Annotated in this window: 44 protein-coding genes and 3 tRNA genes; 29 read left to right on the top strand and 18 right to left on the bottom strand. The window is 70.4% G+C overall.

Annotated features, from left to right (window positions below):
* Nucleotides 1-245: 245 nt before the first annotated feature.
* Entirely contained in the window at nt 246-569 is a 324-nt protein-coding gene (locus tag E1291_RS10475; RefSeq protein WP_131737550.1) for a PspC domain-containing protein, read from the top strand.
* 8 nt (nt 570-577) lie between these two features.
* Here the strand turns inward: E1291_RS10475 and E1291_RS10470 are convergent, their stop codons facing one another.
* Nucleotides 578-1948 (bottom strand): MFS transporter, encoded by a 1371-nt coding sequence (locus tag E1291_RS10470; protein WP_131737549.1) that lies wholly within the window; start codon nt 1946-1948, stop codon nt 578-580.
* A 99-nt stretch (nt 1949-2047) separates the two neighbouring features.
* Entirely contained in the window at nt 2048-2398 is a 351-nt protein-coding gene (locus tag E1291_RS10465) for a metallopeptidase family protein (RefSeq protein ID WP_370770971.1), read from the bottom strand.
* 19 nt (nt 2399-2417) lie between these two features.
* Here E1291_RS10465 and E1291_RS10460 point away from each other — a divergent pair, with 19 nt between their 5' ends.
* The 5 genes from E1291_RS10460 (at nt 2418) to E1291_RS10440 (ending at nt 7052) form a co-directional block, all read left to right on the top strand.
* Nucleotides 2418-4037, top strand: a complete 1620-nt coding sequence (locus E1291_RS10460; RefSeq protein WP_242614063.1) for a metallophosphoesterase family protein — start codon at nt 2418-2420, stop codon at nt 4035-4037.
* 72 nt (nt 4038-4109) lie between these two features.
* Nucleotides 4110-4185: transfer RNA gene (locus E1291_RS10455), tRNA-Glu, on the top strand.
* Nucleotides 4186-4525: 340 nt separating this feature from the next.
* On the top strand, nt 4526-4747 hold the full coding sequence (locus E1291_RS10450; protein WP_131737546.1) for a hypothetical protein: 222 nt from the start codon (nt 4526-4528) through the stop codon (nt 4745-4747).
* Nucleotides 4748-4865: 118 nt separating this feature from the next.
* Nucleotides 4866-6275, top strand: coding sequence for an FAD-binding protein (locus tag E1291_RS10445; protein WP_242614062.1), 1410 nt, complete (start codon nt 4866-4868; stop codon nt 6273-6275).
* A gap of 396 nt (nt 6276-6671) precedes the next feature.
* Nucleotides 6672-7052, top strand: coding sequence for a hypothetical protein (locus E1291_RS10440; RefSeq protein WP_131737544.1), 381 nt, complete (start codon nt 6672-6674; stop codon nt 7050-7052).
* Here the strand turns inward: E1291_RS10440 and E1291_RS44560 are convergent, their stop codons facing one another.
* A complete protein-coding gene (locus E1291_RS44560) occupies nt 7053-7178 on the bottom strand; it encodes a hypothetical protein (RefSeq protein ID WP_278045244.1) in 126 nt (41 codons plus the stop codon).
* 285 nt (nt 7179-7463) lie between these two features.
* On the opposite strand from E1291_RS44560, the gene E1291_RS10435 reads away from it, so the two are divergent.
* Nucleotides 7464-8720: an MFS transporter gene (locus tag E1291_RS10435; protein ID WP_131737543.1), complete on the top strand. Its 1257-nt coding sequence runs from the start codon at nt 7464-7466 to the stop codon at nt 8718-8720.
* Here the strand turns inward: E1291_RS10435 and E1291_RS10430 are convergent.
* From E1291_RS10430 to E1291_RS10420, 3 genes are all read right to left on the bottom strand, one after another.
* Nucleotides 8698-9168 (bottom strand): cupredoxin domain-containing protein, encoded by a 471-nt coding sequence (locus E1291_RS10430; RefSeq protein ID WP_131737542.1) that lies wholly within the window; start codon nt 9166-9168, stop codon nt 8698-8700. The genes E1291_RS10435 and E1291_RS10430 overlap by 23 nt on opposite strands.
* On the bottom strand, nt 9165-9725 hold the full coding sequence (locus E1291_RS10425; RefSeq protein WP_165495054.1) for a thioredoxin family protein: 561 nt from the start codon (nt 9723-9725) through the stop codon (nt 9165-9167). The genes E1291_RS10430 and E1291_RS10425 overlap by 4 nt, the downstream gene beginning before the upstream one ends.
* A gap of 387 nt (nt 9726-10112) precedes the next feature.
* The gene (locus tag E1291_RS10420) at nt 10113-10766 is read right to left on the bottom strand and encodes a hypothetical protein (RefSeq protein ID WP_131737540.1); all 654 of its coding nucleotides are present in this window, start codon (nt 10764-10766) and stop codon (nt 10113-10115) included.
* A gap of 334 nt (nt 10767-11100) precedes the next feature.
* On the opposite strand from E1291_RS10420, the gene E1291_RS10415 reads away from it, so the two are divergent.
* Both E1291_RS10415 and E1291_RS10410 read left to right on the top strand, forming a co-directional pair.
* Complete coding sequence (locus E1291_RS10415) at nt 11101-11535, top strand: cupin domain-containing protein (protein ID WP_131737539.1); 435 nt, start codon at nt 11101-11103, stop codon at nt 11533-11535.
* A gap of 75 nt (nt 11536-11610) precedes the next feature.
* A complete protein-coding gene (locus E1291_RS10410) occupies nt 11611-12318 on the top strand; it encodes a VWA domain-containing protein (RefSeq protein WP_131737538.1) in 708 nt (235 codons plus the stop codon).
* A 13-nt stretch (nt 12319-12331) separates the two neighbouring features.
* Here E1291_RS10410 and E1291_RS10405 read toward each other — a convergent pair whose 3' ends face one another.
* Nucleotides 12332-13873 carry an FAD-binding oxidoreductase gene (locus tag E1291_RS10405; RefSeq protein ID WP_131737537.1) on the bottom strand — a complete coding sequence of 514 codons (1542 nt, stop codon included), beginning with the start codon at nt 13871-13873 and terminating at the stop codon, nt 12332-12334.
* 230 nt (nt 13874-14103) lie between these two features.
* Between E1291_RS10405 and E1291_RS10400 the strand changes: the two genes are divergently transcribed.
* From E1291_RS10400 to E1291_RS10380, 5 genes are all read left to right on the top strand, one after another.
* Nucleotides 14104-14670 carry a peroxiredoxin gene (locus E1291_RS10400; protein ID WP_131737536.1) on the top strand — a complete coding sequence of 189 codons (567 nt, stop codon included), beginning with the start codon at nt 14104-14106 and terminating at the stop codon, nt 14668-14670.
* A 91-nt stretch (nt 14671-14761) separates the two neighbouring features.
* Entirely contained in the window at nt 14762-15310 is a 549-nt protein-coding gene (locus E1291_RS10395; RefSeq protein WP_207400661.1) for a CGNR zinc finger domain-containing protein, read from the top strand.
* 103 nt (nt 15311-15413) lie between these two features.
* Nucleotides 15414-15710: a hypothetical protein gene (locus E1291_RS10390; protein ID WP_131737534.1), complete on the top strand. Its 297-nt coding sequence runs from the start codon at nt 15414-15416 to the stop codon at nt 15708-15710.
* A gap of 41 nt (nt 15711-15751) precedes the next feature.
* Nucleotides 15752-16348 (top strand): hypothetical protein, encoded by a 597-nt coding sequence (locus tag E1291_RS10385; protein WP_131737533.1) that lies wholly within the window; start codon nt 15752-15754, stop codon nt 16346-16348.
* 116 nt (nt 16349-16464) lie between these two features.
* Nucleotides 16465-17253: a glutamate ABC transporter substrate-binding protein gene (locus E1291_RS10380; RefSeq protein ID WP_242614061.1), complete on the top strand. Its 789-nt coding sequence runs from the start codon at nt 16465-16467 to the stop codon at nt 17251-17253.
* Here E1291_RS10380 and E1291_RS10375 read toward each other — a convergent pair whose 3' ends face one another.
* Both E1291_RS10375 and E1291_RS10370 read right to left on the bottom strand, forming a co-directional pair.
* Nucleotides 17254-18909 carry a caspase, EACC1-associated type gene (locus tag E1291_RS10375; RefSeq protein WP_131737531.1) on the bottom strand — a complete coding sequence of 552 codons (1656 nt, stop codon included), beginning with the start codon at nt 18907-18909 and terminating at the stop codon, nt 17254-17256. It abuts the gene before it with no gap.
* Nucleotides 18906-19250: an effector-associated constant component EACC1 gene (locus E1291_RS10370; RefSeq protein WP_131737530.1), complete on the bottom strand. Its 345-nt coding sequence runs from the start codon at nt 19248-19250 to the stop codon at nt 18906-18908. Before E1291_RS10370 ends, E1291_RS10375 begins: the two co-directional genes overlap by 4 nt.
* A 709-nt stretch (nt 19251-19959) precedes the next feature.
* On the opposite strand from E1291_RS10370, the gene E1291_RS10365 reads away from it, so the two are divergent.
* Together E1291_RS10365 and E1291_RS10360 are read left to right on the top strand one after the other, a co-directional pair.
* The gene (locus E1291_RS10365; RefSeq protein WP_131737529.1) at nt 19960-20826 is read left to right on the top strand and encodes a Sco1979 family transcriptional regulator; all 867 of its coding nucleotides are present in this window, start codon (nt 19960-19962) and stop codon (nt 20824-20826) included.
* 87 nt (nt 20827-20913) lie between these two features.
* Entirely contained in the window at nt 20914-22884 is a 1971-nt protein-coding gene (locus E1291_RS10360; protein WP_242614060.1) for an ABC1 kinase family protein, read from the top strand.
* On the opposite strand, the gene E1291_RS10355 is transcribed toward E1291_RS10360, so the two are convergent.
* Nucleotides 22818-23927, bottom strand: a complete 1110-nt coding sequence (locus E1291_RS10355) for an MFS transporter (RefSeq protein WP_165495053.1) — start codon at nt 23925-23927, stop codon at nt 22818-22820. The two genes, E1291_RS10360 and E1291_RS10355, sit on opposite strands and share 67 nt — an antisense overlap.
* Before the next feature lie 161 nt (nt 23928-24088).
* On the opposite strand from E1291_RS10355, the gene E1291_RS10350 reads away from it, so the two are divergent.
* Together E1291_RS10350 and E1291_RS10345 are read left to right on the top strand one after the other, a co-directional pair.
* Nucleotides 24089-24712 (top strand): pentapeptide repeat-containing protein, encoded by a 624-nt coding sequence (locus tag E1291_RS10350; RefSeq protein ID WP_165495052.1) that lies wholly within the window; start codon nt 24089-24091, stop codon nt 24710-24712.
* Between the two features lie 47 nt (nt 24713-24759).
* The gene (locus E1291_RS10345; protein ID WP_131737526.1) at nt 24760-25386 is read left to right on the top strand and encodes an alpha-ketoglutarate-dependent dioxygenase AlkB; all 627 of its coding nucleotides are present in this window, start codon (nt 24760-24762) and stop codon (nt 25384-25386) included.
* 1011 nt (nt 25387-26397) lie between these two features.
* On the opposite strand, the gene E1291_RS10340 is transcribed toward E1291_RS10345, so the two are convergent.
* Nucleotides 26398-27312 (bottom strand): LysR family transcriptional regulator, encoded by a 915-nt coding sequence (locus tag E1291_RS10340; RefSeq protein WP_131737525.1) that lies wholly within the window; start codon nt 27310-27312, stop codon nt 26398-26400.
* A gap of 173 nt (nt 27313-27485) precedes the next feature.
* Here E1291_RS10340 and E1291_RS10335 point away from each other — a divergent pair, with 173 nt between their 5' ends.
* Together E1291_RS10335 and E1291_RS10330 are read left to right on the top strand one after the other, a co-directional pair.
* Complete coding sequence (locus E1291_RS10335) at nt 27486-28151, top strand: SDR family NAD(P)-dependent oxidoreductase (RefSeq protein WP_131737524.1); 666 nt, start codon at nt 27486-27488, stop codon at nt 28149-28151.
* A 28-nt stretch (nt 28152-28179) separates the two neighbouring features.
* Entirely contained in the window at nt 28180-29010 is an 831-nt protein-coding gene (locus tag E1291_RS10330) for an NmrA family NAD(P)-binding protein (RefSeq protein WP_131737523.1), read from the top strand.
* A 50-nt stretch (nt 29011-29060) separates the two neighbouring features.
* Here the strand turns inward: E1291_RS10330 and E1291_RS10325 are convergent, their stop codons facing one another.
* A complete protein-coding gene (locus tag E1291_RS10325) occupies nt 29061-30536 on the bottom strand; it encodes an alpha/beta hydrolase (RefSeq protein WP_131737522.1) in 1476 nt (491 codons plus the stop codon).
* A gap of 532 nt (nt 30537-31068) precedes the next feature.
* On the opposite strand from E1291_RS10325, the gene E1291_RS10320 reads away from it, so the two are divergent.
* From E1291_RS10320 to E1291_RS44910, 5 genes are all read left to right on the top strand, one after another.
* The gene (locus E1291_RS10320) at nt 31069-31440 is read left to right on the top strand and encodes a DurN family substrate-assisted peptide maturase (RefSeq protein ID WP_131737521.1); all 372 of its coding nucleotides are present in this window, start codon (nt 31069-31071) and stop codon (nt 31438-31440) included.
* A 23-nt stretch (nt 31441-31463) separates the two neighbouring features.
* Nucleotides 31464-31706 carry a cinnamycin family lantibiotic gene (locus E1291_RS10315; RefSeq protein WP_131737520.1) on the top strand — a complete coding sequence of 81 codons (243 nt, stop codon included), beginning with the start codon at nt 31464-31466 and terminating at the stop codon, nt 31704-31706.
* A 225-nt stretch (nt 31707-31931) separates the two neighbouring features.
* Complete coding sequence (locus tag E1291_RS10310; RefSeq protein ID WP_131737519.1) at nt 31932-35159, top strand: type 2 lanthipeptide synthetase LanM family protein; 3228 nt, start codon at nt 31932-31934, stop codon at nt 35157-35159.
* A complete protein-coding gene (locus tag E1291_RS10305) occupies nt 35140-36036 on the top strand; it encodes a Nif11-like leader peptide family natural product precursor (protein WP_131737518.1) in 897 nt (298 codons plus the stop codon). The genes E1291_RS10310 and E1291_RS10305 overlap by 20 nt, the downstream gene beginning before the upstream one ends.
* Nucleotides 36033-37889: an ATP-binding cassette domain-containing protein gene (locus tag E1291_RS44910; RefSeq protein WP_306434456.1), complete on the top strand. Its 1857-nt coding sequence runs from the start codon at nt 36033-36035 to the stop codon at nt 37887-37889. The genes E1291_RS10305 and E1291_RS44910 overlap by 4 nt, the downstream gene beginning before the upstream one ends.
* Here the strand turns inward: E1291_RS44910 and E1291_RS10290 are convergent.
* The 3 genes from E1291_RS10290 to E1291_RS10280 form a co-directional block, all read right to left on the bottom strand.
* Entirely contained in the window at nt 37886-40741 is a 2856-nt protein-coding gene (locus E1291_RS10290; protein ID WP_207400660.1) for an FAD-binding and (Fe-S)-binding domain-containing protein, read from the bottom strand. The two genes, E1291_RS44910 and E1291_RS10290, sit on opposite strands and share 4 nt — an antisense overlap.
* Nucleotides 40742-41116: 375 nt before the next feature.
* Nucleotides 41117-41329 (bottom strand): DUF397 domain-containing protein, encoded by a 213-nt coding sequence (locus E1291_RS10285; protein ID WP_131737517.1) that lies wholly within the window; start codon nt 41327-41329, stop codon nt 41117-41119.
* A gap of 314 nt (nt 41330-41643) precedes the next feature.
* On the bottom strand, nt 41644-42513 hold the full coding sequence (locus E1291_RS10280; RefSeq protein WP_131737516.1) for a helix-turn-helix domain-containing protein: 870 nt from the start codon (nt 42511-42513) through the stop codon (nt 41644-41646).
* 785 nt (nt 42514-43298) lie between these two features.
* On the opposite strand from E1291_RS10280, the gene E1291_RS10275 reads away from it, so the two are divergent.
* Nucleotides 43299-44996, top strand: a complete 1698-nt coding sequence (locus tag E1291_RS10275; RefSeq protein WP_131737515.1) for a cyclic nucleotide-binding domain-containing protein — start codon at nt 43299-43301, stop codon at nt 44994-44996.
* A 113-nt stretch (nt 44997-45109) separates the two neighbouring features.
* Here E1291_RS10275 and E1291_RS10270 read toward each other — a convergent pair whose 3' ends face one another.
* Nucleotides 45110-46426 carry a sensor histidine kinase gene (locus tag E1291_RS10270; protein WP_131737514.1) on the bottom strand — a complete coding sequence of 439 codons (1317 nt, stop codon included), beginning with the start codon at nt 46424-46426 and terminating at the stop codon, nt 45110-45112.
* 271 nt (nt 46427-46697) lie between these two features.
* On the opposite strand from E1291_RS10270, the gene E1291_RS10265 reads away from it, so the two are divergent.
* On the top strand, nt 46698-47585 hold the full coding sequence (locus E1291_RS10265; protein WP_131737513.1) for a LysR family transcriptional regulator: 888 nt from the start codon (nt 46698-46700) through the stop codon (nt 47583-47585).
* 7 nt (nt 47586-47592) lie between these two features.
* On the opposite strand, the gene E1291_RS10260 is transcribed toward E1291_RS10265, so the two are convergent.
* Both E1291_RS10260 and E1291_RS10255 read right to left on the bottom strand, forming a co-directional pair.
* Nucleotides 47593-48522 (bottom strand): glycerophosphodiester phosphodiesterase, encoded by a 930-nt coding sequence (locus E1291_RS10260; RefSeq protein WP_131737512.1) that lies wholly within the window; start codon nt 48520-48522, stop codon nt 47593-47595.
* Nucleotides 48523-48669: 147 nt separating this feature from the next.
* A complete protein-coding gene (locus E1291_RS10255; RefSeq protein ID WP_131737511.1) occupies nt 48670-50094 on the bottom strand; it encodes an amino acid permease in 1425 nt (474 codons plus the stop codon).
* A 295-nt stretch (nt 50095-50389) separates the two neighbouring features.
* On the opposite strand from E1291_RS10255, the gene E1291_RS10250 reads away from it, so the two are divergent.
* Both E1291_RS10250 and E1291_RS10245 read left to right on the top strand, forming a co-directional pair.
* Nucleotides 50390-50467, top strand: a tRNA-Asp gene (locus E1291_RS10250).
* Between the two features lie 20 nt (nt 50468-50487).
* Nucleotides 50488-50561, top strand: a tRNA-Phe gene (locus E1291_RS10245).
* Nucleotides 50562-50618: the final 57 nt, after the last annotated feature.

The raw sequence follows: 50618 nt of genomic DNA, 5'->3' as shown, positions 1-50618 counted from the left end.
ACCCCGCCGGCCGCCCAGCCGCCCGCCGGGCCGCCGCCCGCCGACTACGCCGCCAACGGCTCCGCCGGACGCCCGCCGGGCCCCGTCACGCCGTGGGAGGCCCCGCCGCCGCACGAGCCGTACTCCTGAGGACCGACCCCGGGGGCGGTAGCACGGTCACCCTGCCCGGGGCAAGGGTCGAACTCAGGGACATATCGGGACCAATCCGGATGTCATAGTCCGCTGAGGCTGGGCATCATCGGAGCATGGACATGGAGAAGAACACCACGACCTCCCGGCACCAGCTGCGCCGCACCCGCGAGGGCCGCATGATCGCCGGGGTCTGCTCGGGCGCCTCGCGGTTCCTCGGCGTGGACGCCAACATCATCCGGCTCGCGCTGGCCGTCTTCACGGTCTTCGGCGGCGCCGGCATCGCGCTCTACGCGATCGCCTGGCTGCTGATCCCCGAGGAGGACGCGCCCTCGTCGATCGCCGAGGACCTGGTCAAGCGGGCGGGCGACTCCCCGGCCGTCCAGGACGCCATGAAGAAGACCAAGGACGCGGTCGGCAAGTCCCGCACCCGCGTCTGACCGGTGGGTCAGGGAGCGGGGGCCGAACGGCGGATGCCGCTGCGGCCGTCGGGGGGCCGGGACGCGGAGGCGGGCCCGCCCACCGGGCCCTCGCGCGCGCCCGCGGCGAGCGGCCCCGGACGCTCGTACAGGCCCGCGATCACACCGCCGCGGATCTGGTTCCAGCCGAGCGCCAGCATGGTGGCCGCCGACACGCCGAGCACCCCGCCCAGCGCCACCACCGTCTCGGGGCCGAACGCCTGGGCGGCGGCCCCGGCGGCGAGGATGCCGAGGCCCTGACCGGCCAGGATGCCCGACTGCGCCAGCCCGAACGCCTGCCCCCGCCCGGCCGCGGGCACCGCCGCGACGAACGCCGCGTTCGCCGCGAGCTGGTAGGCGCCGCCCGCGCCGGCCAGCGCCCACAGCAGCACGACCCCCCACAGCGGCGGGCGGGCCGCCGCGACGATCAGCGGGGCGCACGCCAGCACCGCCATCCAGCCCATCGCCCGCAGCCGGTTCGCCGGTCGGACGAACCGGCTGAACAGGAACGCTCCCACCACCATCCCCATCGGCATGGCCGACATCAGCAGCCCGACCGTGACCGCGCCGCCGCCGAACGTCGCCGCGTACGGCGCCGCCAGCCCCTCGGGGACCACCGAGAACGCGCACAGCCACGCGAACAGCACCAGCGAGCGCAGCGTCGGGTCGCCGAACACCAGCCGCGCCCCGTCCCGCGTCCCGCCCCACAGGCCCGGCGCCGCCCGCTCCCTGTCCTTCGACGCCGGACGGGCCCGCAGCCCGCCGAGCAGGATCAGCGCCGACGCGCCGAACGTCACCGCGTCCAGGCCGAGCGCCTCGTACGTCCCGACCACCGCGACGACCGCGCCGCCCGCCAGGAACCCGAACATCTGCGTGGCCTGGTGGGTCATGTTGTTGATCGCCGACCCCGCCACGTACCGGTCGCCCTCCAGCACGTCCGGCAGCAGGGCCGCCCGCGCGGCGGTGAACGGCGCCCCCAGCAGCACGGTGACGAACAGCAGGGCGCACAGCGCCCAGAACGGCAGCGGCGTCAGCGCCATGGCCGCCACCAGGCCCGCCCGCAGGACGTCGCAGACCACCATCACGGTGCGGCGCGGGCACAGGTCGGCCAGCCCCGACAGCACCGGCCCGCCGACGATCGGCGGCAGGTACGTCAGCGCGTACGTCACCGCCGTCAGCAGCGCCGAGCTGGTGTGCTCGTAGACCAGGACGGCCAGCGCGACCTGCGCGAGCTGGTCGCCCACGAACGACAGGGCCTGCGCCAGCCACAGGGCACGGAACTCCCCCACCGCGAAGACCTCGCGATACGTCGCCTGCTCATCCGGCGGACGCCGGTGCCGGCCCGTCTGCCTTCCCGCCACGCACGCTCCCTGGGTTGGGCGTCCCACCCATTAACTCACGCTGCGTGGCAGTTGTGTGACCTACAGTGCCCAATTGGTGAAACCCTTTTGCGGTACGGGTCAGTATCCGAGCTCGTGCAGGCGGTCGTCGTCGATTCCGAAGTGGTGCGCGATCTCGTGCACCACCGTGATCCGCACCTCCGCCACCACCTCGTCCGGGCTGTCGCAGATCCGCAGGATCTCGTTGCGGTAGATCGAAATGTGATCGGGCAGGACACCGCCGTACCAGTCACCGCGCTCGGTGAGGGGTACGCCCTGATAAAGACCGAGCAGACCGCGCTCGGGCGCGTCGTCCTCGACGACGATGACGACGTTGCGCATGCGCGCGGTCAGCTCGGACGGGATGCTGTCGAGGGCCTCGCCGACCAGGTCCTCGAACGCCTCCCGCGACATATCGATCACACGCCCCATTCTGCTCGAAGGAGACCCAGTGCCGCGGACGAAGGTCCGGACCCTCCTGTCCAACGCCCGCACCCGCGTCCGGCCGGCGCTGTCGCCCGCCCGGCGCGTCCTCGCCAAGGTCGGCGCCAGAGTGGGCTCCGCCGCGCGCGGCCGCGCCGCGCGGCTCGTCCTCGTCGTCCTGGCGGGCCTCGCCGGCGGCTACGCGGGGCTCCTCCTCGGCGGGCACGCCACCACCGCCGTCGGCCCCACCGACGTCCAGTTCGCGCTGCACCCGTCCGTGGACGGCGGCACCCAGCTCCGCCTGCCCCCGCTCGGCGCCCTCGACCTCGACACCCACTGGGGACCCGTCGCGATCGAGGCCCGCGTCACCAGCCTCCGCCCGGAGGAGGCCCGCAAGCTGATCGAGAACGACGCGGAACTGGACCGTGTCACCGACCAGATCGCGGGCCAGATCCGGCACGGCGTCACCCTCCTGGTCCTGCGCGCCGTCGGCCTCTGCCTCGCACTGGCGTTCCTCACCTCGCTGATCCTGTTCCGCTCCTGGCGCCGCGCCCTGATCGGCCTGGGCGCCTCGGTGGCGGGACTGCTGACCATCACCGTCCTCGCCTGGCTGACGTTCAACCCCCAGTCCGTCGCCGAGCCCCGCTACACCGGCCTGCTCGCCAACGCCCCCCAGGTCGTCGGCGACGCCCGCAGCGTCGCCGCCCGCTTCTCCGCCTACCGCGCCCAGCTCGCCCACCTCGTCGGCAACGTCTCCAAGCTCTACAGCGCGGCCTCCACCCTCCCGACCTACGAACCCGACCCGTCCACCATCCGCGTCGTGGACGTCTCCGACATCCACATCAACCCCGCCGCTTGGGACGTGATCGGCTCCGTCAGCACCCAGTTCAAGGCCAACATGATCATCGACAGCGGCGACCTGATGGACCACGGCAGCAAGCCCGAGGACAAGTTCGCCGACTCGATCTCCGACCTGAAGGTCCCCTACGTCTACGTCCGCGGCAACCACGACTCCAAGGGCTCCCAGAAGGCCGTGGCCCGGCAGAAGAACGCGATCGTCCTCGACAACACGACCCGCGCCGTCGGCGGCCTGCGCATCTACGGCGTGGGCGACCCCCGCTTCACCCCCGACAAGAGCACCCGCGACGACTTCGTCGGCGCTGACCAACTCCACGCCGAGGGCGCCTCCCTCGCCGCCAAGCTGCGCGCCGCTGGCGGCGAGATGCCCGACATCATCGTCACCCACGACCCGAGCGAGGCCGAGGCGTTCACCGGCCTCGCCCCGCTCATTCTCGCCGGCCACACCCACAGCCGCTCGACCAAGCTCCTGCCCACCGGCAGCCGCCTGTTCGTCCAGGGCTCCACGGGCGGCGCGGGCCTGCGCGGCCTCGAAAAGGAACAGCCCACCCCGATCGAACTGTCCGTCCTCTACTTCGACCGCAACTCCCATCGCCTCCAGGGCTGGGACGATCTCCGCCTGGGCGGCCTCGGCCTCACCTCCGCCCAGATCGAACGCCACCTGGAACCCGACCCGAACCGCGCCGTGAAGCCCCCGGCCCCCACCCCCGCCCCGCCCCCCACGTCCCCGTTCCCCTCGCAGTGGCCCTCCACCAGCGCGTCCCCCTCCCGCACCCCGGAGCGCCGCTAACCGTTTATGCGCCCGCCCCGGATGTCCCCTACACTTGACCTGATCGGGCAGCGGCCCAGCCGCCGCCCAAGGGCCCCCTTCGTCTAGCGGCCTAGGACGCCGCCCTTTCAAGGCGGTAGCGCCGGTTCGAATCCGGTAGGGGGTACCAGACAGACCGCCGCGCGATCCGGTGGCGCCTTGGGCGTGCTGGATCTGCTGATCACCTCGAACCCGCCGGCCAAGGCGGGCTCATGCGGCTCCGTCCGCGCCACTTGCGCACCCGAAGCGGCCGTCGCACTGTCCGCCGAGGCGCCGGCTTCGGGGCACTACAGCGAGGCGCCCGAGAGCGGCTTGGCGGCCTCCGTAAGCGCCCTTGGCGGCGTTGCGGTAGTTGAGGAATTGCTCCGAATGCTCATGTCAAGGCGTTGTTGATATTACCAAATCGCCCTGTTATGGCCGCCTTGAGCGCTCTTGTGACCCACTGGTACCGGACGTTTGGATCAGAGGGGGTGATCTTTGCGGTGCGGACCGGACGGCAGAGGCTGACGACCACAAGCGACGACCATCACCTGGTCGTCCACGGCAGTTCGCTGTTCCTGGGAAAGGTGAACGCCAACCGGGAACTGTCGGTTCGCAATCACCCCGGCGTCCAGATCATGCACATCATCCAAGGTCAGGTCGTGGTCGCGTGCGACCTACGGGTCCACGGGACCGTCCACGCGGACGCCTGATGGCCAAAGTGCCGCCAGGTGCCCTCGGCGATTATCGACGCGAGTTGACCCCGCTGCGAAAGGATCCGGAATGACGTGGCATCCGTGGAGACGGACTTTCCTCACGGCGGGGGTGGAGGTGGTCGGCTTCGACCCGTCCACGCGCACGTGGGTCACCGGCGCCGCCCGGTCTCAAGGGATGGTCGACCTGCCGACGCTGAAGGGCAAGGTGGTGACCGATCCCGCCTCGCGCGGCGAGGCGGCCGACGACTTCGGGCACCTGGTCCATCACATCCCCAGGGCCGTGCTGGAGCCCGGCGCCGATTCGGACGTCATGAAGATGATGGCGTACTGCAGGACGCACGGCGTGCGGGTGGCCGCGCGCGGCCAGGGACACGCCACCTTCGGTCAGGGCCAGGTCGAGGACGGCCTGATCATCGACATGGCCCCGCTCAACACGGTCGAGGTGCGAAAGGACACGGCCGTCGTGGGGGCGGGCGCACTCTGGAGCAGCGTGGCGCAGGCTACCCTGGCCCACAATCTGACCCCCGCGGTCTTCACCGACTACCTGGAGCTCTCAGTCGGCGGCACGCTCTCAGTGGGCGGTATCGGCGGCCAGACCCACCGCCACGGAGCCCAGGTGGACGGCGTCGTGGAGTTGGAGGTCGTCACGGGCGAGGGCAGCCTGAGGAGGTGTTCTGCGGATTCGCGCCGCGACCTCTTCGACGCGGTGCTGGCCGGCAGGGGACAGTGCGGCATCATCACCAAGGCCACCGTGCGCCTGCTGCCCGCTCCCGCGACGGTCCGCCACTACCTGCTCTCCTATCCGAGCGTCGCCGCGTTGACCGCCGACCAGCGGCGCGTGGTCAACGACGGCCGCTTCGCCTACGTGGAGGGAGAGCTCGCCCTACCGACCGAGTCCACCGGCTGGAGTTACCAGCTTGAAGCGGTCGCCTTCTTCGACGGAACGACCCCACCCGACGACGCCAGACTTCTCGACGGACTGGGCGACCAGGTCAGCGACCGGCAGATCCAGGACATGTCCTATTTCGACTTCCTCGACCGGCTCGCCGCGGGCGTCGCCTATCTGAAATTAACGGGCGAGTGGTACCGCCCTCACCCTTGGTGGAACATGTTCCTTCCCGCGAGCCGCACCGACGCCTTCGTGGAGGCCACCATCAAGGACCTGACCGAGACGCAGGTCGGAGCCAGCGGCGTGATCCTGCTCTATCCCTTTCCCCGCGCCCGCCTACAGCGGCCCTTGCTACGCGTACCTGACGAGGAGACGGTCTTCCTCTTCACGCTGCTCAGAACCGCCTCGGACGGGGCCGAGAGCCCGCAGGACATGGTGGAGGCCAACCGTTCCCTCTACCTGCGCGCCCAGGCCGTCGGGGGTTACCAGTACCCCGTCGGTTCCATACCCACCACGCCTGAGGAGTGGCGCACTCACTACGGCCCCGCGTGGGCCGCCTTCGCGGCGGCCCGTGAACGCTACGATCCCGACGCAATCCTCACTCCTGGACAAGGTGTCTTCCCTCCTGGACCGTGAAGCGCGCTCTGTAACTCGCTGACCATCCGGGAAAGCGGATGCCTTGCCGGTTGAGGCGGGTCCCGATCATTTCTGCATGTGCGCGGACGGCCTTGGGGGCGGGCGGCGGGTTCTCGCGGCCGTCGCTCGGTCAGGTGTTGGCGTCGGCGAGGCGCGGCTTGGGGAACCCTTGCGCGGGCCCGCCGGCGCGGTCGGACGCGCCGGCTTTGCCTCGCCGCGGTTCTGCCCGTGCGAGCGGGGGTCGAACTGTCCTGCCGGGCACGGCAGGGAGGCCCGCACGGCAGCGGAGGGGGCCGCACTCTCCGCCTATCATTACTCTGTGTAGCTTCTCAAAATCCAAGAGTGATTGACAGTGTCGGTGCCACCACACTCGATCACCGGGAAAGAGGAACAGCCATGAGTAAGAGACCGGCCGCAACCAGAGGCGCCGTCCTGGCTGCGGTGGGCGCCGCCACAGTGGCGCTGGTGGCGGCGTCCCCTGTCACGGCCGCAACTTCGGCGCGGGCGGCGATCGGGGACCTGCGGCAGGCACCCGCCTACACCTGCGACCGAGTCGACCGCGCGGGCGATGGTCCCGTGGCGCCCTACACCGGCTCGGGGAGGTGCCGGGCATCGGCCGGCCTCCCCGAGCACGGCCCCCTCTTCGACGAGTTCGACATCCTCGACCGGCGCGACGGCGGCCACCCGGTCCACTGCACCACCGGCAGCGGGTTCTCCGGATACGCCGACCTCCCCGACACCGTCGAGGGAAACTACTGCGCCCCCATCAACCACTGATCAGGCCCCCATCCCGATCGCCCCGGCCCGCCTCAGCGGTAAGCCGTGCCGGGCCACCCTGCCGCCGCGCGCGATCAGCCGGTTCTGGTCGCGCGCCGCGTCCGCGACGAGGACGTCTTCCAGCACTCGTTCTAATTCGACTGGACGGCTGGAGCGAATGCGCTGAGGCCACCTCCCCCGACCTTGAGGGCGGCCATTATGGCTTCATTTCCGCACCCGAAACTCCCGGCCAAGAGCTGTGCCGCGAGCCGGACGTGAGTGTCATGCTACTGTAAATTTCCTTGACTTTGACAAGTCCGATCGGACGTCGAGCCGCCGCGACTCCGTTCTCATTTTTCTCAAAGGCAAGCATTGCACGGCAGCCAAGACATCCCTATAGGAGAAACGCAGCGAGAATGAAGGTCAGGTTCCATGCGGGAAGTCTTTCGCAACCGCAATGCCCTGCTTTATATCCTGGCCCAGTGCCTCTCCATCATCGGCAGCAGTTCGCTCTGGCTCGCGGTCGGCATCTGGGTGAGGGTCATCACCGGAAGCAACGCCCAGGCGGGCCTGGTCTTCTTCGCGTTCATGGCCGGCACCCTGATGGGCCCGCTGTGGGGTCATCTGATCGACCGAGTCCCGCGCCGTCCCATACTGGTCACCGCCAATCTCTTCAGCGCGGCGTACATTCTGGCTCTGCTCGCGGTCGGCGGCGAATCCGATCTGTGGCTCGTCTATGTCGTGCTGTTCGTCTACGGCTCGCTCAACAGCCTCTTCGACGCCGGCCAGACGGCGCTCATGCCGGCCTTCCTGCCGGACGACCAGTTGCCCGACGCCAACGCCCTGCTGCAGACCTGCCGTCTCGCCCTGCGCATGGTCACCCCGCTGATCGGAGCGGGCATGTTCTCCGCCTGGGGCGCCGAGTCGGTGGTCACTCTGGACTGCGCGACCTTCCTGATCGCCGCCACCGCCGTGCTGCTATTACGAATGGAGGAGCGGCCTCCCCGGCGCACCGGGCAGTCCTCCTGGAAAACAGAGGTCGCGACGGGATTCCGATACCTGATAGGACGGCCCGACCTCCGGCGAATGCTCATCGCGATCTCCGTCGCGATGGCCGTCTGGGGAATCTTCGAGTCGCTGCTGTTCGCCGTGATCGGCGACGGCCTGGACCGCTCGCCCACCTTCGTCGGCGTGCTCACGACCGTCCAGGGCCTCGGCTCGGTGCTGTCCGGCCCGGCCGCCGGACACGCGGTGAAGCGGCTCGGCGAGACGGTCACCACGGCACTCGCCCTCGGCGCCTTCGCCGTCGGGTGCGCCTTGCTCGTTCCGTCGTCCACGGTCGCCGTCCTGGCCGGGGTGCTCCTCGTCGGATTCGGCCTGCCGTGGGTAATGGTCGGATTCACCACGCTGCTTCAGCGGCGGACGCCCAGTGAGCTTCTCGGCCGCACCTACGCGGCGTTCGACGTCCTGACGAACACGCCGCAGATGCTGTCCGTCGCGTACGGCGCCGCGATGGTCGCCTATATCGACTATCGCCTCATCCTCCTCGCCATGACCGTGGTCTTCGCCGCGTCGGCCGTCTACCTCGCCGCGGGCGGCTCGGCGGCCGACCCCGACGACGACCCGCCCGCAGACCCGGCGGGCGCCCTGGACCGCCACGACCGCCTCACTGAAGGGCGACGCGGGTGACGTGATCGGTGACTGGAGCAAGGCAAGTGCCGCTGCTGCACGCGCCATATGACACGACGACGTCGGCCGCCCGGCCGGTCCGGCGGATCGGCAGCGATATCGTGACCGGCCCGTCCGGATAGACCGGTAGTTCGACGCCGAGGCTGGGCAGGGCGAGCGAGCGAACGGGCCTGTCCGCGGTGGCGATGCCAGTGGCGCGCAGACCCCCGCGCACGCCGATCCTGGTGGGCACGCCCAAGCCCTGGACGCCACCGGACGGCAGGTCGAGGCTGTAGATGTGAAAGCCCGGCCGGATCGGTCTGTAGATCGCCTTGAGCCGGGATTGCGACACGCTGATCGTGACCTCGACACCGCCGTCGGTGAAGCGGGCGGTCGCCGGCGACTCATGCTGGAAAGCACATCCCGCGAGCAGCAGCGAAGCGGCTCCACCCAGCGCCGCCCACCTCATTGCCAATGCTTCAGGAAGGCCGCCACCTGCGTGCCGCTCATCGACTGCGCGTTCGCGAACGAGCCGTCGTTGGTCGCGGTCCTCACTTTGCCGGTACTGGAGAGGACCACCAATGCCGGAATACCGCTCGCCCGCAGGTTGACTCCGTACTTGCGGACGACATTGAGGTTGCGGTCGAACCGGCCGACATCGACGGAGACGACGTGAAAACGGCCGATGACCGGCCGGACCTTCGCGGTCCGGAAGGTGCGCCCCAGGACGACGCAGTCCGGGCACCAGTCCGCACCGAAGTCGATCAGGACCGGACGCTTGTCGCCCCGCGCCTTGGCGAGCGCGGCCGCGATGTCGGCCTTGGGGTTGCGTTTCGGGTCGTAGCCGTCCGGCAACTTTTCGGACGCGGAAGTCCGCGCGGAGGTCGGTGCCTTCGAGGCCGGCCGCGTTGAGGGAGTATCGGACGCGGCTCCGGAGGCGGACGGGCCCGCCGTCGAGCCGTCATCGCCGCATGCGACGGCGGTCAACAGGACGATGGCGAGGGCGAAAAGCGGTTTAGTGGACATGGGGAGCTCCTGCACTGAACACGAGGGAGCCCCAAGAATAGCGATGTCGACCGGAGATCTCGCACGATCAGCTATGAACGCCTGCGACCCCGCCATTTAACGGAGACGGCCGAAGTTCGCCCGGGAAGCTCATGCAGCTCAACCCGCTGAACAAGACCGCAGAAGCGATGAAGCCCCCGGGCAACGCGCGAGAGGTCTTTCCGCTATCCGGAGTCGAGCATGTTCGCCCAGTAATCGGACCGTTCCCGCGGCACGGCGGCGCGGTCATCCAGGCGTGATGGCCTCCCCGGACGACGCGACCGCATACCGGCCGATGTGTTCCGGCTGCTCCGCCGACTCGGAGCACTTGTCGTCGAAGGCTCGGAGCGGTCAGGGGCGCAAGCCTCGTCAGGAAGGTGGCGGGCACTGGGCAGGGAGCGTGACCGTTCCGGGGGTGTGCGCGAAGGTGTTCATTGTCAGCCACTCGTCCAGCTCGGGGTCGTAGAGGTTCTGGACACCGAACTGAAGGACCTGCCAGAAAGTCGTCGGGTCATGTTGGTCCACGTAGACGTCGCCCAGCGCCACCGGAAATCGGAGATGATTGCCCGGAGGAAGTTGCGGTACGACGACACCGACCCTCCAATGGTTCACCTGGCGCTGTGGTTTGCGTTGCAGTATCTCTCGTCCAACGAACCTGGACGTGCTGAGTTTCTGGTTCAAGGTGTTCAGGTTGAAGCCTGGGATTCGCGAACATTCATGAGTGTCGAGGCCGGGCCATTTATACGTCAGGGTGTAGAGCGAGTTCCGGTAGATGAGGTTCGTGAACCAGATCGGGTAGCGCGGGCCCCCCGCGACCATCTGACTGTCACCGTCCCTTCCCGCCCAGGTGAACGGGACCGTGATGCCAAGGTCCCGGACGATGTACTTGCCGGTTCCGTCAAAGTTTCGCGGGAGGCGGGGCGGGCGTGGCGTAGGGACGTCGAGCCTTTTCACGGACGTGATGCCATTCGGCTCCGCTCTGTCTGTGGCGAGAGCCGGAGGGAGGGCCACAATGGCTAGCATTCCGGCCAATGCTCCCGAAGTGACCAGCCGACGGGTGCGCGTGCGATACATGGCTCTCCCCCGCTGCCGCGTCGCGCGCCGCCGCGGCGCTGCATCCGGACACAGCGATGCTCCTGCACCGTCCCCGAGATCGAAGAGAGCGAAAACCACAGGCGGGTCATGGTCTGTTCTGGCCTGAACGCGAAACGGACGGCGTTGTCGCAAGACCCCTGACTACGGGCCGGCGCAGGGAGCACCCATGCGGACGCTCAACGCACGGTTCCCTTCACCTTCTTGACAGTGATACTTGATCATGTCAACGTCGTCTCGCCGCACAAGCGACGAGAGGACGCCCATGAACGCGCTGAGGGCGCTGCCCGCGCTGGCCGGCGGCTGCGCGCTGATCCTGGCGGCTCTGCAGGGGACGGCGGCCGCGACGCCGTCGTCCGGGGTCACGGGCACGATCCTCGCGAAGCGGACGGTGAACGGGACGGACTACATCGTCCGCGAGCTGACGATCGCCCCCGGCGGCACCACCGGCTGGCATTTCCACGACGGCGCCGTCCGCGCGGTGGTGCGGCAGGGCACGCTCACGCACAACCTCGCCGACTGCTCCCTGGACGGTATCTACCGCGAGGGCGACGTCATCCGCGAACCCGCAGGCGCCGACCATGTGCACGTCGGACGCAACCTGGGCACCACACCGGTCGTCCTGGACGCTCTCTACGTCATTCCGCACGGAAGCCCCTTGGCGGAGGACGCCCCCAACCCGGGGTGCGATTTCCAGTAACTTTCGGCTACCCGTCCCAACGGGGAGCCGTCCAAGGCATGCTGGGCGTTTCCACTATGGCAGGAGCGCCCTTCAATGCCCATCAGCCTGGACAAGGTCCGATCCACCGCCCCCGGCCTTGTCGACCTCTACAAAAGGGCCAAGGTCAACCTCGACAAACGAGGAATCGGAGGCGAGCGCGCCGCGGTGTACCTGGTGCTCGACCGGTCCGGCTCGATGCGCCGCTACTACAAGGACGGCACCGTCCAGCACCTCGCCGAGCAGGCACTCGCCCTCGCCGCGCACCTGGACGACGACGGCGTCGTTCCCGTGGTGTTCTTCGACAAGGTCGCGCACCCACCCGTAGAGGTCGCCCTGTCCCGCTATCGCGGTCGCATCAATGAGGAGCACGAACGCCTCGGGCACATGGGCACCACGAACTATGCCGCCGCCATGCAGGCGGTCATCGACCACCATCGCGCCGCCGCGCCCGCCGTCCCGGCTTTCGTCATCTTCCAGACCGACGGGTCACCGGATTCCCGGACGGCCGCGGAGAAGCTCCTGTGCGCGTCGTCCACGCTCCCCATCTTCTGGCAGTTCATCGGCTTCGGCGACAACGAGTTCACGTTCCTCCACAAGCTCGACGACCTCCCCGTGCCCGGCAAGCGCGCGATCGACAACGCCGGGTTCTTCCCCGCCGGTCTCGACCCGAAGAGCATCTCCGATGACGACCTCTACGGCCACCTGATCGAGGAGTTCCCCAGTTGGCTCGCCACCGCCCGTACCTGCGGGATCGTCTCCTGAACCATTCTCTGGATCAGGACGTGGGGAACTCGATGGACTGGGCGCTGCGGAAGATGTCGTGCGGATCCCAGTGCTTCTTGATCTTCTGCAACGTGGGGTAGGCGTCCTTGTAGTAGAGCGTCGACCACCGCTGCTCCGAGCCGTTCCATGCCGGATCACCCAGGTCGACATCCGGATAGTTGATATAGCAGCCATCGGTGATGCCGGTGCCGACCGTGGGAACGCCACCTGTCTCGGAGAAGGTCGCCTTGTAGGTCTGACGGATCCAGTCGAGATACTCGCTCTCTTTAGGGTCGTTCCTCGTCCAGTAGGTCTGGTACTGCATCTTCAGAATGGAGTCGCGCTGGCGGGCCGCCGTGTCCCGCGGCGGCTTGTTGACCGCACCGCCGTAGGAGTCGATCTGGATGACCGATTCCTTGTTGGTGTAGTCGACGAACTTCTCGTTGCCCAGGTAGGCCCACATGGCGTCGATCTGGGCGTTGGAAAAGGGCTTGCGGATGTAGGCGGACTTGTACTTCCCGCACCGGTTCTCGCCGCTGCTGTCCAGAGCCTGCGTGGCCGTCAGCCACGGCATGACGCGGGGAATGGCCATCTGCGCGAGCGTCGGACGCTCTCCCATCGTGGACGACATCGTCGTGGCCGTGGCGGAAATGTCACCGTCGACGGCGGCCAGGAAATCGTCCATGGCCTGCTTGCCCTGCGGGTCGTCCACATCGACCTGGGCCAGCAGCCCGATCTGGCCGTTGCAGACATGGTTGAGCACGAGGATCCCGAAGAGCTTCCCGGCCGCCGTCATCGGATCCTGATGCTGCTGGAAGTAGGTACCGAACGCGGTGAGCAGCGTGGTGAAATCGCTTCGGGTGACGGTGTCCCAATCCCAGGCGAGCCCGGTGAGGAGGACGTACTTCGGCGGCTCCGGCGGGTCGCGGAACCAGAACCGGGTGACCACACCGAAGTTCCCGCCGCCGCCCCCGGTGTGCGCCCACCACAGATTCTTGACATCGTCGTCCGTGGAATCACGCGACGCCACGACCAGCTCGACGGACTTGTCGGGCCTCACCACCGCCACCTCCACCGCGTAGAGGTAGTCGACGGTCAGCCCGAACTGGCGCGACAGGAGACCGTACCCGCCGCCGGGTATGTGACCGCCGAGCCCCACCGAATAGCAGGAACCGCCCGGCAGCGCCCGCCCGCTGAGCGGATATAGGTGACTGTAGGTGTGCCAGTTCGAGGCACCGGCCTCGACACAGTAGGCGTCCATCTTCTCGTCGTAGGAGATCCCGCACATCGGGCTCATGTCGAGAATGACGCGGACGTCCGTCCCGCAGACGAAGTTCTCATAGCAGTGCCCACCGGAACGGACGGTGATCCGCGTGCGCGACGGGTCCTTCGGCTTCTCCTGCACCGCCTTGGCCAGCGCCTCCCGCACGTCCTGCGGTGTCCTCACCATCCGCACGTACTCGGGTTCGGCGAGCCAGCGCTGGTTGAAGCCGCGGCTCAGCGCGGGATAGCGCTTGTCGTCGGGCAGGATCGTGGTCGTCAGCCGGGACGTCATGGGCGCGCCACCTCCACGGGACTCTCGGGGGGGTTCGACTACTCTCAGATGCCCTTCGAACACTCTCCGAAAACAGGGGTATCGCGCGGCTTGACCTTCCCCACGGGGGCAGATTTAGGGTCACCGCAGGTAGGAGCCGCACCGACGACGCGACATGAAGATCAGTGAGATCGCACGGCACGCGGATCTGACCGCCGAGACAGGTCATCGCCGACCACCGAGGAGACCGCATGACAAGCCCGGAGCAACTTCCCGCCGGCCTGCCCGTGCCCGAGGACGACGGAGCGGCCGACCACCTGCCCGGCCGGACGATGCCTCCGGTCGCCCTGACCAGCACGTCCGGCGACACCGTCCGGCTCCACGAACTGGGTGCGGGACGCGCCGTCCTGTACCTCTATCCCCTCTCCGGCCGCCCGGACGTCGACATGCCGGACGGCTGGAACGCCATCCCGGGCGCGCGCGGATGCACCCCGGAGGCCTGCGGCTTCCGCGACCACTACAAGGACCTCGTCGACGCGGGCGCGTCCACGGTCTTCGGCCTCTCCAGCCAGGACCTCGACTACCAGCGGGAGCTCGTCGAGCGGCTCCGGCTGCCCTTCGCCATGCTCAGCGACACCGCGTTCCGCCTCGCCGAGGCGCTCGACCTCCCCACCTTCACCACGCACGGGCTGACCCTCTACAAGCGGCACACCCTCATCGTCCGGGACGGAGCGATCGAGCACGTCTTCTACCCGATCTTCCCGCCGGACGAGCACGCCCACCAGGTCCTCGGCTGGCTTAAAGATCACCCGGCATGACCGTCGAGCCGCTACGCTAGTTACCATCTACATGCATTTAGCCCATCACAACAGATGAGAAGTTACTAGCGAAGTGAAAATAGCCTGTAACGTGACCGGCCAGGCGGCGCTGATCGCCGAGCTGGTGAACCTGGCGACACCGCACCGGCAGGGCGGCGCCGTCGTCGGCCGGCTCGCGCACGAGGAGCTCGTGGGGGCGTTCGCGACGAAGCTCGACGCGAACGCCCGCACCGCCCTGCACGCCGACCCGTCCGCCGGACCCCGACTGGCGGAACTGGCCACCGAGCTCCGCCGGGCACTGCTCGCCGCGGATCCGTCCATCACGGCCCGGCACGTCAACGCCATGATCCGCAAGTACGGAGCCCAACCCTACCTGCCGGAAGACGCGAATGGACCGTTCCATCTCAGTTTTCACGGCACGGCCGGTTCGGCGGTGGACACCCTGGCCGGCGGCCTCGCCACGACCCTGGCCCTGATCATGGACGGCTACGGCCCCGACCGCTTCGGCGAATGCCGCGCCCACCACTGCGACGCCGTCTACATCGACCTGACGCGCAACAACTCCCGCCGCTACTGCAGCATGGCCTGCACGTCCCGAGCCAAGACCGCCGCCTACAGAACCCGCCGCCACACCATCTGAAGGACGGCTGACCGATGGTGGTCGTTTCCGGGGCGCCGCGTTGCGCGAAGGACCAGGCTTGGTGCGGGCGAGGCAGCGTGCCCGTCCTGGGAGGTGGTGCAGGGTGTCGGAGAGTCAACCGGAAGCCGCGGTCGCGACGGAGTCCGAGAACTCGTGGCTGGGACGAGGGGTGGCGCTGTTCACTCCGGTGTTCGCCGTCTTCGCCGGCTGGCTCGCCGGGATCGTCGCTCAGCTCGTCCCCGGGGCGCACCTGGACGAGGCCCAGGTGACGACGTTCATGGTCGCGGCGATGACGGCCACGCTCGGCTCCGGTTGGAAGTGGTTGCAGGGCTGGCAGCAGCACGAGCGGCTCGTCGCCGAGGGCAAGGCGGCCCCGGTGAAGAGCGCTCCTCCGGCCTAGGACGCCTCCCTATCCTGGTCTTTTCAGGAGGGAGGCGGGCCATGCTGACCGCCGACGAGCTGCGCCGGCTACCGCCCGAGCAGCGGGCCGAGCTGCTGCGGACGCTGATCGCGCTCAGCGACCGGGACCCCCTGGACGAACCGCGCGTCCGCCGCCGGCGCGGCCTGGCCATCGCGATCCTGGTGGCCTGCTGCGCCTGGCTCATCCCGTGGACGGTCGTGCTGGCCTTCACACTTCCGGACAACTTCACCGCGGGCCAATGGAGCGCCACCTGGATCGGCTTCGACGTGGCCCTCACCGCGTCCCTCGGCTTCACCGCGTTCGCCATCTGGCGGCGCCTGCAGATGGCCGTCCTGGGCCAGCTCGTCACCGGGACGCTGCTGGTCTGCGACGCCTGGTTCGACGTCATGCTGTCGTGGGGCTCCAACGAGTTCGCCGTGAGCCTGCTGACCGCCCTGCTGGGCGAGCTGCCCCTGGCCGCACTGTCCTTCGCCGGCGCGCACCGGCTGATCATGATGACCGTGCACGCCCTCTGGGTGCGGGAAGGACGGATCGGTCCCGAGCCGCGCTTCTACCGGTTGCGCCTCTTCGCCGTCACGGAGAAACCCGGCGGCACCGCGTCATCAGACGTTCGATAAAGCGCGAGAGTTCCCCGCGGACCGCTGCCGGTCATGGTTCCCGCCGGTCTCCGAGCGTTCACCTCGCGGTCGCTTTGGGTTGGTAGCTGTGGCGCGTGAAGAGCACTTTCGTTCGCGTGGTCGCCGTGGCGAGCCTGGGTCTCACCGGGTGCACCGCCACTGCGACCGCGTCCGTTTCCGGCAAGAGCGCGATCGTCGTCGGCGTGAAAGCCGACCAACCCGGGCTCGGTTTCAAAGCGCAGGACGGCACATACAGCGGTTTCGAGGTCGATGTGGGCCGATATATCGCGGACCACATGGGCGCGTCCCGCGTCACCTTCAAGACGGTGACGTCCGACAACCGCGAGGATCTCCTGAGGAACCACACGGTCGACATCGTGCTGGCCTCGTACTCCATCACCCCGGACCGGGCAAGAGAAGTCACCTTCGGCGGCCCGTACTACGTCGCCCACCAGGACATCATGGTGCACCGCGACGAGACCCGGATCCGCAGCGTCCGCGACCTGACGGGCCGCACGATGTGCAAGGCGAGCGGCTCGGTCTCGACCGAACGCATCGTGGAGGGCCTCGGCATCAAGCCTCGTCTCGCTCCCGCCCCGTCCTACAGCGACTGCGTCGCCAAGCTCCTCGACGGAACGGTCGACGTCGTCTCCACCGGAGACCTCGTCCTGGCCGGCTTCGCCGCCCGCAACAGGTCGCGCGTCAAAATCCTCAACGCTCCCTTCACCGACGAGCCCTACGGCGTCGGCCTCCGCAACGGCGACATCGACGGCTGCGAAGGCGTCAACCGCGCCCTCACTCGCATGTACCAGGACGGCACCGCCATCCGCCTCCTCCAAAAATGGTTCGGCGCAAGCGGCATCACCCTGAACCCAGAAGTCCCCGAATACGAAGGCTGCTCCTGATCAGAAGAGAGCCTGCTCCGATTTGAGACGATGATGCTCCCGATGGTACCGAATATGCTCTAGCGAGATCTCATGACGGACGGTGAGGCTCCCCATCTCCTCGCCGTCCGTCTCGTCGATCACTCGGAAGTCATCTTCGATGGTGATCGAACCGAACTTGAACAGATCTCGATGGTTCGAGCACAGACACAACATGTTCTCCAGAGCATCGGGCCCCCGATGCGGAGCTTCCAAGCCACGTATGTAGACGGCCGAAGCAAAAGGCTGCCCACCCGGCGCCCGAAGAACCTCATCACAAATCTGACAACCAAACTCGTAACGAGCTTTAACCTCATCAGCATGCGCAGGAAGCGCATAAACACCAGGAGCCAGTCGTTCGAAGCGGCCAGGAGACAGCGGACGGCTCAACACCTGCTTGCTGGCGCCTGAACTGGGCATCCCAACACGCTCGAGTCGATAGAGGAGCACACTGGGGCCATCAACGCTTGGCTGGATCCAATAATCCGTGACGCGAAAGAGCCCATCATAGCTGTAGCCCACCTCGGGCGAGAAATCGCTATTGCCGCCAGATCCACGGATGACACGGACAGGGTTGCCTGTGGTCATGCTCTTGATGAGAGCAGCATTCCCCGTGTCTTCTGGCGACTGATCCTTGACCTGCTCGCCTGTTTCTCGGTCACGCCCACCGTGACCGGTGTAGATGATCGTGTCTCCGTAGTCCTTGTCGTCTTTGTAGCCACCGGAGACGACAATCGACTCGGCTCCACCCTTCTGGGCGGTACCACAGATCCCAGCTTGCAACGGCCGATGAATTCCAGCCCGGTGGAGATCCATACGGCTCTCGAAGGGAGTCCCCGGTTCAACACCGGGCACTTCTCCATAGAGATTCTTCCCATTGCCCTGCTTTGGAAGCTCCTTGGCACGGTTGCGAAACAACTTCAGGCTCGCGCCGTAGTCAACTTCTCTCCGCTGCGGCGCCGGGAGGTGCCCATCCTTAAGAACTTCTCGAACCCCCAAGAAGAGGTCATCCACCGAGAGATAGTCCTCACATTCCGGAATGCCGCTATTGACGAGATCAAAGAGGGCACCACTGAACGCCGTGTATCTATCCCCTGTCTTCGATGTCCGATTCCCCGCTGTCGAGGCCATGACGTAGACCCCAGACAGGGCAGCACTGTTAGCCACTCGTGCGGTCGGATCGTCATCAGCCATCAATCCGACGGCACGACCGCTGTAACAGCAATCCAGGATGACCAATGTGCGGCGCGCTCGACTTTCGCGCAACTCATTGCGAATGTGGTCGTAAGCGACTGACGTGTACATGCGCTTCGAATGCGAACCAGCGAGCGTAAGGTAAAGGTCACTGCCAGCGGAATGAACCAAGCCATGGCCAGCAAAGTAGACCAACAGAACGTCGGTCGCTTCTTCCGCAGCCTGAGCAATCGGATCAATCATTTCTGCTGGCGACTCCGGATTGGAGATAACCGCACAGTGCTCAGGGGGCAGTCCGCAGAGTCGAGGGCTGGTCAGTAGCCTGGTGAACTCCTCCAGGTTCTTGCCCACAGCCGGCAACTGCGGCAAGTGGGTATACTTGCTCGTCCCGATAAGGACAGCGCGTGACCTCAGCGGATCCGGAAGCGGTGTCTGCTGCGTCATCGCTCACCCTCGGCTGCCATCAACGCCCTAACAACCGCAGCCGGGTCGGCCCCGGTTATCGTGACGGTGACCCCATTCCGTTCAATAACGACCGTCGGCTCACGGCGCCGAGTACGCCACCACCCATTGATCGTGTCGATCACGGTAGGCAACTGCAGAGTGCTCGTCGTCAACAAAGAGATCACGTCGAGCGTGGTCCCCATCTCCCCCTCAGACGGCTCCTTGCTCTCCAGCGCCACCTGACTGTTCTGTCTGATATCAGGCTCATCCAGGAGCCAGCGATGGAGCGAGGACAGTTCCTCGTCTGCGAAGTCGCCGTCGATCTGGATCCTGATGGTCAACGTTGCCCCCTGATTCGTCCAGGCTCACGATCGTTGCAGACAGACCGACATGTCGGAATCTTCATGACGTATGACGTGCGAGCAAGCTGAACGGCTCCCGGGATCGAAGCTCGTGATCGACTCCCCTGCCGATCCACTGGGCGAGGGGAGGCGGCGACCGCTGCGGCGCAGAGTCGTGTCTGGATGTGCGCTGGTCGAGCGCCGAATCTCTACGGTTGCTCCATGTCCGAGCTCGTGCCCGGGGTATACGAGAAGATCGTCACAGCGGGGCTCCAGCAGGTGTTGCAGCGCGGCGAGCCCTCAAGATCGCTGGGGGTTCTCAAGCCAGCCTGACCACTCAGGTGAAGGCGGCCAGCCGGATCAGCGAGGCGATCACGACCGTGGTTGACGGTGCGGCAACCCCTGGTGAGCAAGTAGCCCCGAGCCACCATGTCCTCTTCGGACTCACTAAGGGTCGCCTACCGGACGAAAGGATCACGTTCCCGGAACGCCGGAGGGCTGGGGTCGGTGTCGCACCTGGTGCGGCTGATGGAGGGGCCGGGGCCTCATCGTCCTGCTGCTGTCGGCGGTGGTTGAACTCGTTGCGGGGTGGTGGGAGGGGGCCGGAATGTTGAGTGACATAGCTCTGGCGCGGGGTTTCCTGCGCGTCCGCGAGGGGCTGTGAGAGGCTCCGAGGGTCGTCGGGACGTACGGGACCCCTGGAGATCTTGTGCTGGACAGTCGACGGTCCGGGCCGACCGCGGTGCGCCTGCAGATCGGGGCGAGGCTGCGGCGGTTGCGGGAGGAGCAGGGCATCGGGCGGGCGCAGGCCGGGGCGGCGATCCGCGGGTCGGCGTCGAAGATGAGCCGGCTGGAGCTCGGCCGGCACGGGTTCAAGGTCCGGGACGTCTGCGATCTGCTCGACCTGTACGGGGTACGGGACGCGGCGGAGCGCGAGGGGCTGCTGGAGCTCGTCCGGCAGGCGAGGGAGCCCGGGTGGTGGCACGAGTACGGTGACGTGGTGCCGGGCTGGTTCGAGCACTACCTCGGGCTGGAGCAGTCGGCGACGTCGATCCGCTGCTATGAGGTGCAGTACGTGCCGGGGCTGCTGCAGACGCGGGACTACGCGCGGGCGGTCATCGGGCTGGAGCATCACGACGCGCTGTACTCGGGGCTCGACCGGCGGCTGACCGTCCGGATGCGGCGGCAGGAGGTGCTGCGGCGGACGCCCGGTGCGGCGAAGCTGTGGGCGGTCATCGACGAGGCGGCGCTGCGCCGTCCGATCGGCGGAGCCGCGACGATGCGGGGGCAGATCGAGCACCTGATCGGCGTCGCGGAGGGCATGGGCAACGTGCGCGTGCAGGTGCTGCCGTTCGCGGCGGGCGGCCATCTGGCGCTCGGCGGGCCGATCACGATCGTGCGGTTCGCGCCGGACGACCTGGACGACGTCATCTACCTGGAGCAGCTCACCGGGGCCCGCTATCCCGACAAGGACGAGGCGGCCCGCTACCAGCAGATCATGGACCTGCTGGCGGTGCGCGCGGCGCCTCCGGCGCGCACGATCGGCTTCCTGCGGGAGTTGCTGGCCGAGTTCTGAGGGCATCGCCCGGACGGGGGAGGCCGGCCACCGGTTTCTGTCCGAAGAGGGAGGTCACGGGCTTTTCAGGCTCCTAAGCTCGGCCCGGTGACCGCAACCACCCCCTCCACGGTCCTGGCCTTCGCGACGGGCACCGTGATCAACACGACCATCATGGCGTACGGCGCGCGCCGGCTGCTCGACACCCGGTTCCCCCTGTTCCGGACGATCATCGCCGGTGCCGTGGGGCAGGCGGCGGCGAGCCCGATCGTCACCGCGCTCATCCGCGGGCTGGACCGGCGCCACGACCTGACCGCCATCGCCTGGTTCGCCATGCTCGGGACGGCGTGCGCGCTGCTGGTCTCGATGACCGCGCTCGTGCTGGCGGAGGCGTTCGTTCCGACGGGCACGGTCCCCTCGCCGCTGTCCTGGTTCGGCAGCGTCCGGTCGCGGATCGCGCGCACCCGCCGGTACTGGCGGATCACGTTCATCTTCCTGCGCCGCGGCCTCGGCCCCTACCTGCGGGGACGCGCCAGGCGGGGGCCGGGCACGCCGGAGGGGCGGGCGCGGCTCGCACGGTCGTTGACCGCCGCGCTGGACGAGGGCGGTGTCGCGTTCGTGAAACTCGGCCAGGTGCTGTCGACGCGGCGGGACGTGCTGCCGCCGGAGTTCACGGCGGAGCTCGGACGGCTGCAGGACCGCGCGGCGCCCGTCCCGTGGGAGGAGATCGAGCGCGTGGTCCGGGCGGAGCTGGGCGCGCCGCCGGAGACGCTGTTCGCCGAGTTCGACAGGACGCCACTGGCCGCGGCGTCGATCGCTCAGGTGCACACGGCGCGGCTGCGGTCCGGGGAGGACGTCGTCGTGAAGATCCAGCGGCCGGGCATCCAGGCGGTCGTGGACCGCGACCTGGACATCGTCGGGCGGCTGGCCCGGTCGCTGCAGGATCGCGCGGCGTGGGCGCGCTCGTTCGGGGTGGTCGATCTCGCCGACGGGTTCGCGGCGGCGCTGCGCGAGGAGCTGGACTTCCGCGTCGAGACGCGGAACATGGCCTCGGTCGCGGCGGCGGCGACGGCGCGCGGGTCGGACGTCCTCGTCCCGCACCCCTACGAGGACCTGTGCACGGGGCGGGTCCTGGTCATGCAGCGGTTCTCGGGAACGGCGCTGAGCAAGGCGGGGCCGCTGATCGAGGCGCGCGGGATGGACCGCACCACCCTCGCGCACCTGTTGCTGGACACGGTGCTGCGGCAGATCGTCCTGGACGGGGTGTTCCACGCCGATCCGCATCCGGGGAACGTCATGCTGCTGGACGACGGGCGGCTCGGCCTCATCGACTTCGGTTCGGTCGGGCGGCTGGACACCGGGCTGCGGGCGTCGCTGCAGCGGATGCTGCTGGCGATGAACCGCGCCGACCCGATCGCGGTGGCGGACGCGTTCCTGGAGGTCGTGGCCCGTCCGGACGAGCTGGACGAGCAGGGGTTCGTGCGGGCGCTCGGCGCGTTCATGGCCCGGCACCTCGGCGCCGGGAACACCCCGGACATGGCGATGTTCACCGATCTGTTCCGGCTGGTGGCGCGGTACGACCTGGCGGTTCCGGCGGAGATCGCGGCGGTGTTCCGGGCGCTGGCCACGCTGGAGGGCGGGCTGACCGAGCTGGCGCCGGGCTTCGGCGTCGTCGCGCAGGCCCAGGCGTTCGGCGAGACCTACCTGCGCGAGCGGCTCGCGCCGGACTCGCTGCGGGACGCGGCGGCCGACGAGCTGACGGCGCTGCTGCCGGTGCTGCGCCGGCTGCCCCGCCGGGTGGACCGGATCACCGCGGCGGCGGAGGCGGGCCGGCTGACGCTGAACGTCCGGCTGTTCGGCGACGAGCGGGACCGGCGGACGGTGACGGGCCTGCTCCAGCAGGTGCTGCTGACGATCCTCGCCTCGACGGCGGGGATCATGGCGGTGATGATGCTCGGGCTGCGGGGCGGCCCGGCCATGACCGAGCAGGTGACGCTGTACCAGTTCTTCGGCTACTGCTTGTTCGTCGTGTGCTCGGTGCTGGCGCTGCGGGTCCTGGCGGTGATCTTCAGGCGCTGAGCGAGCCGTCCCGCGGCGAGGAGCGGCGGGACGGCGAGGAACACGGCCCCGCCGGTCGCGAGCGCGCCGCCGGTGAGCGCGGCCAGCGCGGGGACGGCGGGCTGGGCGACGCCCCAGGACATTCCGTGGAAGGCGAACCACCTCGGCCTGTCCTCCGCGGGGGCGAGGTCGGCGATCAGGGCGGGCCAGCGGCCCTGCAGGACGCTGTCGGCCGCCGCCCACGCGAGGTAGGCGGCGACGGTGAGCGGGACGGCCCGTCCGGCGGCCATCACGAGGGCGAGCGCGCCGAGGACGGCGCTCCCGGCGGCGAGGACGCGTTCGGTCCCGGCGCCGCGCAGAACGCGGCGGCCGAGGTGCCCGGTCACCGGCGCGAGGACGGCCGCGCAGGTCAGGACCAGGCCGGGCAGCCACGGCGGCGCCCCGCGCTCCAGCAGGACGAGCGGCGCGAACAAGAGCACGGCGAGCGTGCCGCAGGCGAACGCCGTACCCGCGGCCGTCAGCCGGACGAGCGGGCCGGGCGGCCGCCAGCGGTCGTCCCGTACCCGCCGCCGGAGGGGTTGACGTCCGGTGAACGCGGCCGCCACGCCCGCCGCGGCCAGGCAGGTCGCCCCGTCCACGACGATCAGCCAGCGGACGCCGAGCGGCAGCAGGACCGCGGCGAGGAGCCCTGCGGCGGCGCCCGCGGCCACCAGCGATGTGCCGAGCAGCCCGTAGACCGCGTCGCGCCGCGCGGCGTCGGTGTGCCGGGCCAGGGCCTCCTGCGTCGCGGGCTCGTACAGCTCGAAGGCCAGCCCTGCCAGCGCGGTCGCCGTGGTGATCTGGGCCGTCCCGCGCGCGGCGGCCAGCGCCAGCAGGGCCACCCCGGTCGCGGTCAGGCCGAGGACGATCACCGAGCGCGGGGCCATCCGGTCGAGCAGGACGCCGCCGGCCCGGCGCGAGACCAGCGCTGCACCGCCGAACACGGCGAGGACGAGGGCCGCCCGGCCGGCCCCGGCGAGCACCGCGAGGAACGGCAGCGCGAACGCACCCAGCTGGTTCAACACGCGCACGCAGAGGAGTGCTTTCACCTCCCGTGGTAAGTCCCCCATCGCCTGAGACCTTACGAACCGGGTCCGACACTTCAGTACGGTCAGGGTCCATGCCATCCAGCCGGACGACGAACCGAGCGAAACTCCCCAAAGCCCCGAAAGCCCCCAAGCCCCCCGTGTCGCCGAGGCGGGCGGAACTGCCCGAGCACGATCTCACCGACGACGGGCTCTACCGCGACCTGGTGTTCGGGCCCCTCGACCTCGCGGGCCGCGACGCGCGGGACGCCGAGTTCGAGCGCTGCGCGTTCGAGGGCACACTGCTGCCGTCCGCCGCGTTCGAGCGGGCCACGCTCTCCGACACCGCGTTCGACCGCTGCGACCTGGCGAACCTGCGGCTGGCGAACGCGCGCCTGTTCACGTCCACCGTCTCCGGGACGCGGCTGACCGGGGCCGCCTGCACCGACTGCGCGTTCCAGGACGTCGTGTTCGCGTCGTGCCGCGCCGATCTCACGGGCTTCCGGTTCAGCACGTTCACGCGCGTCATCTTCCGGGACTGCAACCTGGAGGGCGCCACGTTCCAGAACGCCGACCTGCGCGGCGTCCGGTTCGAGGACTGCCGCCTGGGTGGCGCCCAGTTCAGCGGCGCGACGGCGGCCGGTGCCCGCTTCTCCGGCTGCGACCTGCGCGGCGTCGGGGGCGCGCAAGGGCTGCGCGGCGCCGTCGTGGCTCCCGGAGACGCCGCGGGCCTGCTGGCCAGTCTTGCCGCGGAGTTCGACATCACCATCGAGGACGTCCCATGATTCAAACCCTTCGAACACATGTTTGACCCGGTGAGTACAATGGGGGCATGACCAGCGCTTTCCAGGGGTCGCTGCTGGACCTCACTGACGAGACCGCGCCGCGGCCCCTCGACGGCATGCGGCGGACACGGCTGGCGCACGGCGCGTGGATCGACGTCCTCCCCGGCTGGATGCCCGGGGCGGACGCACTGTTCGAACGGCTCCTCACCACCGTCCCCTGGCGGGCGGAGAGCCGCCGCATGTACGACCGCGTCGTGGACGTCCCGCGCCTGCTCGCGTTCTACAAGGAGGGCGAGACACTGCCCGACCCCGTCCTGGACGAGGCGCGGGCGGCTCTCAACGCGCACTACGCCGCCGAACTGGGCGAGCCGTTCGTCACCGCGGGCCTGTGCCTCTACCGCGACGGCCGAGACAGCGTCTCCTGGCACGGCGACCGGCACGGCCGCGGTGCCACGCAGGACACGATGGTCGCGATCCTGTCGGTCGGCGAGCCGCGGCCGCTGCTGCTGCGTCCCCGGAGCGGAGGGCCGACGCTCCGCCGTGAACTGGGCCACGGCGACCTCATCGTGATGGGCGGCAGCTGCCAGCGCACCTGGGAGCACGCGATCCCCAAGAGCACGCGCCCCGCCGGCCCGCGGATCAGCATCCAGTTCCGCCCCCACAACGTGCGCTGACCCGAACTCCCAAACGCGGAACGGACCCGAGAGGAGGGCACAGAACAGGCCGATACCGACCGTCCGCGAGCCACGACCAAGTGCGCCCCAGTCGGGTAGGACGCGAGCAAGCCGCCCTCCCGGACAACCAGGGAGCTGCCAACATCCGGCAGGATCAGCGCCCCGCCCACGCAGCGCAGATCGCAACACCCACCAGCACCCATCGCCAGATGGACCGGGCAGCGCCCCCCACCCTCGACACCTGACCAACCCACCGACGCTCCCAGCGTCCGACAGGAACAGCGGACAGCCAGACGGCGCAGGGTGCCAAGCCGAGCAGCACGGCCCGTCGCGATGCCTCCTCCCACCTCCAAGCGACCCACCCGGGCGACCCGGTCGGGGACGCGTGGCCAAGCCACCGACGCTCCCAGCGTTCGGCAAGAACAGCGGGAAGCCCGACGAGGCACGGCGCCAAGCCGAGCAGCACGGCCGGTCACGATGCCTCCCTCACCTCCAAGCGGCCCGGGCAGCGGGATGAGCGGATCGCCCCCAGACAATGCAGGGCGCGAAGCGGAGCAGCACGGTCGATCGCGATGTCTTCCACCTCCAGGCAACCCGGGCCGCGACCCAGCTCGCGACACGTGACCAAGCCACCGACGCTTCCGGCGTCCAGGATCAGCGCGCAGCCGGACGGCGCAGGGCACGAAACCGAGCAGTGCGGCCGGTCGCGATGTCTCCCTCCAGGCGGCCCGGGCGGCGGCTCGCGACGCGTGGCCAAGCAGTCGACGTTCCCGGCGTCCGGCACGACCAGCCAGCAGCCGGTCCGGGCAGGGCGTGAAGGCGAGCAGTGTGGCCGGTCACGATGTTTCCTCCTCCAGGCGGCCTGGGCGGTGGGTTGGCTCGCGACCGTGGCCAAGTCGCCTACGTGCCCTGCGGGCGGCCGGGCGGGGCAGGGGGTGGAGGCGAGCAGTGTGGTCCGTTGCCGGGTGGGTCGACGGGGCGGACCGGTTTGACGGAAGGGCGGAAGCGCGGTCAGGGGGTGGCTGGGGACGGGGTGCGGGGGCGGGGGTCGGGGAGCAGGGCGGAGAGGAGGTCTCGGATCGCGCTGCGGTGGTCGCCGGTTCGCCAGGCGAGGGCGAGGCGGCTCGGGGACAGGCCGGTGACGGGGATCGCGGTGATGCCCGGACGGCGGTAGATCGCGGCGTTCCCGGACGCCATCAGGACGACGCCGCTGCCGTCCTCCAGGGCCGCGAACGTCTCGTCGGCGTTGGCGACGGTGGCGCCGATCCGGGCGGGACGGCCGCCGCGTTCGTCCAGGCCGAGCCAGAAGTCGCGGAGCGGGCCCGCCTCCTCGGGTAGGGCGAGGAACGGCTCGTCCAGCAGCTCGTCGAACGCGACGGTCTCGCGGCCGGCCAGCGGATGGTCGTCGCGGACGGCGACCCAGCGGGGTTCCTCGGCGACCACCTGGAATGTGAACGCCTCCTGCCGCGGGATCGGCAGCCACACGAACGCGACGTCGACCTCGCCCTCGGCAAGCCCGGCGGTGGGGTCGTCCCAGTTGACCTGGCGGATCCGGACGGTCCAGGTGGGACGGCGCTCGGCGAAGCCCGCGCGCAGGTCCGCGAGCAGGCCGCGTCCAACGCTCGTGGACAGCCCGACCGTGAGGACGGACGCCTCCGCCGCGGCGGCGTCGCTGACGGTCCGCTGGGTCTCGTCCCAGGCCTGGAGCAGGTCACGGGCCCGCGGCAGCAGGGCGCGGCCCGCCTCGGTCAGCGCGACGGTGCGCCGGTCCCGGATGACCAGCCGCACCCGCAGGAGTTCCTCCAGCTGCTTGAGCTGCTTGCTGAGCGCGGGCTGGGAGATGAACAGCCGCTCGGCGGCGCGGGTGAAGCTGAGCTCCTCGGCGATCGCCACGAAGTACCGGAGGTCGCGCAGATGTACATCCACCCGCCCGAGGGTAATGCCCCTCCGCCCGGCCGGCGGTGGACGAATCCGCATCCGGGATCATCCGGCGCGCGCCGCCGGGCGCAAGTTTGAATAGCGGCCGGCTATCAGGCCGGGTATTGGACCTCCGCCGCCACACCACGCGATCATGCAGGTCAGGGCAAGAGGAGGGCGGCGTGACGATCTCGCTGGTGACGGGCGGCAACCGGGGCATCGGGCTGGAGGTCTGCCGGCAGTTGGCCGCACACGGCCATGAGGTGCTGCTCGGCGCGCGGTCGGCGGAGGCCGCCGAGCGCGCCGCGGCGGCCGCCGGCGCCACGCCCGTGCAACTGGACGTGACGTCGGCCGCCGACGTCGAGCGCCTCGCCGCGCAGGTGGGACGCCTGGACGTGCTGGTCAACAACGCGGCCCACACCTACGACACCTGGCAGCGGGCGTCCAACGCCGACCTCGGCGTCGTCCGGGACACGGCCGAGACCAACCTGTACGGGCCCTGGCGGCTCACGCAGGCGCTGCTGCCCGCGCTGCGCCGGAGCCGGCACCCGCGGATCGTCAACGTCTCCAGCGAGGCGGCCTCGCTGACGAACATGGGCGGCGGCACGCCCGCTTACACGGCCTCGAAGGTCGCGCTCAACGCGCTGACGCGGATGCTCGCCGCGGAGCTGCGCGCCGACGGCGTGCTCGTCAACGCCGTCTGCCCGGGCTGGGTCGCCACCGACATGGGCGGGCCCGGCGGACGGCCCGTCGCCGAGGGCGCGACGGGCGTGGTGTGGGCGGCGACCCTGCCCGACGACGGCCCGACCGGGGGGTTCTTCCGCGACGGCCGTCCCCTCCCCTGGTGAGAGTTCCGTAAATAGCGATGGAGGACAGATGATCCTGGTCACGGGTGCCACGGGCAACATCGGGTCGGAGCTCACCGGCGTCCTCGCCGGTGCCGGGGAGCCGGTGCGAGCGCTCGTCCGCGCCGTCCCGGGGCGGGCCGTGCCGGGGGTCGAGCACGTCACGGGCGACCTGAACGACCCGGCGTCGCTCGCCCCGGCGCTGAAGGGCGCGAGCGGCCTGTTCCTGCTGCCCGGCTACCGCGACATGCCAGGCATATTGGACGAGGCGCGCCGCGCCGGCGTCGGCCGCGTCGTCCTGCTGTCGGGCGGCTCGGCAGGCAGCGGCGACATGAGCAACGCGGTGAGCCGCTACATGGCCGCGTCGGAGCGCGCGGTCCGGGACTCGGGGCTGCCCTGGACGATCCTGCGACCGTGCGCGTTCATGTCGAACACGCTGCGCTGGCTGCCGAAGATGCGCGCGGGGGACACGCTCCGGCTGCCGTTCGCGGGCGTCCGCATCGCCGTCGTCGACCCCTACGACATCGCCGCCGTCGCGGCGCGGGCCCTGCTCGACGCCGGGCACGAGGGGCGGATCCACTCCCCGACCGGGCCGGAGCCGCTGCTGCCGGCCGACCAGGTCGCCGTCCTCGCCGACGTGCTCGGCCGGGACCTGCGGTTCGAGGCGCAGCCCGACGCCGAGGCGCACGCGGAGATGAGCGCGGCCATGCCCGCCGAGTACGTCGACGCGTTCTTCGACTTCTACGTGCGGGGCACGCTCGACGAGTCGGTGGTGCGCTCCACGGTGCGGGACGTCACCGGCGAGGCCCCGCGCACCTTCCGGCAGTGGGCCGAGGCGCATGCCGACGCGTTCCGTGTCTGACCCCGACCGGTGCGGCCCGGAAGTGGGCCGGGCCGCCCGGGGAGTGGGTGTCAGGCCGCGGGGCAGCGGGTGCCCTGGGCGGGACGCTCCAGCGAGATCAGGTAACGGTCGATCGTGTCCTGCATGCAGGGGCCGCGGTTGTAGCTGCCGTGGCCGGCCCCCTCATAGGTGAGGAGCGTTCCCGTCCGGCCTAGCTGACGGGCCACGTTCGTCGCCCACGCGTAGGACGACGCGGGGTCGTGCACGGCGTTCGCCAGCAGGATCGGGGCGCTGCCCCGGACGCGCAGCTTGTGCTGCGGGTTGCGGACGGGCTGTGGCCACCCCAGGCAGCTCGAAAGAGCCAGTACGGGACGTGAGTAGGTCATGTCCGGCGCGACCTTCGCGGCGCGGCGCATGAGCCGCGCGTACTCGTCGTAGTTCCGGACGGGCAGGCCCCAGTCGGAGCAGAACTGCGCGGTGAAGCTGTCGGTCGCCGTAGTGGGCGCCGGGCTGGTGGAGGTGGCGGACGGCCCGCTCGTGTTGGGGCTGGTCTTGTTCGGGCTGGTCTTGTTCAGGTCCGCGAGCTTCTGGGCCAGCTTCGCCCAGTCAGGGCCGTAGAACGCCTTGTACGCGGTCTGTACGAGGGCAAGCTCTGGTGTACCCGGCAGCTCTCCGCGTGCTGCGCGGGCTCGGAGGTCACGCCAGATGGCGCGGACATCCTGGCCGTAGAGAGCGCACTCCTTGTTCTTGGCGCACCATGCGACGAACTGGTCGAAGGAGTCCTGTGCGGCGGTCAGGTTGGTATTGAGGAACGACTTGGCGTCGCGCTGACTATGGTCGACGACGCTCTCCAGAACCATGGCTCGGATCCGCTTCGGGTACGTCTCGGCGTACATCTCGCCCAGCAGGGTGCCGTACGAGCTGCCGTGGAACGTGAGTTGGGTCTCGCCCAACGCGGCGCGGATCGCGTCCACGTCCCGGACGGTGCTGAGAGTGTCAGCGTGGTCGTAGATGGGGCCGGTACGGGAGCGGCAGTCGTTCCGTAGCCGCTCGTTGTGGTCGAGGGTCTTCTCAAAGTCCTCCTCGCTCGTCATCTGGGGTGACGGCGGCGGGTTGAGGAGCGCGGCATCGCAGGTCACCGGGTTGCTGCCACCGATTCCGCGAGGGTCGAAGCTGACGATGTCGAAGCGCTGCCGGATCCGCTCACCGAACCGGTCGATGCCGCCTTGCAGCCTGGTCACCCGCTGTACGCCCGAGTCGCCGGGACCACCGGGGCCGAACACGAGCGTCCCGATCCGGGACTGCTGGTCGGTGGCCTTGCGGCGGGCGATGGCGAGGCCGAACGTGGGGCCTTCCGGGTGCGTCCAGTCGACCGGCAGCCGAAGCGTCGCACACTCCGCCTTGCCGTCGTCCCCGCAGGACGTCCATGTGATCGGGGACGGCGCGGGCGCCGCGGCCGCGGGCGCCACCGGCGCGACCGTTCCGGCGAGGGCGAGGCCCGCGACGGCCACCGCCCCCCAGGCGGCCGGCCTGTGCTTGCGCAGCATGCAAAAGTCCTTTCCGTAATGGGAGTCGTACCGGGATTCACCCTTCGCGGGCGTTACCGGCCCCATGGGACCGAATCGCCCCCCTGGGACCGCAGATCACGCTAGGGCGGTCCTTGCGCTGGTGACAGGGTTCTCAGGGCAGGATCAGGGTGCGCTCAGGGGCGGCTCAGGGTCTCTGGACGCGCCCCGGGCCACGCCGGGCACCCCACCGCGGCGTAGTTGCCGTGACGCCGATAAGCACTGTCCGCAACGGAACAGAAATCCACCGCTCGCGTACACATGGCGTCCCTACAAAACAGGGCGCACTGTTCTTATCGGTCATTGAGATGTCACCCTTTGCCGGACTTAACCGATTGAGCCGCCTACTTTTGATCAATTGCCCGCCCCATACCTTTTTGCTATGGTCACCACGAGTGAATGTCCGGCTACAAATGGTTCGGCGACGTCTGCTCCCAGAACTTCGCCGAGCCGATTCTTCGACCTCGACGCAAAGCACGAGCCGGTCGAGCACGAAACACCAGGAGGGTGAGCCTTGAGATCCGGCCCGAAGCCGCTCAGCGACCTGACGAAGCACAAGGGCATCGAGACCGTCCGCCAGATTCAGAGCCTGATGGTCCTGTGCTCGGTACTGCCGCCGGACGGGAAGATGCGCGAGATGCTCAAGCTCGCCCTCGATGTCCGCAATGACGAGTTTCCGGCCGACATCGAGCCGATCCGCGACCTTCATCCTCAGGCCACCAAGACCTGGCTCGAGTTCTTCTGGACCCGGGTCGGCATATCCGCCGAGGAAAGAGAGTTGATCGACTGGCAGAACGACAAACCCGCCATGGACACCGCCGTCAAAGAACTGCAGAACGCCGAGCGACGGCTCGGCATCAGACTCGCTCCCCAGACGGTCGAGTGAAAACCACCAGATCAGGAGGAACAATGTCACCGAGCACCATTCTCCGCCACGCCACCGCCGACGCGGACTTCCGCGCCGAGCTCCTCACGAGGCAGGGACGCCTCGGCGTGCCCGCCACCGCCGTCCCCGCCACGGTGGCCCAGCAGGACCGCGCGTCCCTGGGCTACTGGACCGAGGGCATCGCGGCCGTCGACGCCTACGCCTGCGCGTCGACCTGTAGCTCCGGCCCGTTCACCTTCGCGTGCGACGGAAGCACGAAGAACTAGGACGGCCCAGCCGGAGAGCCCCGGCCCCTCGCCGGGCGAGCGGAACCACGGATGGGCCGAAGCCATCGGCCCATCACCCGCCTTTTCGGCACAGCCGAGACAACCTCCCCGAGACCCCCGCACCCGCGAGACCCCCGCCCGAGACCCCGAGACCCCCGTCCGAGACCCCCAGACCCGCGAGACCCCCCGAGACACAGCCGAGTCGCAGCCGAGGAGCCCGCCCGCGTGACGCCGACCCATCCCGTGCACCTCGCGGCCAGGGCCGCCACCCTGTCCGAACGGATCGAGATCGTGTCCGCCCTCGGCCCGCCCGACGTCGCGAAGCCGCCGGCGGACTTCGACGTCTGGCGGATCGCCCGGCTGGCCGCCAAGCTGGACGCCAAGACCGGCACCGAGACCGGCCCACGGCGGGCAACCGGCGAGTCGCTGGGCGAAGTCCTGCAGACCTACCTTGAGCACCAGAGCGGCCTCACCACCCCCGACAGCCCACTGGGCCGGATCCTGACCGATCTTCACGGCGACTGGCTGCCCGTCTACCAGGACGCGCTGGACGGGCTGGACCACGCGGGCGACGCGTCCGCGGGGGCGGACTGGTACGAGGACGACGTCTACTACGGCCGGCTCGCCATCGCCTGCGAGCCCTTCCTGATCGTCCTCGGCCGCCGGCTGGCCGGCGTGCTCGACGACGGGGCCGCGGCCGCGGTCCGCGTCGACCCCCGGCTGATCACCGACTTCCAGATCCACCTGCTCGACCGGTTCGAGCTGGCGCTGGCCTGGGCGGTGGAGACCGACGCGAGGGTGTACTGCCACGTCCACGACATCGACCCGGCGACCGCGACCCGCGAGGACTACCGCGCCTATCTCGACAAGACGTTCGCCGACGCCACCGCCTACCACCGCTTCTACATGGACTTCCCGCTCCTGGGCCGCTGGCTCTCCCAGGGCACGGCGCTGCTCGCCGAGCACGGCACCGAGATGATCACCCGGCTCCGGGACGACGCCGCCGAGGTGTCCGGGACGTTCTTCGAGCGGCCCGTCACGGCGGTGCGCACCGCGCGGCTCGGCCGCTCCGACCACCACGCCGGAGGCCGCAGCGTCGCGATCGTCGGCGTCGAGCTCGCGGACGGCGCGCACGAGTCCGTGGTCTACAAGCCCCGCGGCCTGGAGGGCGAGGCCGGTTTCCAGGGGCTGCTGGCACGGCTGCGCGACGACGGCGTCCTCGGTTACGCCGAGCGGGCCGTGCTGCCCAAGGACGGCTACGGCTACGAGGCGCTGATCCCGCCGGGACGCAACCGGGTCGCCTCCCGTGAGCAGGCCGAGCACGTCTACGCCGAGCTCGGCGGCTACCTGGCGATCTTCTACGTGCTCGGCGGCGGCGACCTGCACTTCGAGAACGTCCTCGTCGCCGACGGTCACGCCTTCATCTGCGACTGCGAGACCGTCCTCGGGACCCTGCCCAAGGGGTACCCCCGCCCGTCGGGCACCCTGATGGACTCGGTCTTCAAGACCGGCATGATCGAGTGGCCGAGGAGCGGCGCGGCGCCCGAGGGCGAGATGCGGCTCAGCGGGTACACCGGCGGCGGCGGTTACGAGATGCCGATGTCGGTACCGCAGGTCGACCGGCGGCAGTCGTTCGAGTCGTACGTCACCTACCGCGAAGGGGTGCGCGTCGACCCGGGGGCCGCCAACCGGGTGTTCATCGGCGCGGATCTGACGCACGCCGAGGACTTCGCCGACGCCATCGGCTCGGGCTTCGACCGGGTGTACCGATGGTTCCAGGAACGGCCCGACGCGGCGATCGCCTGCGTCACCGAGAACTTCGCCGGCGCGAAGGTCCGTTTCATCAACTGGAGCACCCAGGTCTACACGCAGCTGATCGCGGCGGCCCAGCATCCCCGGTGCCTGCTGGAACCGCTGGAGGCCGACCTGCTGTTCGCCGCCGTGCGCACCTTCCCGCGCAAGTGGGACCAGGACGCGGCCCTTCCCGAGTGGGAGCTGTCGTCGATGTGGCGCCTGGACATCCCGCTGTTCACCGTGGAGGCGGGCGCTACCGGGCTCGTCCACGACCACGAGTCCGAAGTCGAGGCGGATCTGGAGACGAGCCCGCTCGCCCACGCCGCCTCCCGGATCAGGGGGCTGTCCTCCCAGAACCGCGCCCAGCAGCGCCAGTACATCGCCGCCGGGTTGTCCGGCGGCGATGTCACCAGCGCCGACTTCGCCGCCACGTGCGTCGAGCAGGCCGCCGGGCTCGGGGAACTGCTCTGCGCGATGCTCCGCGAGCCGGACGCGCCCGCCCCGTGGACCTCCTTCATGATCACCCGCACCGGGCGGAAGGAGGTCGACATCGAGGCCGACCTCTACAACGGCTCGGGCGGCATCGCCCTGTTCCTGGCCTACCTCGACGCCCTCGCTCCGTCGCCGGGCTTCCACACGGCCGCGCGGCGGGCGCTGGAGCACGCCACCGCCACGGTCGACCGCGGGCGCATCGGCGCCTTCAGCGGGCTCGGCGGCATGATCTACATCCTCACGCACCTGTACCGCCTGTGGGGCGAGCGCGCGCTGCTCGACCGCGCCCTCGACCTGAGCGACGAGCTGACCGGGCGCATCGACCGCGACGATCACCTGGACGTCTTCCACGGCGTGGCCGGGCTCATCCCGGTGCTGATCGGGCTGGCCGAGGCCGCGGACGGCCGGGGCCTGGAGCAGGCGCACCGGTGCGCGGCGCATCTGCTGCGCCGCGCGGAGGCCGTCGGCGACGCGCTCTCCTGGCCCGGCTCCGACCTCGGCGCCGCCGGGGCCAACCTGACCGGGCTGTCGCACGGGGCGGGCGGTGTCGGCTGGGCACTGATCGCGCTGGGCCGGCTCACCGACCGTCCCGAGTACGTCTCGGCCGGGCGGCGGGCCTTCGCCTACGAGTCCCTCCACTTCGACCAGAGCGCGCGGGACTGGTACGACCTGCGCGAGTTCCCCGGCGGCACGCTCTGGCAGGGACGCCACTACGCCAACGCCTGGTGCAACGGCAGCGCGGGGATCGGGCTGAGCCGCGTCCAGAGCTGGGCCCTGCTCGGCAAGGACGACGACGCGCTGTTGACCGAGGCGAGACAGGCGCTGACGGCGACGATGCGCAACTTCCCGCGCCTGATGAACGACTCCCTGTGCCACGGCCGGTCGGGGAACGCCGAACTGTTCCTGCGGTTCGCGCTGCTCGCGGACGAGCCGGCGTTCCGTCTCGAGGCCAACGTCCAGGTACAGGCGCAGTGGCGCAACATCGAGGACGCCCCGCTCGCGTCCGCCCAGGGCTTCTTCCCCGGGCTGATGCTCGGCCTGTCCGGTTTCGGGATGCATTTCCTGCGACTGGCCCATCCGGAGCGGGTCCCCTCGGCGCTGCTCCTGGACCCACCGCCCGGTCTCCACCCGAGGAGTGATCTGAACCATGTCCGTCGAGTCCTGTAGCGCCTTCCTGCGGGCCGCCCTCGCCGACACCCGGATCAGGCAGCAGATGAAGGCCATGACCGCGGTCCCGGAGATGATCCGCCTCGGCCGGGTGCACGGTTACCTCTTCGACGGCCGGGATCTGGCGGTCGCGTCCGCAGCGCCGGACCTCGCCGCGGCGGCGCCGGAGCTCGCGGTGCGGCCGGCGCCGCCCGCGGCCGAGCCCGCGGCGTTCTACCACTACGAGTACGACATGGACCGGCTCCCCGGATTCGCCGACGTCATCGCCGAGCTGCCCGCGTTGAAGATCAAGCCGTCCACGGTCGACCTCGGGCGTTTCGACGACCGGTTCCGCGCGGAGGACCTGCACTCCACCTCGCTGGCCCCGGGCAGCGCGGAGTACCAGGCGTGGCGGACCGCGCCGGGCGCCCCGGCGGACCCGGGGCACAGGCGCGACTTCCACCTCATCAACCTGGACGACCACGTCGACCACGAGGGCTACGACGCCTACTACGCGGCCAAGGCACGGCTGGTCACCGCGCTGGAGAAGGTCTTCGGCGGAGAGGTCAGGCTGTCCGGCAGCATGTGGTACCCGCCGTCGAGCTACCGGTTGTGGCACACCAACGAGGACCAGCCCGGCTGGCGGATGTACCTGATCGACGTCGACGAGGACTTCTCCGACCCCGAGCACACCTCCTTCTTCCGGTACCAGCACCCCGAGACCCGCGAACTTGTCACCTTGCCGGAGCGGCCCAGGATGGCGCGGTTCTTCAAGGTCGAGCAGGACCCCGAGCGCCTGTTCTGGCACTGCATCGTCAACCCGACGACACGGCACCGGTGGAGCTTCGGCTGCGCCGTCCCCGACACCTGGGCCGACGCCCTCGCGGGACGGTCGTGAGCGTCCGGCCGGGCACCGCCACCACGCCCGCCGAGCCCACCCGGACGACGCCCGCGATCACGGCGACCGGCCTGCGCAAGCGGTACCCCGGCGCGAGCGCGGACGCGGTGGCCGGGGTCGACCTCACGATCGCGCCCGGCGAGAGCTTCGGCTTCCTCGGGCCCAACGGGGCGGGCAAGACCACCACGATCGCGATGCTGTGCACGCTGGCGGTGCCCACGTCCGGCCGGGTCGAGATCGCCGGCCACGACACGCGCACGGACGCCGCGGCGGCGCGCCGCCGGATCGGGCTGATCTTCCAGGAGTCCACCCTGGACGACCGGCTGACCGCGGCCGAGAACCTCCGGTTCCACGCCGACCTGTACAACGTCCCGGCCGCGCGGGTCCCGGCGAGGATCGAGGAGACGCTCGCGCTGGTCGGGCTGACCGCCTGCCGCGACCGGATGGTGCACACCTTCTCCGGCGGCATGCGCCGCCGCCTGGAGATCGCCCGCGCGCTGCTGCACCGTCCGCAGATCCTTTTCCTGGACGAGCCGACCATCGGGCTCGACCCGAACGCGCGCGCCCAGGTCTGGCACCACCTGCGGCACGTGTGCCGGAACGAGGCGGTCACCCTCTTCCTGACCACGCACCATCTCGAAGAGGCCGAGCACTGCGACCGCATCGCGATCATCGACGCGGGCCGGATCGTCGTGCAGGGCGCCCCGGCCGAGCTCAAGTCGGTGCTCGGCGCCGACCGGGTGGACCTGCGCACCGGCGACGACGCGGCGGCGGCGCTGCTGATCGGCGAGCGGCTCGGGCTGGACGTCGCCCGTGGCGGCCGGGGCCTGTGCTTCCACGTGCCCGACGGCGCGCGGGTGCTGCCCCGGCTGCTCACCGAGCTCGACGTCCCCGTGTACGAGGCGCGTGTCACCTCGCCCACCCTGGACGACGTCTTCCTGCACCACACCGGGCACCGGATCCGCGACGAGGCGGCACCGGAGCGCACCGGCGTCCCGGCCGCCGCGTCCCACGCGGTCCGAGCCCCGGCGCATGAGCCCGGCCGGGGCGGGCCGCGCGCGGAACTGCGCGCCATGGGGATGGTGTGGCGGCGCGAGATGCTGCACTTCAGGCGGGATCACCTCGGGGCGGCCATCTCCCTGATCCAGCCCCTGGTGTTCCTGTTCATCCTCGGCATCGGCCTGGCGAACCTGATGCCCGGCGCCAACGGCGGCGGCTACCAGCTCTTCCTGTTCTCCGGGGCGCTGGTGACGGCCGCGCAGGGCCCCGCGCTCGCCACCGGCACCTCGATCATGTGGGACCGGCAGGGCGGGTTCCTGCGCGAGATGCTCGCGGGCCCCGCCGGCCGCGGCTCGCTGCTGGTCGGCAAGTGCCTGGGCGGGACGACGGTCGCCACCAGCCAGGGTTGCATTCTGCTCACCACCGGCGGGCTGGTCGGCGTCCCGCTCGACGGCCTCCTGCTCGCGCTGCTGCTGGGCGAGCTGGTCCTGATCTCGCTGACCATGACCATCCTGAGCGTCCTGCTGTCCACCCTCATCCGCCGCCCGCAGACCTTCGGAACGGTCCTGACCGTCATCATGGCGCCGCTGGTGTTCCTGTCCGGCTCGTTCTTCCCGCTGAGCGCGATGCCCGCGTGGATGGCGGGGGCGGCGCTGGCCAACCCGCTGACCTATGCGGTGGACGTCATGCATCGCACCATCGCCGTCTTCCTGCCGGACGCCCCGTCCGGGCTGTTCCGGCCGCTGAGCATGGGGGGATGGCAACCGCCGGTGCTTCTCGAATGCGGCCTGATGGCCGCGCTCACGGTGGGCGGCCTGATCTGGGCCGCCCGCCGCTTCTCCCGCCTCGCCTAGGAGGAACGGGGCAGGGCCCGCTGAAGTACTTGCGCGAGATGGAGCGCGCGCCGCCCCGTCCCCTGCTCGATCTGTGTCCGGCAGGAGAAGCCGTCGGCGAGGATCAGTGCCCCGTCCGCGGCGCGCACCTTCGGATACAGCTCGCGTTCGGCGCAGCCCTGCGAGACCTCCCAGTGGCCGGGCGTGTAACCGAAGTCGCCCGCGAGACCACAGCACCCGGCCTCGACCACGTCGGTGCGCACACCGAGCCGCTTCAGGACGGCGAGGTCCGGCGCGTAGGAGCCCTTCGCCTCCTGGTGGCAGTGGGGCTGCGCGACGGCCGGAGCGTCCAGCGTCCCGAACGGCCAGTCACCGCCGTGCCCGGCGACCAGCTCGGCCAGCGTGACGGTGAGCTCCGCGAGCCGCGCCGCGCCCGGGTCGTCCGGGAGCAGCTCGGGCGCCTCGTCCCGCAGCATCACCGTGCAGGACGGTTCGAGCCCGACGATCGGGAACCCCGCGTCGAGCGCCGGCCGCAGCACGGCGAGGGTGCGCCGCAGGACGCGCCGCGCGGTGCCGAGCTGGCCGGTGGAGTGCCAGGTCAGCCCGCAGCACACGCGGCCCGGCGGGACGAGCACCCGGTACCCGAGCGCGTCCAGGACCTCGACCGCCGCCAGGCCCGCCTCGGGCGCGTGGTGCTCGGTGAAGGTGTCCGGCCAGAGCACGACCGTCCCGGCACGCCCGTACCGCGCCCCACCCCGCCCGGAGCGCCCGGAGCGCCCGGAGCGGAGCGTGCGGCGCAGCGTCCGGTCCGCGAAGCGGATCATCGGGCGGCGCGGCTCGACGCCCGCCGCGCGCTTCACCGCCGCCGCGAGGGGTTTCCGCGCCAGCACCGCGTTGACCAGCCGGGACGCCCTGGGGACGGCGGTACCGAGACGCGACCACAGCGGCAGCCAGCCCAGCGAGTAGTGCGCCATCGGGCGGCGCCGTCCGGCATAGTGCCGGGAGAGGAATTCCGCTTTATAAGTCGCCATGTCGACATTCACTGGACATTCGCTCGCGCACGCCTTGCACGACAGGCACAGGTCGAGCGCGTCGCGCGCCTCCCGCGACCGCCACCCACCCGGAAGCTCGCCCCGCAGCATCTCCGCCAGCACGCGGGCCCGGCCGCGGGTGGAGTGCACCTCGTCTTGCGTCACCTTGAACGACGGGCACATGGACCCGGTGTCCAGGGTGCGGCACGCGCCGATGCCCACGCACCGGTGCACGGCCGCGGCGAGCGAACCGCCGTCCCGCGACAGCGCGTGGACGGGCGTGACGGCCAGAGCCTCGCGCCCCGGACCCGGACGTATCCCGAGGTCCAGCGGCTCGGGGTCGACGATGACGCCGGGGTTCATTCGCCGCTCGGGGTCGAAGGCCGCCTTGAAGGCCGCGAACGCGCGCAGCAGGTCCGGCGAGTACATCCGCGCGAGCAGCTCCGACCGGGCGCGCCCGTCGCCGTGCTCGCCCGAGACCGTTCCGCCGTGCGCGAGGACGAGCCCGGCCGCGCTCTCGATGAAGGCCCGGTACCCCGCGACGCCGCGCGGCTCGGCCAGCGCGAAGTCCACGCGCAGGTGCAGGCAGCCCTCCCCGAAGTGCCCGAACGGCACGCCGCGCAGCCCGTGCGCCTCCATCAGCCCGTAGAGCTCGCGCAGGTACGGGGCGAGCCGGTCCGGCGGGACGGCCGAGTCCTCCCAGCCCGGCCACGCCTCGCCGCCGTCCGGCAGCCGGGTCACGATCCCGGCGCCGGCCTCGCGGATCCGCCACAGCGCCCGCATCCGTTCCGGGTCGTCCACCACGGTGCGGACCGTTCCCGGCACCCGCGCCTGGACGGCCCCGGCCAGCGTGTGCGCGGCGTCCCGCGCCGCCGTCGCGGAGTCGCCGCCGACCTCGCAGTACAGCCAGCCGCCGCCCGGCGGCAGATCCGCTCCCGCGCCGGCCCGGCCCGGCCGCGAGCGCAGCGCGGCCAGCAGGTCCGCGGCCATGCCCTCGACGGTCAACGCGCCCGCCCGGACGGCGACCGGCGCCGCCTCCGCCGCGTCGAACACGTCCGCGAACCCCAGCACGACCAGCGCGCGCGCCTTCGGGAGGGGCACGAGCCGGACGGTGGCCTCGGTGACGAATCCGCACGTCCCCTCGGAGCCGACGAGGGCCTTCGCGACGTCGAAGCCGTTCTCGGGCAGCAGGTGATGCAGCCCATAGCCGGACACCTGGCGTCCGAATCGTCCCAGCTCGGTGCGAAGCGGACCCAGGTGCGCGTCGCGGATGCGGGTCAGCTCCGCGTCCAGCGCGCCGTCACCCGACGTCCCGCGCCTTGCGATCACCTCGCGCCCGTCCGGCAGCAGCACCCGCAGCGCCACGACGTTCGCGGCCGTGGTGCCCCACGCCACGCTGTGCGCCCCGCACGCGTTGTTGCCGATCATCCCGCCGAGGGTGCAGCGCGCATGGGTGGACGGGTCGGGCCCGAACGTCAGCGCGTACGGGGCGGCGGCCGCGCGCAGGTCGTCCAGGATCGCGCCCGGCTCGACGACGGCGGTGCGCGCCTCGGGGTCGAGGGACCGGATCCGGTTCAGGTGCCGGGAGGTATCGACGACCACGCCGGAGCCGATCGCGTTCCCGGCGACCGAGGTGCCGCCGCCGCGCGCGGTCACCGGCAGCCCCTCCGCGGCGGCCAGCGCCAGGACCCGCGCGAGCTCCCCGGTGGAGCGCGGCTCGGCCACGGCGGCGGGGACCCGCCTGTAGAGGGAGGCGTCGGAGGAGTAGGCGGCCCGCGCGGTCAGGTCGGTGCGGAACACCCCGGGAAGCGCGGCGTCCAGCCGGCGAGCGTGATCGGCCACGGTTCCAGCGTAGGCAAGCACGCGACAGGCGACGCGACCAGGGCCACCATCACCGACACAACCGCCGGCGCGGGCAGGGACGGCGGCGCAGGCAGGGGGGCATCGCGGGTGCGAGCGCGATCTTGGGCGTGGGGGCTTGGTGGGTGGGCGCGGCGTCTTGGGGCGGGGAGGGAGGCGGGGTGTCGCGGGGGGCGGGTCGGTGGGCCGGGTGTCGCCGGTCCTTCCGCCCGTCACGGATCGGGGCGTTTCCATGACGGGCGAGGGCGGGTCTGTCCCCCCGCGTTCCCTCATTGTCACAAGTCGCCGAAAACGCATCATTCATCGCGCGTTCTCTGACAATTTCATGGCGGGGACGAGGTGAATGCGCCGCGCGACTCAGCGGCCGTCCAGGTCTCCGTTCCGGATGGCGCGCATCAGCACGCGCCACTGGGTGGAATCGAGTGCGAGCATGCCGGCGGAGTGATCCCGCGAGTCGCGGACCAGCACCGCCGTCCCCGCGGCCGCCACCTCCACGCACTCGTTGCCCGAGTGACTGCGGCTGCCCTTGCGCCAGTTCAGTACCGCGCCCCGATCCGACCGATTGACCATCTGCAACCCTCCATCCGTTGCGGGCGGGTGCGTCTCGCCGGCCGATCGGGCAAGAAGAACCCGCCGGCGAGAGCCGAGCCGGGCACAACGAACCACGACCTTGTGGAAATTTTCCCGATCACGAGTGTAAACGGTTTCACTTATCCCGCCTACAAGGGAACACAAGATCACTGTGCGTGCTATGACGGCGACTCGCCTTGTGGGTCTGTCGGTGGGCGTCACCTCCGCTCGCGAACACGGGCGCCGGCCGCGGGGCGGGCCGCTGCGCCGGCTCGGCCCGCCGGGTCAACGGCCAGGTCACTGGGCCGGCCGGGTCACTCCATCAGGTCCTCGGCGGCCTGCCGGATCAGCGCGACCGACTTCTCGGGCGGCAGGGCCTCGTCCAGCAGGATCTCGAAGCTGTCGCGGTACTCGGCGACCCGCTCGTCGTCGTTGATCATGGCGTTGGCGCCCGACCGTCCCTCCAGGTAGAGGACGTCGTCCAAGGCGCCGTCGAACTCCAGCAGCGTGAACGGGCCGAGCAGGCCGAGATGGGCGCCCACCTTGAACGGGATCACGCGGACGGTCACGTGCTCGTCTCCGTCGGCGGCGTCGGCGATGCGCCGGAGCTGGTCGGGCATGATCGCCGGGTCGATCTTGATGCCGACGTGCCGGCGGATGACCGCCTCGTCGAGGATGTAGTGCTGCCGCGGCGGGTTCTCGCGCTTGGCGAGCTCCTGCTGGCGCTGCATCCGCAGCTTCACACCGAACGCCTGCTGCTGCGGGGAGACCATGCCGGTGGAGAGCACCTGCGCGTACTGCTCCGTCTGCAGCAGGCCCGGGACCACGGTCCCGTGGAAGTGCCGGATGTAGGACGCGCCGGCGGCGTACCCCACGAACGCGAGGAAGGAGTCGTCGAACTCGCCCCGGTACGCCTGCCACCAGGCGGGCTCGCGCGCCCCGCGGGCGAGCGCCTGCAGCTTCTCCTGGCGGCTCTCCGAGACGACGTCGTACACCCTCAGCAGGGCCTGGAGATCGGTGCGGGTGATCGAGTTCTTGCCCCCCTCGACCCTGATGAGCTTCGACGGGGACCATTCGAGCGTGCCCGCCACCTGCTCCTGCGTCATCCCTTTCTCCTTGCGGAGCCGGACGAGCTCGGTGCGCAGCAGCGCGCTCTGGACGATGGGGCCCTGGTCACTTGTCATCTGAATCGCTCACCCTATGTCGTCATTGCCAGCAGCCCGTCTGCCAGCTGGCATCCGGCGACATGGCGGAGTACATGACGGCACTCCGTGATGTGCCCGGGCCGCCGGACCCCGATTCCACGGTCCCCGCCCCGTCACGTCGCTGGAATTCACAACTGGAGCTGGCAGTGTGCTGCATGTCGGCGAACTATGTTGTAGCGTGCTAGGTAGCAGATTAGCAGGCTTCACAGAGCCATAGGACGGTCTGCGAGCTCGAAGCGACGATTTTCCTCACACAGGGTGAGTACCGGACAGTACGGGGGCGGTGTTCACCTGACGTCCGGCCCCGGCACCCCGCAGCATCCCTCGGCACGGCGGGGGCCGATCAGGAGGTAACCGGAATCCACACTTCGGACACAATGAGAGTCGCTCCCACCTCCCGCCGATCCCGGTTTGGCGGCCAGGACGACCGGCGGAAAGCGTGAGCGACTCTGGGGACCGCGAGAAACGAGCGCCGGGCCACGGGCTGCGCTGCGAAAACGCAGAGACACCCGTGCTGACCAGGCAAAACGCTCCCTGCGGACTCACCCAGTCTAACCGCGATCACGCGGCAGGGGCTATAGGTGATGCGACTTCGGTCACACCGGCGGACGGATCTCGAGTGGGCACTCGAGGCGTCGTCCCTCCGCCCGCGGCACCGGAGGCGCGCTTTCAAGGCTTGGGGTACTCGTCATGGAGTCAAGTCAGCAGAACCGTCCCTCGCTTCCATCCGCAGACCTCCGTCCGGGCATGAGGGGGGTGCGGTGATGGCCGAACGTGACCATCGGCACGACCCCGACCACCGGGGCGACCCCGACCAGCCCGCGCCGCTCACGGCGGACGCCGCCGTCCCCGCGGTTCCGGAACCGCGAGGCGCCGAGCCCGCGGCACCGGCGGTTCCCGCCCAGGCGCCCCAGGACGGGCCGGCCGAGCCCGAGGCCGTCGTACCGGGCGTCGCCGCCCGCCCGGCCTGGGCGGGCACCGGAACCCCCGCGCACGGCGACCGGGAGGCCGGCACCTTCCGTCACGCCGCGTGGGCGGCCGGAAACGGCCACCAGGCGGCCGCCTCCACGGGACGCGGATTCTGGCAGGCCCTCACCCCGCTGGAGCGGACCGACCTCACCGTCTCCGCCAGCGAGGCCGTCTTCCCCCTTGGCGATGTCCTCTGGCACGAAGGCCAGACCGCCGACCACCTGCTGGTGATCCGCTCCGGCTGGATCAGGGTGTGCGTCGAGCAGGAGGGCGACGAGCGCATCATCGCCCTCCGGGGTCCGGGCGACATCATCGGCGAACGCGCCGCCCTGCTGCTGCGGCAGCGGTCGGCGACCGTCGTCGCCATCGACGACGTCCATGCCCTGCGCATGACCACGCGGGAGTTCGCCGCATACCTGACCGACCATCCACGTGTCCTGGGCGTGCTGGAGCAGGAGATGTACAAGCGGATGACCGAGGGGCACGCGGCGCCGTCACAGCAGGCCCACGGAGCCGCGTCCCTTGGCACCGTCTCCTATGGCCCCGTCTCCTATGGCGCTGGGCCCTACCAGGTGACGCATCCGTACGGCCCGGCCGCGCAGTACGGTCCCCCGCAGCGGTACGCGACCGCGCCCCACTATGCAGCGAACCCGTTCGGACCCAATCTCTGCTCGTCTTATCCGCACGCCCCGCATTTCTGCGCGGCCGTCCCCTACGCGACGTATCCGCACGGATGGCATCCCCCTGCGGTGTGCCAGAACGGCCCGTCCGCCCATGGTGTGCATCCCACGGCCCATGTCACGGCTCAGGCCATGGCCGCGCAGCCGATCGCCGTCACCCCGTCCGGCGCCGGTCCGGGCATGGCGTCTCTGGAGCCGACCGCGCCCACCGTCCCGGCCACGCCGTCCTGGGCGGGCCAGAACTGCACGATCATGTTCACCGACATCGCCGGGTTCAGCGACACCGTCCACCGCGACGACGACGACCGGCTCGAAATGCGCGCCGCCATGTACCGGTTCCTGCGCGAGGCGTTCGAGGAGTCGAAGGTCCCCTGGGACGACTGCCACGCCGAGGACCGCGGCGACGGCGCCCTCATCGTCGTCCCGCCCCGGATGCCCACCACCGCCGTCATCGACCCGCTCATCGCCCGCCTCGCCGCGCTGCTGCGCCGCCACAACCGCCGCTCCAGCCGGGCCGTGCGCATCCAGCTCCGGCTCGCGCTGCACGTCGGCCCGGTGACGCCCGACACCGAGGGCGTGGCGGGCTGGCCCGTCATCCAGGCCGCCCGGCTGCTGGACGCCCGCGTCCTGAAGGAGCGGCTGGCCGCGACCGGCGCCGACCTCGGGTTCATCGCCTCGTCCTTCGTCTACGAGTCCGTCATCGCGCACAGCCCCGGCTACGTGGACGCCGCCGACTACGAACCGGTGCACTGCCGCGTCAAGAACACCGACGTCCACGGCTGGATGCACCTGCTGGGCGCGTCCCCTCCCTGACCGCCACCGATCGCCCGCGGCCCGTTCCTCGCGCGGGCCCGCCTCGGACCGGTTGCCCCGACCCGGCCGGGCCCCGTCCCATCGGCCGACCCCGCGCCGTGCCGCGGGGTTCTTCATTTCCCGGCACGGCCGTCCATCGGGATGCGCATGACGAATCGCGCGCCGCCGTCGCTGTCCTCCAGCGTGAGGTCGCCGCCGTGCGAGCGGGCGATCTCACGCGCGATGGGCAGGCCGAGCCCCGTGCCGCTCGCGTCCTTCGCCCGCCCCGCCGGCAGCCGCGCGAAGCGCTGGAACACGATCTCCCGGTCCGCCTCGGCGATGCCGGCGCCGTCGTCGCGCACCTCCAGCACCGCCATGCCGTCCTCCTGCCGCACCATGATGTCGATCCGCGTCTCCGCGTGCCGCTCGGCGTTGTCGAGCAGGTTCGTCAGCAGCCGGACGAGCCGCAGCCGGTCACCGCGCACGCTCACGCCGTCCCGCAGGTGCGTCACGACCCGCTTGCTCCGCTCGGTCCGCGCCAGCTCGATGGTGACCATCGCCGCGAGATCGATGGTCTCGCTGTCGTTCCACTTCCCCGCGTCCAGACGGGCCAGCTCCAGCAGGTCCGTCACGATCGCCTGCAGCCGGTCGAGGCTCTGCAGCACCGACCGGCCCGTCTGCGGCCAGTCCACCTCCGCCGGGTACATCAGCGCCTCCTCCAGCTGGGCGCGCGCGGCGGCGATCGGGCTGCGCAGGTCGTGCGAGGCGTCGGAGGTGAAGCTGCGCTGCCGCTCCAGCGCCGCGTCCAGCCGGTCGAGCGTGGCGTTCGCGGCCTCGGCCAGCCGGCGGATCTCGTCCCGGTTCTCCGGCACCGGCACCCGGTGCCCCGACCGCCGCGCGGTGATCTCGGTCAGCTCGGCGCGGATCGCGTCCACCGGCGCGAGGGTCCGGTCCACCGTCCGCCAGGTCCGCAGGGACGCCAGCAGCACCACCAGCAGCGAGGTACCGGCGAGGAACGTGACCAGGCTGGAGCTGACGTACCAGGGCGTGGTCTTGGAGGCGGAGTAGACCGTCCAGTCCCCGCCCGGGTGGTACACCCGGAACGCGACGATCGAGTGGCAGCCCCTGAGGCCTTCCGGCGGGCAGAGCACCCGGTCGGCGTACACGTCCCCCTTGGCCGGCATGAACGAGGCGATCGGCCCCTTGCCGAGCAGCGCCCGCGTCGCGGCGACGGGCCGCCGCCCCGCGTCCACGACCTGCAGGCCGATCCCCCGCGGCGCCAGTGGCTCGCGCGGCGCCCGGTTCCCCTTGAGCTGGTACACCAGCTCCAGCGCGGCCGAGGTGGCCCGATCCCGCCGGTGGTCGGCGGTCCGGCTCCGCGCGCCCACGACGATCAGCACGGCCAGGACCGCACACACCGTGACGGTGACCGCCGCGGCCACGACGGTCATCCGCACCCGTATGGACCATGTGCGCCGTCCGTTCACCCGACCTCCCGCAGGTGAGGTCATCACCCGCCAGACCGGAAACAGTCCTGAGAACGGGAGGGCCCCGGCCAAGAGAGGTCAAAGAAATGGTCCACCGGCACCACCCGGTTCCATTCGCTGACCTGCGAAGACGCCGTCCGCGAGAGATCGGGGCCGGTGCCCTTGGCGCGGTCCGGCCGGACCGGATCCGCAGAACTCCGGGCGCTGGAACCACCCACTGTTAGCATCCCCGATTATGGAGCTGCGCCAGCTTGAGTACTTCGTGGCGGTGACGGAGGAGGCCGGCTTCACCAAGGCCGCGGCCCGGCTGCACGTGGCCCAGCCGGGCGTCAGCGCGCAGATCCGCCAGCTCGAACGCGAGCTCGGCCAGCCGCTCCTCGACCGCTCCGGACGCACCGTCCGGCTGACCGAGGTCGGCGCGGCCGTGCTGCCCTACGCGCGGGCCGCGCTCGCCGCCGTCGAGGGCGCCCGGCTGGCCGTGGACGAGCTGACCGGCCTGCTGCGCGGGCACGTCACCGTCGGCATCATCGACTGGATCGAGCTCCTCGACCTGCCCGGCATGATCGCCGCGTTCCACCGCGACCATCCGGACGTGGAGATCACGGTCGCCCAGCGGGACACCGTCACCCTCATCGGCGCGCTGCGCGACGGGGACGTCGACCTCGCCTTCCTCAGCCTCGGCGACACCCCGCCGGAGGGCCTGCGGACGCAGGTCGTCATCGAGGAGAACCTCTACGCCGCCGTCGCGCCGGACGACCCCCTCGCCGGCCGCCCCACGATCACGCTCCGGTCCCTCGCCGCGCGGGACCTCGTCAGCCTGCCGAAGGGCGCCGGGATGCGCACCCTCCTGGACGAGGCGTGCGCGGCCGCCGGGCTGCGGCCCCGCGTCGCGTTCGAGGCCGGGGGACCGCCCGTCCTGGCCCAGCTCGCCGCGCACGGGCTGGGCGTCGCGATCCTGCCCGCCTCCGCCGCCCGGTTCCACTCCGGCGAACTGCACGTCATGCCGATCGTCCGCCCCCGGCTGCACGCCAGGATCGCGCTCGCCTGGCGCGCCGAGGGCCCGCGCAGCCCCGCCGCGCAGGCCCTGACGTCACGCTTCCGCGCCCTGCTCCCCCCGCCCTGAGACGGCCTCAGGACGCCTTCAGCACGCCGTACAGCACGTCCGGCTTGTTCGTGATGATCCCGTCCACCCCGAGGCCGATCGCCCTGCGCATGCGGGCACGGTCGTTCAGCGTCCACGTCTGTACCGACATGTGCGCCGCGTGCACCTTCTTCACATAGGACGCCGTCAGCCCCTTATAGGGCGGGTTGATCTGGTCGGCGAACCGGGCCAGCTCCGGCAGGTCGCCGGCGGCGGGCGTGCCGAGCAGGGCCGTCGGCACCGCCGGCAGCACCGAGTGGAACCGCCGCACCGAGGCCCAGTCGAACGACTGGACGACCAGCCGGCGCTGCCGCGAGTCCCGGCGCAGCCACGACGGGTGGCGCTTCAGCTCCGCCGCGATCCGGCGCTCGATCCCCGGATAGGAGGCGGGGTTCTTGATCTCCAGCAGCAGGCCGAGCCCGCTGCCGCCCATCGCCGTCAACACCTCGGCCAGCGTGGGCACCCGCTCGCCCTTGTACTTCGCAGAGAACCAGGAGCCCGCGTCCAGCTTGCGGACCTGAGCCAGAGTAAGACCGGAGACCTTCCAGGGTCCGTGGCCCGGATACACTCTCTCGGCATTGGTCGTCCGGGCGAGCGTGGAGTCGTGCAGGACCACCAGCTTGTGGTCCCTGGTCTCCTGGACGTCCAGTTCGAAGACGTCCGCGTGCTTGGCCTTGGCCGACCGGAACGCGGCCAGCGTGTTCTCGGGAGCGGCCGCCGACGCGCCCCGATGCGCGACGTCGGCGACCCTGGCGCTGAGCGCCTCGGCCGTCTGCTGGGCCGGGCGCGGGGCGGGAGCGTCGAGGAAGGAGAGACCCTGGGCGACCGGGTCCGGATCCGCCGCGGCGTCCGCCACGGACCCGATGATCGTCGTCGAGGCCACGACCGCGGCGAGCGCGAGACCGTACCGTCGGAACATGTTCACCCCACGGGAGCTGGACGATGTCACGCCCACACTGATTCCGTCCGGTGACGCAAGGGTGACGACCCGGTAGCTGATCATGTACAAAGAGTGACGATACGTGACGGCGGCGGGACGCCCCGAACCTCGGGGCGCCCCACCGGGTCACGCGCTCGCGCCCTCCTCCGCCGGAGTCACCGGCGCCGCCGGAGCCCGCCGCGACGCGGCCCGCACCACCGGCCAGCCCGCCAGGACCAGCACCAGCCAGCCCGCCATCACGTACAACGCGATCCGGGTGTCGGCCTCCCACGCGATCGTCACCGTGACGAACACGAAGAACGCCAGCACCATCCAGTTCGTGTACGGCGCCCACGGCATCCGGTACGCCGCCTTCGGCAGCTCACCCGCCGCCACCCGCCGCCGGTACGCCATGTGCGCCACCAGGATGACCGTCCACACCAGGATCGCCCCACCCGTCGACACCGACGTGATGTACTCGAACGCCTTGTCCGGCACCACCGCGTTCACCACGACGCCGATCCCCATGACCAGCGCGGAGATGACCACCGTGAGCGCCGGGACGCCCCGTCCGCTCAGCCGGGCCAGCGCCTTCGGCCCGTCCCCGTTCACACCGGCCGTCCGCAGCATCCGCGACGTCGAGTACAGCCCGCCCGCGTTGCACGACGACAGCGCCGCCGTCAGCACCACGAAGTTGACGATGTCCCCTCCGCCCGGAATGCCGATCTTGTCGAACGCCAGCACGAACGGGCTCGCGCCGCCCTTGAACTCCGTCCACGGCACCACCGACAGGATCACCAGCAGCGACCCCAGGTAGAACAGCCCGAACCGCACCGGCAGCGCGTTGATCGCCCGCGGGATGTTCTTCTCCGGCTCCTTCGCCTCGCTCGCCGTCACACCCACCAGCTCGACGCCCAGATAGGCGAACATCACCATCTGCAACGTCATCACGACCGGGCTGGCCCCCTCGGGGAAGAACCCGCCGTGCGACCACAGGTTCGATACCTCCGCCGTCTTCCCGGCGTCGCTGAACCCGAACAGCAGCACCCCGATCCCCACGAGGATCATCATCACGATCGCCGCGACCTTGATCATCGCGAACCAGAACTCGAGCTCCCCGAAGAGCTTCACCGAGATCAGGTTCACCACGAACAGCACCACCAGCGCGACCAGCGCCGTCTGCCACTGCTCGACCCCCGGCCACCACTTCTGGACGTACTTGCCGGCCGCGGTCAGTTCCGCCATGCCGGTCGTCACCCAGATGATCCAGTAAGTCCACGTCGTGGCGTATCCCCAGAACGGCCCCAGGAACTCCCGCGCGTACCCCGCGAACCCTCCCTCCGTATGCCGGTACGTGAGCAGCTCGCCCAACGCCCGCATCACGAAGAACAACATGAACCCGGCGACGGCGTACGTCAGGATCAGCCCCGGCCCGGCCTTGGCGATGTTCTCGCCCGCGCCGAGGAACAAGCCCGTCCCGATCGTCCCGCCGATCGCCAGCATCTGGATCTGGCGTGTGCCCAGCTCTCGCTGGTAATCCCCCGCTGCCTGGTCTGGGAGCTTTTCGACCATGCGCCTCGGCCTCTCTCGCCTCTCCACCGCCCCGTGCGGGACGGCGCTGACCCGGGTCAGACTAGGAACCTGCCCCCCAAATGCGAAACACCTCCCCCATCGGGGACGAACCCGCCCCCGATCGGTATCGCCCCGGTACCTCTCCGTTACCGCCTCCTCCCCCGCGCCCTCGCCTCGAACCCGCACTAACGAGTTGGCGCCGTCCTCGGGCATCGCGTATGCTCTCGGACGTCGCCAAGGACCGGGGAAGCCCGGCGGGGACACCACTCCGGAGCCGCTAGGCTCGGAGCAGCAAGGTCCTGTGGAGCAGCTAGGAGTGCTCGCCACCCTGTCAAGGTGGAGGCCGCGGGTTCAAATCCCGTCAGGACCGCCAGACGCGCCGACGCGCGTCCTGGGCAGGTAGCTCAGTCGGTACGAGCGTCCGCCTGAAAAGCGGAAGGTCGGCGGTTCGACCCCGCCCCTGCCCACCTGGTCCTCTGACCAGCGGAAACACCGATAACGGATTGATCACCGACGGTGTACAC

Origin of the sequence: Actinomadura roseirufa (assembly GCF_900659635.1) — a bacterium.
In the GTDB taxonomy this organism is placed as follows: Bacteria; Actinomycetota; Actinomycetes; order Streptosporangiales; family Streptosporangiaceae; genus Spirillospora; species Spirillospora roseirufa.
The sequence above is the reverse complement of the archived record's forward strand: the minus strand, read 5'-3'. Positions and strand labels throughout refer to the sequence as shown.

Coding starts and splice junctions, on each gene's coding strand:
- E1291_RS10475 (WP_131737550.1), top strand. CDS start 246: ATGGACATGGAGAAGAACACCACGACCTCCCGGCACCAGCTGCGCCGC.
- E1291_RS10465 (WP_370770971.1), bottom strand. CDS start 2,398: ATGGGGCGTGTGATCGATATGTCGCGGGAGGCGTTCGAGGACCTGGTC.
- E1291_RS10440 (WP_131737544.1), top strand. CDS start 6,672: ATGAGTAAGAGACCGGCCGCAACCAGAGGCGCCGTCCTGGCTGCGGTG.
- E1291_RS10435 (WP_131737543.1), top strand. CDS start 7,464: ATGCGGGAAGTCTTTCGCAACCGCAATGCCCTGCTTTATATCCTGGCC.
- E1291_RS10430 (WP_131737542.1), bottom strand. CDS start 9,168: ATGAGGTGGGCGGCGCTGGGTGGAGCCGCTTCGCTGCTGCTCGCGGGA.
- E1291_RS10425 (WP_165495054.1), bottom strand. CDS start 9,725: ATGTCCACTAAACCGCTTTTCGCCCTCGCCATCGTCCTGTTGACCGCC.
- E1291_RS10420 (WP_131737540.1), bottom strand. CDS start 10,766: ATGCTAGCCATTGTGGCCCTCCCTCCGGCTCTCGCCACAGACAGAGCG.
- E1291_RS10415 (WP_131737539.1), top strand. CDS start 11,101: ATGAACGCGCTGAGGGCGCTGCCCGCGCTGGCCGGCGGCTGCGCGCTG.
- E1291_RS10410 (WP_131737538.1), top strand. CDS start 11,611: ATGCCCATCAGCCTGGACAAGGTCCGATCCACCGCCCCCGGCCTTGTC.
- E1291_RS10405 (WP_131737537.1), bottom strand. CDS start 13,873: ATGACGTCCCGGCTGACGACCACGATCCTGCCCGACGACAAGCGCTAT.
- E1291_RS10400 (WP_131737536.1), top strand. CDS start 14,104: ATGACAAGCCCGGAGCAACTTCCCGCCGGCCTGCCCGTGCCCGAGGAC.
- E1291_RS10385 (WP_131737533.1), top strand. CDS start 15,752: ATGCTGACCGCCGACGAGCTGCGCCGGCTACCGCCCGAGCAGCGGGCC.
- E1291_RS10375 (WP_131737531.1), bottom strand. CDS start 18,909: ATGACGCAGCAGACACCGCTTCCGGATCCGCTGAGGTCACGCGCTGTC.
- E1291_RS10345 (WP_131737526.1), top strand. CDS start 24,760: ATGACCAGCGCTTTCCAGGGGTCGCTGCTGGACCTCACTGACGAGACC.
- E1291_RS10330 (WP_131737523.1), top strand. CDS start 28,180: ATGATCCTGGTCACGGGTGCCACGGGCAACATCGGGTCGGAGCTCACC.
- E1291_RS10325 (WP_131737522.1), bottom strand. CDS start 30,536: ATGCTGCGCAAGCACAGGCCGGCCGCCTGGGGGGCGGTGGCCGTCGCG.
- E1291_RS10315 (WP_131737520.1), top strand. CDS start 31,464: ATGTCACCGAGCACCATTCTCCGCCACGCCACCGCCGACGCGGACTTC.
- E1291_RS10305 (WP_131737518.1), top strand. CDS start 35,140: ATGTCCGTCGAGTCCTGTAGCGCCTTCCTGCGGGCCGCCCTCGCCGAC.
- E1291_RS10285 (WP_131737517.1), bottom strand. CDS start 41,329: ATGGTCAATCGGTCGGATCGGGGCGCGGTACTGAACTGGCGCAAGGGC.
- E1291_RS10280 (WP_131737516.1), bottom strand. CDS start 42,513: ATGACAAGTGACCAGGGCCCCATCGTCCAGAGCGCGCTGCTGCGCACC.
- E1291_RS10275 (WP_131737515.1), top strand. CDS start 43,299: ATGGCCGAACGTGACCATCGGCACGACCCCGACCACCGGGGCGACCCC.
- E1291_RS10270 (WP_131737514.1), bottom strand. CDS start 46,426: ATGACCGTCGTGGCCGCGGCGGTCACCGTCACGGTGTGTGCGGTCCTG.
- E1291_RS10265 (WP_131737513.1), top strand. CDS start 46,698: ATGGAGCTGCGCCAGCTTGAGTACTTCGTGGCGGTGACGGAGGAGGCC.
- E1291_RS10260 (WP_131737512.1), bottom strand. CDS start 48,522: ATGTTCCGACGGTACGGTCTCGCGCTCGCCGCGGTCGTGGCCTCGACG.
- E1291_RS10255 (WP_131737511.1), bottom strand. CDS start 50,094: ATGGTCGAAAAGCTCCCAGACCAGGCAGCGGGGGATTACCAGCGAGAG.